Raw genomic sequence first — 57,671 nt, 5'->3', positions numbered from 1 at the left:
AATATGAGCGTTTGTATGTGTGGTTCTTCACCTTGTGGTGATTTGCCCTAGGTTTACACCTTAGTAACAATAGCAAGAGTAACAGCAGCAAAGTCTATTTTTAGAAATAGGCTTTGCTATCACTTTTTTAACACACTTTTATACACACAACACAACTAGAGAAATAATTAAAATCCATATGGAGAACACAACTAATGCACCTCAAAAAAACTAATAAGATAATCAAAGGCATTGTTTCGCCTTTATTATTGACGTTGGGCATGTTTAACATGAGTAACGTCTACGCGATGGATCAGTGTAATACTACCCAACAATGTAGAACCACCTTTGGCAATAGAGCGACCGACTGCCTTAATAGCCAAAGCAATAATAGTGTATGTATGTGTGGTTCCGAGCGTTGTGACGCGGGCTCAAACCCTGCGCCTACGCCTAGCCCTGGTGGCTCAAACATGCTAGGGCAAGTAGATAAGTCGAAAGATGCGGTATTTTTCTTTTTCGATAACAAGCCCGATGCCGACGATATTCAGTCTCAAGCAGGTGTAGGTACCATGCTTAGAGATCCACGTTTTAGAGGGCTTAATTACTGGGGTGTACTCGGTACTACAGGCCAACAAAGAAGCGCCTTCCTCAATTCAAACACCGTTATGGATCTGTGTCTTGGTGCTGGCAACTGGGTACTTTCCCACCCTATCACTTCAGGCCCAACAGGCAGTCCACGTGGCACATCACAGTGGAACAACGCCCTTAACCAAACACAATCGCGTGCACTATCTGTATTAAACGGCGGTGGTGATATTTTTATTGTTGAAGCTGGTCAATCTGACTTTTCAGCAGACCTTGTACGCAGAATTAAGCAGCGCAACGGTAGCATTAACACCAAACAACGTGTTCATATCTACCAACACAGTACCCTTCCTGCGTTTAATGAGCGTCAAACACGAGAAGCAGACCTTAATTACGTGATGAATAACACCGATTATACTCGCGTACCTAACGGTAATTCTGGTGGTAATGGCAGCCCACAATTAACAAGCAGATCAGGCGCTCAGTTTAATAAAGCCATTTCTTTAGGTGCTGGTGCTGGCGCCTGTTGGCGAGAAGCTCGTCGTGTAGCTAATGCGAATAACTTCGGTGGCAACGGCCACTACGAGAACCCTTCTATCGAAGCCGGTGGTTTTGACTTCTCAGACGTGGTGGAATTTACCTATTTCACCGGGTTTAATAGTTTGAGAAATGTTAATGACTTCTTTAACGAGTTTGATAATCCAGTAGCACTTAACACTGCTAATCCTACTCCTGCACCGACGGCACCACCTGCGCCCACACCAACCCCTGCACCTTTCCCAGCAGAGCCTGTTGATCAATGTGATTTAACACAACAGTGTAAAAATATATTTGGTAACCGTGCGACTGACTGTGCCAATAGCCGCAGCGATATGAGTATTTGTATGTGTGGTTCTGAGCCTTGCGGTGATTTACCTGGTACTAGCCCTACACCAACACCTGCACCACGTAACTTGTTAAGTAACTCAGGCTTTGAGAGCGGCAACCTTAATGGTTGGGGTGGCTACGGCACACGTGTAATAAGCAATGATGCCGCATCAGGATCTAATGCCGGACGCGTAACTGGCGTTGGCGCTTTTTCTCAGGTTTTATCGGGTTTGCGTGCAAACACAACCTATGTATATTCAGCACAAGTAAAAGTTAACGCAGGTGATAGAGCCTTTTTCGGAGTAAAAGAACACGGCCGAGCAGAACAAGCTAACACTATTACCAACACCTCTTACCAAGGCACCACTCTAAGATTTACCACAGGTGCAAACAGCACCAGCGCGCAAGTTTATTTCTTTCTTGCCGGTGCCGGTGATGTAGCGTTTATCGACCAAGCGTCATTAGTTGCAGATAGTGGCGGTGCTCCAGCACCTACCCCTACTCCAGCACCTACACCTAACCCAAGCCCAAGTGGCGCATTCCAAGAGCAAAACGGATTAGTCGTGGTTGATTTAGAATCTGTAAACGCTCCTGGTGGATGGGCATCACAATCGGGTTCAGGCTCAATAGGTGGCTTTCTTAACTGGCAGGGCAACGACTCCTTCGGCAATCCAGGCAATGGCACCCTGACAGTCAAAGTTAATATTACCAGCCCAGGCACCTACCGCTTCCTATGGCGCAACTCAATTCGTAAGGCGAATGTGGCAAATACAGACCACAATGACTCCTGGTTACGCATTGTTGCTAACAATTTCTACGGCAAAAAAGGTTCTTCAACCGTGTGCCCTGTTGGCAAGTTATCAGGCAATGCCTGTTCTGGCTCACGACCTAAAGGCTCCAGCGCAAATGGCTGGTTTAAAGTATACCGTTCAGGTGGTTCGCCACTGGATTGGAATTGGGTCACATCAACCAGTGATAACGACGCCCACAGCATTTTTGCACAATTTAATCGTGCAGGTGTTTACGATGTGCAAATCTCTGGTCGCTCAAAAGATCACGGTATCGATCGTTTTGTCATGTTCCGTGAAGGCAACGCTAGCAACAATGTTAGCCAAGCATTTGCGACCAATTCAAATAGACCACAATCCCCTCGTAATTAAGAACGTTTTTACATTCTCTTAGTACACTTGCAAGGACGCATTTTTTATTTAACGGGTATATTCTTACAAAGAGCCTTTTTAAAAGGCTCTTTTACAAACACATACTCGTTGTATCACACGGAAGTGATACTCCTATCTTCTGCCCATTAAAAACCTAGGCACGTAAAAAATATATTATTTACCGATACACAGCCAATGCTAGTGGAATAGCGAGTAGATAAAGACTGCATCTTTTTTATGCTGCCTGTGCGGCAGTGAACTCCAAAATGCCGGTGTTCGAACTGCACAATCGTTTCTAAACTGCCTGTGCGGCAGTGAACTTCGCACGAAATGATGCGCGTGTTGAAGTACATTTCTAAACTGCCTGTGCGGCAGTGAACTAGCTCTAATTCAAAAATCAAATGCTGAGTTGTTTCTAAACTGCCTGTGCGGCAGTGAACACGCATGGCAAGAATAAGGAAACTACAAGGATTTTCTAAACTGCCTGTGCGGCAGTGAACTAATTGCGTGATTACCCTCAAAAACCGTCCCATTTCTAAACTGCCTGTGCGGCAGTGAACCTACTTCAAAAAGACACCAGGTGGTGTTCAAGTTTCTAAACTGCCTGTGCGGCAGTGAACGGGACGCAATTTAATGCTAATGTTTTACGCAGTTTCTAAACTGCCTGTGCGGCAGTGAACATATGGATTTTGTATTTGTCACTGGAAAGTTATTTCTAAACTGCCTGTGCGGCAGTGAACATAAATCTATGGACTTCAAACGCCACGTTTAATTTCTAAACTGTCTGTGCGGCAGTGAACCCATCTCCTTATCCATATCGAAATATAGTGGATTTCTAAACTGCCTGTGCGGCAGTGAACGACTCATTGAACCGCTCATTAATCGCCCCAGTTTTCTAAACTGCCTGTGCGGCAGTGAACTTAAACGCCATGTTCAGAATGAGTTCAGTTAATTTCTAAACTGCCTGTGCGGCAGTGAACGCAGGAATCGGTGCCTACTTACCTGATATGAATTTCTAAACTGCCTGTGCGGCAGTGAACCATACCAAAAAGAATCGCGCACATTTGGATATTTTCTAAACTGCCTGTGCGGCAGTGAACAAAAAGCAACGTTTACGCCGAGTCATTCTTATTTTCTAAACTGCCTGTGCGGCAGTGAACCTATCTCGGCAAAAATATTGATACTTATATTATTTCTAAACTGCCTGTGCGGCAGTGAACGATAACTGTTACCATCAACAATATTTACCGCTTTTCTAAACTGCCTGTGCGGCAGTGAACTCCCAGCCGCGTAATGCTCTCAGAGAGACGCCTTTCTAAACTGCCTGTGCGGCAGTGAACGATACGCGGATAAAAGACTATGCGGAAGCGAATTTCTAAACTGCCTGTGCGGCAGTGAACTGGTGAATGAAGCAATTGACATTACAACTAAATTTCTAAACTGCCTGTGCGGCAGTGAACCAAAAAGCCCCGCTCTAACTTCCTCTTCGAGCTTTCTAAACTGCCTGTGCGGCAGTGAACGGAAGCCTATGGGAGGCATTGCATTCAATCAATTTCTAAACTGCCTGTGCGGCAGTGAACGAAACATTAAAGTTGTCTCCAGAGTCTTCAGATTTCTAAACTGCCTGTGCGGCAGTGAACCTTTCTCAACAGCAAGGCTGAGAGGCTCTAATTTTCTAAACTGCCTGTGCGGCAGTGAACCAACACGCGGAGTGCCTAACGGTTATGTCAATTTTCTAAACTGCCTGTGCGGCAGTGAACCTTTATCTTCCGTACGTTGAACACCTACCACTTTTCTAAACTGCCTGTGCGGCAGTGAACGAAGTTCTATTAAAAACATCTGCTTTGAATACGTTTCTAAACTGCCTGTGCGGCAGTGAACTGTAAGTCAACGCTGGGAGCAATTTTCGTCATTTTCTAAACTGCCTGTGCGGCAGTGAACCAACACGCACATCAAGATGTAAAAGGTTTCCATTTCTAAACTGCCTGTGCGGCAGTGAACTGGATATTCGCGGCGAGGCCACAAGTCAGCGCTTTCTAAACTGCCTGTGCGGCAGTGAACTGTTGGAATCACTAGAAGCTGTTAATGATAAATTTCTAAACTGCCTGTGCGGCAGTGATCAGTGAGCGTCTGCATGGGGTTAGTGATCAGCATTTCTAAACTGCCTGTGCGGCAGTGAACTCTCAAGCCTTGCGCGGAAACTAAATGATGTTTTTCTAAACTGCCTGTGCGGCAGTGAACTATCTTGGGTACTTCTATTAAAATCACCGCCATTTCTAAACTGCCTGTGCGGCAGTGAACTTTTTTCGCCTGAAGTTTCACGCTCCATTGTTTTTCTAAACTGCCTGTGCGGCAGTGAACCGTAACAAAAAAACGCTGTCGGGTATGGAGGCTTTCTAAACTGCCTGTGCGGCAGTGAACTTTTTCTTAACTTTCTGTTGCGGTTTCTGAATTTTCTAAACTGCCTGTGCGGCAGTGAACATAATGAAACAGAGTTACAGGACTTTTTCAATTTTCTAAACTGCCTGTGCGGCAGTGAACGCTGTACACAAGTTCGTAGCTTTTATTTTTAATTTCTAAACTGCCTGTGCGGCAGTGAACTGTGGTTGGGGCTACAGAAGCTCTTTACACATTTTCTAAACTGCCTGTGCGGCAGTGAACTTTGACAAATAGGTGGCGCGGGAGGGCCATTATTTCTAAACTGCCTGTGCGGCAGTGAACTGACCTTAACTGGCGGTGTGAAAATAACGAATTTTCTAAACTGCCTGTGCGGCAGTGAACGATTGCAGTACGTCGCCACCACGTGAAGCTCTTTTCTAAACTGCCTGTGCGGCAGTGAACTATTATTTGTTTTATTAACTGTGTTTATATCTTTTCTAAACTGCCTGTGCGGCAGTGAACAAGAACATGTCTTTGCCGTTCCATCCTGCACGTTTCTAAACTGCCTGTGCGGCAGTGAACAACCTGTTTCTTCTACTACAACGACCACTAATTTTCTAAACTGCCTGTGCGGCAGTGAACATAATTAATAAGGTCTGTGAGCTAAACCCTGTTTTCTAAACTGCCTGTGCGGCAGTGAACCGACTGTGGCAAATTTACCGGTATTCATTACCGTTTCTAAACTGCCTGTGCGGCAGTGAACTAATTACGATAGCAGAGGCCACAAACGCGAATTTTCTAAACTGCCTGTGCGGCAGTGAACAATACAAAAATAACATTAAGTGCCTGATTGTTAAAGAACTTTTGGGCTTTTTAGCCCAAATACCCTTTTTTATTTTGCAATCTTAAGCCCGCGTATAATGCGGGCTGCAGCGATGCTTGAAAAAAAAGGGTTAAAACCAAGGGACGCTGGCGTTTTCTTCCACTGATTGAGAACTTAGCCCATAGCAATTAAAGGTGCCTGTGCTTTCCTTTGTCGCCTTTTTCATCACAATAAAAAGTCTAAACTTGTTTTTGGCGCCATTATCACCCTCACCTGATGATAAGCTCGTAACAGTAATAAACGGGAGTTTCTCTTCTTGAAAGCTGGCTTTTGGCCTTTTTCGCAATGTATTCACACATTCTTCATAAGGAAGGTTAAACTTTGTCGATTGGTGTTGAGCTGATCGTGTAATGTCTTTTTCAATGCGGGCTTTCCCTTTTACCTGTTTGCGTGAAAAACATACGAACTTATCCACCTTGTCTGGCACAGCCTTAATCGAAGTGATATGAGCATAGTCCAGAAAACGTTTAAGCCAACTATTGAGGTTTAACCGCTCCAACTGAGCTTGCTCTTTAGCAAATAACCTAATTTTTTGCCCTAAAGGAAAAGCCTTCGCATCGGCTTTGCTATTGTATTCAGGAATTGATAATCCAATGGCTGAGCTGTGTTCGGCTACTTTATTTTCCACCAATGCAAGATGAATTTGTTGATACACCTTGTGCCATAAAAAACCGAGGTTCGCTTCGGCATCAGGGAGCAAGGTAATGTCTTGGTAGTAGTTCATGGTAAATCCTTTAATTTTTTCCACCAAATACACCACCTCGAATAAGATTAGCTAAAACGAAGTTTTGCTGATCGCTGGAAATGTCTTTATCATTTACCCAGTTGAGCATTAGGCTGTATAAATCAATTTTGGTTTTTCTATATGCTTGCCCCCGTTGGGTAACAGCGCCAAAAGGCTCGACCGCAATTGGAAATTCAGCAGGCTCTTTCTCTGAGCCATACCAATCATCAATAGTTCTTATAGCGTTACCAAGTTTAACACTATGTAAAGCAGCACAATCGTTAAGCTTAAAAAGTACTTTTTTCTTTTCTTGCATATTCATTTCTTGAGATGGAAATACATGTTGGCCTTTGGCCAATTTTACATAGGCGTTAACGTTTAAACAGCTAAAACTATCGTCACTGTTCAGACCATCAAAAATAGCCGACGATACTTTAGCTAAATCTTGATTATCACGTTGCATCGAAAAATCTTTAAGCGAAAAGTCATAGCCATCAAAAACAATCACTTCACCATTATTAACTCTAATTTGAATACTGATAAATTCGGCTCCTACGCGGTTACGCCAAAGAAATCGTCCACTAGCTAAATTATAGGCATACCTATAAGCAAGTTCTCGTAAACCTTCCTCTTTATAAGTGTTAACTTTATCTTTAATAGCAGAAGAAAACACAGGATCATTGCAACCAAAAGGATTACCGAGGTCACCAATCATACGGGCAGTAAAGGTGATTTTAAGCGTATCATGTTGTGGGTATAAATTAGCATCGTCATTGTCAGATGATACAGGATTAGGCTTAGACTTGTCTTCGTCACTTATACCATAAGCACTCTGGGTTGAGCGATTTTTGCGCTGTGTGATAGCGATATTTTGCCAGGTATTTTCGTCAGCTCCACTCAATAAACTTGATGTCCAATTTCCTGACATCATTAGGCCGTCGGAGACTTCTATTTTCCGTTCAAATGCCAACATATTCGGTAGTTCAATGTTATCTTTCATTTTATATTCCTTGTACTTATTGTAATTCATCTAAAGGTTCAAAAAGGTTTTCAACTTCAGTTTCTAATTCTGTATCACTACTATGCTGTTCTTGAGTGCATAAATACCAGCCACTGGTGTAGCTGTAATGCCATAAACTGCCGGTAATATCTTCGCTATTTCTGAAACGATTTACACCTTGCCACTCTCCAACCGAATGTACTGACTCAACAAAACAAACTTCTGTTTTACTATCTCTAGTATTGGCGATCTCCTCATTCTTATATAGAGGAGAGATCGCTTTGTAACCTATCATAATCGGCACTAAATACCCCGGTTTCGGTTTAGGTAAAAATTCCCAATCAGCATTGGTTTTGGCGGATGGATTAATATACTCTTGCCATTGCGCAAATAGTTTTTTATTATTTTTATCGGGCACTAGCGATGAAAAATAATCATTCAGAAGTACTGGTATTTGTCCATCATAAGGCTGACTAAGATGAGCTTGCCAAGCATCAAAAAGCGGAAGCAAAGATTCATTATTTTTAGCTAGGTCTTTTAGGTGACTAGTGATTAAATTTGATACCGGTCTTGCACGGCGTTCCAAGACTGAAAAATCAAGCCATGCATCTATGTTTTCAGCTCTTGGGTTATTTTCTTTGGTTTCCTTTACGTGCTCAGACAGATAATAAGATCTATCCATTAGAGCAAACCCAGGTAATAACTTACGCTTAAGCCGATAAAAATCTTGTTGGTCGTTTAGATCAAACACGGCGACATCACCAATGGATAAAATACTTCCACCAGCAAGACGCTGGGTTAAACAACGACTTCGCACCCAATCTAAAAAATATTCCTGTGTTTTACCAAGACCACCATCCAAACCAATCAGCAGAGATACGACCATATTCATTTTGCCTTCTTCGATAATTGAAGGCGCTCCGCCACTACCAACTTTTGTAACATCTTTACTAAGGTATGCAGGATTCTTACTTTGAATAAAACGGTCATGGTAGGTGCCATATGTGTGCACTTGATATTCATGAGCAATAACAGCACAACCAGACATGTTTAACTGACAGTAGTTAGATTTAGGCAACTTACGGCTAAGGTTGTGGCTAAAGCCGAGAAAATGAGTAATTGCAGGAAAGCCCCAGGTAAAACCAGCGACAGCATTAGCATTTTGTACTCTTACTCGGTTAATTAAAATTATTTGATTCATACATCACTCACTTTTTTACCGCTTTCTTTTATATCTAAAACAGGTGCTAAATTCCTTAGTGCGTGAGACATAAGTAAAGACCACAATTTGCGATGTTCTTTTTGTGGTGTAAATTTTTTATCACGGCCTCTAAGTAAACCATTTAGCCATGTAGCAAAATCATCACAAACTTTTTTTTGCCAATCGGTGGTTTTGCGTTGTCGCTGAAACACTTTGTCATCTCTATTCGGGTCTAGAAAATACTGCTGATGTTGCTTGAGCTTTATATCGTTATCTTGAGACCAACCAGATGGTAAGCTTTGAATATTTTGAGCATGGTATAAGACGGTATCAATAATATCCATTCCCCATTTAATCAACCATTTTCTCCGATCTGGATGCCTAGTACTAAGCGCTAACTTCTCATTACGTAAGAGAAAAGCTCTTAAATACTCAATGTCATCTTTTACGGAGGAATAAGGGATACCTCGGCTAAACCACGATTTGCAATGTATAGGTGGAATAAGTTGAGTATTCCAAATAGGTGGGGCTGTTTTTAGTAATTTCATGACTCCCCCCCTCTTCCCGTTAAGGATACTCGCATTCTGAGGCTGGCTTTGTGTCACCATCAAGTTATTGACATTTAAAGCTCGTTTGTAGGTGTCAGGTAGAAATTTCTTATTTCTTAGGGCCTTATCGTATTTATCGCGCTGCTTTCTTGCATCTTTTGAAAAGTGGCTTTGATGCAGATACTGGGCAATTGAAGATGATTTAAGTATGCTGAGTAAATGGTAATTATCGCTAACAGGAAAGTAAATTTGTTTTAATAACGCATCTGTTGATGGCCTAGTATTTAATATCTTATGATAACGACTTATCCATCGGTCTAATTCATCTTGGTCATCCGCAAAATGTCGTAGTCCCGCCTTAGACTTACTGCTTAGTTCATCGAAAAGATAGCGCGTACCATTTTGCAACATTAGAAACTTAATCTGCTTAGAATATTTGGCGTCCAAATAAGTACCATCCAACAATTCCGTTCTAAGGCTACTTGTTGTAATATAACAATTGTCTTGTTCAGTTGTTCGATCGAGAATTGATGATCCTGAACTACTAGAATGGGATAGCTTAGCACAATGTGTGGCTGGTAATATCCCTTCACTAGATTCAATAGCTCGACAAATCCAAATATTGTAGAAATTAGTTTTTTTGTAAATTTTATCTAGCTGTTTATTAAAAGAGCCAATAGCATTTTCATTCAGCATATCATGATAACATGACTCAAATTCTTTTCTATTGTTGGAAGTAGCTGGTTTATCTTGAATTTTTATTAGTCGCTTTTTAAGCTCAACATTTTCAGTATTATCGACTTTAGCTTGTAGCAGCTTTTTAGAGAGAAATACTGACACTAATTCATCACGATATTCACCTAGCTTATCTTTTTCATTAAGTCCATCTATATAATTTTCTATGATGTTTTTCCATTCTTTTGTTAGATTTTCAATCATTTTACCTCCTGATAAAACCCTAAATTATTGTGATAAAAGTAGTCTGTGTCTCGACCACTGTTATAATCGATAATACGTAATTCTCCAAATCTCCAACTTACCTCAGATAAAGGTATAGTAAATTGTTCAGCTAATTGCTGGTAAACAAATCTTGGCGATTGTTGAAACCAAAAGTGACAGTTATTTCCAAGTATTGACTCCTCCTCACTATTTATCGTGATTCCTGAGATTTCACCAAACTTAGCTGGGCTTACATTTTCATTAAACCATCGCCAATATGGAGCTTGGTGTTCATTATCTTGCCAAAGATAATAGGCTTCATCTTTTTGAGAGTCTCTAAACCGCTGTTGCCGCTGCACTTCGCCACACCAATGAGGTGTATTTTTTAGTGTATTGTTCCACCAAACTTTCGCTTGTTTCTCACCTGAAAATAGTTGCCAAGCTAATGCTTTATGTTCTAATGCGTTCAGGTTAATAAATTTTCCACATCTGTTGGCATGATATTCTGATGCCGTGGGAAGGTTAATTCTTGGCGTAGAATTGATTATTCGATACTGCTCAGGCTTTAGAATCTTATTTAAATGTTTAGATGAAAGTAGTAAGTTTTTCATCTCAAAGCCTGGGCGGGTAAAACACACTTGCTTACCTTTGAGAGCTCTTGCATTTTGATCTAGTAATAGGATATTGGGCTCTGCAATTTTCTTATCTCGGTGGCGTAACACTCTACCAGCTAGTTGGATAATTGAACGCATCGAACTAGGCTCGACAATTGCCCAGTCATAGTCATGGTCTCGACCAACTTCTGCAACTGGCGACGCCAATACAACGAAAATATGATGTTTTTGTTCACAATTATTAATTGCTTTTCCTATCACATTATCTACATCCCAAAACTTTTCCTCGTCTTTGCGATTTAATATGCTATCCAATTGATTTTCGATATAATTTCGTATAGCTAGCGGATAACCGCTATGATAAATACAATAGTGAATACAAGTATCCTGACTACTTTCTATTGAAGGCGCGTCCATAGAAAGTAAAGCTTTAGCAACCGCAACTAAAGGATTAATATTCGCCATACGCACTAATCCAACAGAAATCTGCTTCCCATCGCGGTTAACATGATGGTTAATATGCAAGCGAGGTATATGATGAGATATTGTTAGTGCGAGAGTGCCTATAGCAGATAACTCTTCACCAGATTCAAGTTTGATAATTTCACCTAGCTGTTTAACATCTTTAGCTTGCGCAAGCTTACTAAGCTCAGTTATACGCTTATCTACAAATTGCTGATGGTTATTCTGGTAATCGGGTTTTAGAGCTGATACGAAGCGTTTTTCGTAGTGCGAAGTATTAAACTCATCGAACCAAGCACAACATATATCACCATTCCAGTGTGCTATATTTGCTTTAGCGTACTGCTGCCATCCCGCTCTATACGCGTCGAATAATGCAAAAGCTTGCGCCGGGGGCATGGTGGCAGTAGAAAGCAAAACTTTACTACCAAGCAATCCTGCCCAGTGGACTAAACGACACAATGCAGGAAGATCAGATAAACTAAAGTCATCAGGTTCATCTAATATCAAATCTGAAGTTAGTAACCTTAGCATCGCTGCTGTTTGTCTTCCTCCTTTTACACCTTCCGTAGCACTAATTAGATGGTCAATAGTACAAACTAGCGCAGGCGCTTCAAGCAACTTACTGATATTTTTATCTTGCCTAGTCCATTTACTCAAACTATGTAGATTATCTGCGGATAAATGGATGAACATGCTTTTATCTAGCTCTTCTTCAGATGACTCACTACCTGTCTTATCCTCTTGATTTTCTTTGTGTCTTTCGCAGTTGCTATCAAATAATTGTTTTACCGCACTGCCGCCAACAGCTATGGCTAGTTGCTCATCACTGATACCAACAAGATTCTGAAATTCCCGTCCAGTTTGGAGTGTTAACGTACGTAGACCAATAGCAACACTAAAACGTTTCCTACCGGTTTGTTCACCAAGTGCATACATAATCTTCGCATTGGCAATAGTTTTACCACGGCCAGTAGATGCCATATTAATACCAAAAAAACCATATGTAAGTGTATCCCTACCTAATCGTTTAGCTAATTTTCTCGCGCTATCTTGCCAGCCGTATTTGTCCTTATTTTTCTTCACAGAAGTAGATAGCATTTCGTTATCATCAAGCTCTGTGAGGCTATCATTCAGCTTAGACAATGCCAGAACAATCTTTTGACTGTGGTAAGCTACACCAATTAAGTGTTCATCCAGCTTTTGTTTAAAACCCGAATTTGAATCGTATTTACTGTAACTATTCGCATAAATTTGATAATTGCGACTACGCCATTTGGGTGTGACTTCAGATTGAGAAGAATAGTATCGATCAGCCAACATCATAGCTAGTCGAGAAAGGTGACTTGTAAATAATTGATTGTTAATGTAATCCTTATTTGCGATATCATGTGAAGCCAATTTTGTAATAGCTTCTGCAGCAATATTTGAAGCATGTGAGCGCCATTTAGCGCTGTTGTAAGGTAAGGCTTGCTCTCCAATCTGCCAGTTTTCAGTCACTCTTGGCTTTTGTTCTTTGTCATTGCACCGATAAGAATTCCATTGAGCATTAAAATAATTTCCCAACCATTTTTCAACGCAATCAATTGATGGTGTATTAACTTTTTCCAGCCAGGCAGGCACCAATGGCAAGCGATGATGGGATACAATAATCCAGGCGATAAGCTTCGCAAAGGGCGGCAAACTTTCTATTGGGTGGTCACCAATGCCGTTATCGATACCGTCTCTAAAACATGGATCAATTTCAGTAAACTCTTCTTCTGCTAATCTCTCCAACCAATCTAAGTCTTGGCGCTTACCAACAAATGCCTGAAACAAGCGTAAGGAGATCCATTCATGGCGGTAGGGTTCAAAGGCTTCCGTTTTAATATTAGGATCTATTTTTTCTTGAAATAATTTATTAGCTTTACCAAAGTCATGAAATAAACCAGCGATTGAGGATGCCACTTCAATAATATTTAAGGTTTTCCAGCTATGCTTATCAATATATGGCTCAATAGTTTTGTGCGTACTATTCACTGGCACATAGCCTTGCGCGTTAAACTTATCCTTCTTACCCACCACCCATAACAACTGACTTCTAGCACGGCTGCGTATCCAGTGGCAGCTGACGGCGGTGTTTTTACTGGCCGTTTGGCGCAGCATTTTTTTAACGGTGAGTAAAGCTTCTTCGGTAATTACCGTTTGCCAGGTATTATCGCCAATGCGATTGGCAAAGGCGTCCAGCACTCGACGGGTTTTCTTAAGGGCGTTTTTCTCACATTGGGAGACAAATGTGACCATCATAGATCGTTGACCTCGCCTTCTTCCTCTCCCTGAAGAGCCACTCGTTTCACTTGCGCGAACATAAAGTCTAGGGCTTTGTGGTCGGTAAATTTTTGCAGGAGTTGTTGGCGAAATTCCTGTTCTGTGGCGTCTTCTTTGGCGCTAATAAATGCCCACGGCAGTACGATAGCGTCTTTAATTAGGTCAGCAATGTCGAAAATAAGCGCACCCCTTCTGGTCTTACCGTGCATTACCGCAAAACCATGGGGAATACCCAATACCCAAAGTGTGCATGCGGCTAAACCATAGGCTAAATAGTTGCCATGATTAAGAAAGTCATTGGCTTTATCTATAAGGGAAGTGCCCGTTGATTGATGCTCTCGTTTAAAGCCTTCAAGCTGAGTATTGTTGGCGGCGAATTTATAGAGCACTTTGGTCAGTTGTGCCTCGGTTAAAAGTAGATCAGAGGATTTATTTGCCTCCCCTGTTCGTTTATCAAAAGTATCCAGTGCATCTTGTATACTTTTATTCTGTATATCAAAGCCTTCACTTTTTAAGTCTCTATCTTTACCCCATACATGCAGTAAGAACTCAATTCTTGCCTGTTGAAATTGTTTGGCCGCATTTAGGCGCTGGCTTTCGTCAAACCAGAATGATAGCCAACCTTGTAAGTATTCTGTGGGGCGATACTCACTTTGGGGCGTCATCCATTCAATATCATTCGCCATATATAAAGGCGTTCCCCCGCCACCACAAAAACCAATAAGTACACCCGCTTGCGCCAGCATTCTCATCGCAGCCTGGGTAATGGAAGTGCCGTTTCCCAGTAATAACACTGTGGTATTGGCGATGGGAATATTAAAGTATTGATGGTCTTTTTTAGCTTCTGTTAAATACAATACCCGCCCATCTTTTTGCATGACTCGACAATATTCAAGGTAATACATATTGGCGCGTTTAGAGTGCAGGATGGCCTTAAGATCTGAAGGCGCTAGGTCTTTCATTGCTGTAACTTTCCTTAGTCTACTATTGTTATTTAGTGTTTAAGACTGCGGTTATCAATTGTGTAGATCGGCTAAAAACTATTGGTTTTTAGCAAGTAAAATGCTGTTGGTTATGAATGTTTTTCTAAGGCTTTAAATTGATGCTCAATGTATTCCACATCTTTATAGCCCTTAGTGAAGGGGGTTATTTTGATGGCATAAGCACTGGTGTCTAAAGTAACAAAAGACCAGCTTTCTGTTGGTACAATACAGGTAATTCTTCCCTTCTCGCGCAATTCATCGGATAAGGAGCCAGCCGAATCAAAATCACTTTCAGACCCTTTAGATCTCGCAATCCCCATAGGCACCCAAACATTTTGAATAAGCGCTTGCACTAAGCAAAAACTATATTTCTCTTCACTTAAATATTTTTTCTCACTCATGTATTAATACTTCCCAATCAATTTCTAACACAGCGGCTTTTTAATACAACAGATTTTTAGTGCAACAGATTTTTAGCACACTATGTTTTTAGCACGGTAAATTATTAGCACAGGTACTAATGTAATCATTATATTAATCTTTGCAATACTATTATCGATAAAATTATGCCTAACCTTCTATCCAAATAAAAATCAGACGCCTTTATCATCCAAATGACATCAAAAATTTATTTAATAATTACAGTACTTTTTATAGGGTAAAAAGAATTGACTTCACACTTGCGAAGAAATTAAACCAAAGGTTGATAAAAAACATTTGTAGGATGAATAAATTTAAAACAACTTATAACAGATGCTTATGAGGGAGAAATATAAAGCTGCAGAGAACGCTACAAAAAAACAGAAAAAAAGAGGCAGGAAATGAGACAAAAAAAGCACAACAGATACTATCGGGATAGTCAGCATTTTATCTATCCCTTACTTATCTTTTCGGCATAGGTTCAAGAAGCACCAGCGTTCAAAAGCTAAAATATTCTGGAGTTAGAATGTTCTGGAGTTAGAATATTCTAAAGTTAAATGAGGTAAAGATCTCTTTAAACTGGCATGCTTATTCTTCTCGCTTTAGACGTTTTCAGCTGCTACTACCGGGCACTTTACAATCCTCGTCAGCATTATCTATTACTGTTTTAATAGCGCTAATAAGTTTTTTGCGCTCCCTTGGTCTCATTTCGCTTAGATACATCACCGGCTCAGCAACACCGGTGGTAATATTGATTTGCCAAATTCGACCATCTTCGCCAATGCTGTGAGCCGTGGTAGCAATATGTTGATTGTGTGAGACTTCAGTCATAAATATACCTCTGCGGTAATGATAGACCTGTTTTTTGAACTGCGCTTCAAAGTGTGAGCCAAGCGCCATTGGTGAGAATACATAGAATACTCATACATGGGCTTTGCGTTTTTATCAACCTGCCTTTTTATCAACCTTCTTATCAATAGTCTTATCTCCAGCATAACCCCCTACTACTTCCAGCGTTTTCGACGAGTTATGCCCTACACAGATTTATATCATTAACCGTCATAAATTCATTGGTGACTTACTAAGGATTATCTATGTGCGGAACATTTAATAGAACAATCGCTGTCTTAAACCTAAGGCTATCTTCTTACTCTTATAGTAAAACATTTTTCAAAAGACTATGTATGCCAGCATATATACTAACTGTATTCGGTTTAATACTTACAAGCTCTAATACTTACGCACAAAGCGATCCAAGAATTGGTATAGAGTGGGAACTGGGCGTCGGAAAAAATAACGACTTCACCAAAGTTGCCGCCCTGGATGGTGATACCTGGAGTGATCCAGCGAGCAAAAATGATCAGGAGCTACTTTGCTCCACTGAGACGGTTAAAGTTAACGGTAGTGATTTTCCATTGATGAAAATGACACATGACTTAGGTGGTGGAGGTAGGCTTCATCTTCGCACACTAGAGCTTGTCACCGCGCCCATTAGGCATGACGACAAGGAAAAGTGGAAAAGTGCATTTTTATTTCTCAAGCATTTTGTGGATATTATCAATAACGATCATTACTGTAAGTCGCCTATCCTAGGTGCTCAACCTATTGATGGAACCTGCTATGTCAGCGCTAAAGATGTTGTGGAGGCATTAAATACTATCACACCTGACTATGCGCGAACTGGGGCTCACTGCGGCGCAAACAAGAAACACAATCCCTCTAAAGTGGGTTTTTACAAAACTAATACAGTGTCATATGAAAATTTTGTCAGCGCACCTAATACCCAGGTTAACATTGAATTAAATTTAGAGCATTTTGGCAACAAAGCTAAACCTATAAAGACTTTATTTTCTAATCAGGATGGTGCAGCTTATAAGTCTTACAGTGCTGCACGTGATCGATTCTCTAAAACCAGTCGCTGGGATAGTCCGCAAGTGAAAGGGTTTTATATGCTACTTGTGTATTCCCTTAACGGGCTTGTAGAGTTTGAACTTGACTGGGCGAGCCGAACAAAAAAATATCAAAATGACAACGCCGCTAATCAAGGATGGATGCGTAAAAATAATTACGATCTTTACTTAAAGACACCCCTTAATCTTATTTATCATAGGTTACGGACAATGGGTCTGCTACCATCTGACAGAGATCCAGTTGCCATTAATAATGCGGAGGGTAACTTTATTAATGCATTTAATAGTAATTACTGCGAAGTAATAAAGCCTGGGTCATGGTTCTATCAATCAGATGATGACCGCTATGCCTGCAAGAGTTACACTACAGATGTGCCCGGCGTTGGTGAAGTCAAATATAAAACACTTGACAAATGGCAGAAGGATATCGTGACTGACGATAACGACCCCATGGGAATATCAAAGCCTATAAACCCCAACCCTGCCCCAGTAGAGAAAACCATTGCCACAAGTAAAGTAGTGGTTGAGATGCGTAACACACGCCATGCGATTAATACTAATGCCGGCATAAAGTGGGATAGCAAAGCCAAAGTGTATACATTCGTAGATACGACAGAACTCACTAAAGCACTTAGTTCTTTACAATAATACGGTTTAACCCGTAGCAGTAAAAAGCCGAACCTAAAAGTTCGGCCTTACAATGAATGTAATGTTACTTTCTTTGTGTACTGGGCCTTGAACCAAACCACCAAGTCACAGCTGTTGCGGTTAAAAAGAGCACTTGTTGGATGATATCTTTATAAGTATTTAGTAAATCGCCTTGCTCAAGGCTATCAAAACCACCCACTAGCGTATTAATTTTATAGGTAATGTAGCTGGCAATAATAAGTAAATAAATAGTGATCAGTGGTCGCATTGCACCGCGTAGCGCATCGACAAACTTCACACCGGTGCTCACACCCTGCTGCTTCAAACTGGTATTAAATGCTGTTAGCTCGGCTTCGCCAATAGCAATATCGCCTTCTACCTGGGCCCTTTCCATTGCTTTATCGGCCATGGCTAATTCATGTGCGGCTTCGGCTTGCATTTCCTCTTTGCGAATATTCGCCATGGCGACTTCATGTTGATATTTGAGTTGTAGGTTCTTTCTCTCTTCGCGTTTGGTCAGCCAACTACCCACCATGCCAATGAGACCACCTGCACCTGTAGAAGTAAATAAGCTAATTAATTCTGTGACCATGGTGTGTTCCTCAAATAGTTTGTTGTCCAATAATGTTAAGCATGAAGGGTTCTTGTTGTGTAACTTGCGAGAGTTCTGATAAAGCTGTACGAGAATTTAACACAGCTGGCTGCCCCGCTAATGTCCCTCGACGAAGACCTATGATCAAACAACCTCGTGAATGGCTAACCACATTACCGTTGTGAATTAAGATACCTGAACGCCCAGAAACAGGCTTGAGATGGTAAATATTTCTATACTTACCGCTGGCAGAGCGAGGTAAAAAATGCGCGCTATATTGTCCAGCGGGGATGCAACTTTTGTTGCGCGCATTATTTTGCCACGGGCGCTCTAGAATATGAAATATTTTATCACCTATGGCAAAGACTCCGCGTATGGCAACGGAACTAACATCATCGCGTATTAGTGTTCCAACCAACATAGCGCTCTCCTTTGTCATTTTGTTTTTGTTATTTTGCTTTTTTATTTAATACGCCTAAGGTGAGTGTATTATTAATCTAATTTGGTTACAGTTAAAGCAATTTCTTCAAACAAAAAGGGTTTTTTGCGCCATTTTCTTTAAGGGTACGACTTGGGGTACGGCTAGCCCATTTTTAAACCTCATTCATTTTTAGAGCGATAACTCTAGAATAATAAGTAGTAGATCGACGCCAAATATACACTCATGGATACTTTTTCGCTTCATGAACTCCAGTGCGTTGGTCAGCACCTCTTCCTTTCGCAGGGTAAACCTGACAAAAACCAAAATTCTTAGTATTTTCTGTCAACCACGCATATAGTTTTTTGAGTTTTGACTCAGTATCCCGCGTCTTTATATCACTTCAATGAAAATCTACTTTCGTGCTCCGGTGATGAGGACTAAATCCAGAACCGGATAACGTTTTAAGAATTTGCCTGGATTTATCTCCGTCGATCCAACTTGTCTGATAGGCTTTATGACAGGCATTTTACTGTGGCACAAAATGCCAGACAGCATCGCTGTTTGTTATGGATTTAAATGTATCAATGGCAGTTATAATAACTTTGATTATTTAATCAAAGATTATTTCTTTTGCAACATTATCAACTACAACAGGCGTTGCAAGATAAGTGATTTCAGGTTCTGAACCATATTTTTCACTAACGAATTTTTTCCAACTCTCTGTGTAAGCAGCCTCGGCATCTTTACGAGAGTTCCATAGATAAATTCCACCAACGGCATAGCCATCATCAAAAATAACATAGCATTTCCGGATCAGTCCCGGTAGGTCTCTATATTTGGGTGCTGTACTCAAGAAGATATTTTTTGCTTCTTCTTGGGTGACAGGCTTGGACAGCTTAAATTTAGTTATGGATGTAATCATTAGTTTTTTCTTTGTTATATAAGCTTTTTATGAAAGGTGCGCGATGGTGAATTCAGCCCACATTTTTTATTAGCACTTTTTAATGTGTTTGTTAGCACTAGTCTTCATCTGTAAACCATGCACAAGCGACAACACCATGTGACACGACAATAATACCTGTATCAAAAGTAGCATCTGTAGCAGGCGACCAAGACGGACCAATATTGGGGTTATCACGAGGCTTTCCATACTCGCCATTCGTATAAAAAACAGCGTCATCACCAAATTCACCTACAAAGTCGTTTGCTAGGTTTTTGGCTTCTTCAGAAGACATGATTTTTACATTATATGCCATGTCTCTGTGAAGAACGGCTCTTAATACCTCCACCGCTTCGGGACGCTTTATTTTGTTATAGATGCCACTTTCATTCGAAAGATCAAATAGTTCGGCAGCACACCCAACCGATTCTACAATTGCCTCTTTTACTCCCGTGATACAACTACCACGGGCTTTCTGAATTTTCTTGTATATGTCCATGTACTGTTTAAGTGCTAACGGTATATTTGTCGGAGTTACCTTTTATTCAAAAAGGCGTTGTGAACGACATTTTAAATAAAACTCTAACAGGTTCAATGCGTTACGGCAATCAAGTTTGCTCGCTGCTGCTGGCCTCTACTGGCAAGGGTAAGCCGCTATTTAACCAGGTCGTAGGCTGGTATTTTATACACTCAGAAAAATTAAAATACCGGTATAAATCAATAGTGCAACTAATTTAGGATGAAATATTTATGAGAGTAACATCCCACGCCTGAAAGAGAGAGGGTATTGAAAAAGCTTATTGTGGCTCTTCTCCATACTCCAGTATTGATTGATGTTTGGAGATGATGTCTACTAAAAAATCGGCAACCACTCTGACTCGGCGTGAATGAGCGAGGTCACCTTGAATGACAAGATAAATAGGCTGTTCAACTTCTAAATTATCACGAATGCAGCTAAGACCGCGTCTCTTTGCAACAAAATGCGGTAAAACGGCTAATCCTAAGCCCGCTTGTACTGCGGCAACCATTGACGCGACTGAGGATACGGTTAGGTATGGCGAGTGGCCTTGTAATTGCTTTTCTATCCATTCGCTGCCTGGAAAATGACGATACTGTTCGGCCCAAGAAATAAATTTTGTTTCAGTATTTATCTCAAGCTCAGCGTTGCTCTTATTTGCATATAAACCAAATGACAACTTCCCTATTTGACGAAATTTAACATTACCCTGTGCAGGGCGAACCATTCGAATGGCTAAATCAGCATCGTGCCGGTGCAAATTTACAAGTTGAGTATCCGTTGCCAGCTCAATCATTAAATTGGGATATATTGATTGGAGTTGCGACAAGCAGGGTAAAATAATTTCGTTGGCTAAGTTTTCCGATGTGGCTAAGCGCACCTTGCCCGTCAGTTCACTATCTTTATTGAGATCGGAATAGAGTAACGAAAAAACTGCTCGTTCAATAGATTCTGCTTTATCGACTAAACTCTCACCTTCCTCTGTTAATTGGTAGCCTGATTGTAAGCGAATAAAAAGTGGTGTACCTAAAACTTCTTCAAGACGCTCAATTTTTCTCGATAAGGTTGCAATACCAATGCCGAGCCACTCTGCAGCCGCCGTCAATGTGCTATACCTTGCGACGGCCAGAAAAGCTCTAGTATCGTCCCAGATAAATTCTTTTAGTTTTTCATCAATGGAAAATGGCTTTCGATTTTTATCTAAATATTTCATGGTTAGTGTGTGGCATCTTAATAGTATTGTTTTAGGAGACTTATATTATGAAATCTAGAATGCTTGGTAATGCTTTAGAAGTATCTTCTCTTGGCTTGGGTTGTATGGGAATGAGTGAATTTTATGGGCCAAGAAACGATGAGCAGTCTTTACGCGTATTAGGTCGGGCTGTTGATCTGGGCATCAATTTTTTTGATACAGCTGACATGTACGGGCCACACCACAATGAAGAGTTACTGGGGAAATTTCTGCAATCCACCCGTGCGGAGGTTAAAGTTGCAACAAAATTCGGTATAGTGCGTAGACCAGGTGAGTATAATAGGACATTGGACAATAGTGCAAGTTATGCTCGGCAGTGTTGTGAAGCCTCGCTAAAACGCTTGGGTATTGAGCAGATAGATCTTTATTATGTTCACCGAATTAATCCAACACAAGCCATTGAAGAAACAATGGCAGGTTTAGTGCAACTTAAGGAGCAGGGAAAAATTGCACATATCGGCCTGAGTGAGGTAAGCGCTGAAACTTTGCGAAGAGCCCATGCTGTTCATCCCATTAGCGCGGTGCAAACGGAGTATTCTTTGTGGTCCAGGGATGTAGAAAAAGATATATTACCAATCTGTCAGGAGCTTGGCATCGGCTTCGTACCATATTCACCACTGGGGCGAGGTTTCCTTTCAGGATTATTTAAGTCTCAGTCTGATTTGGCAAGCGGAGATGTGCGTATGAACTTGCCTCGCTTTACCACGGATGCCTTAAATGCTAACCAACCCATCGCACAAGCAGTGTTTAATATGGCGCAAGCAAAATCATGTACGCCAGCACAAATTTGTTTGGCTTGGCTATTGTCTAAAGGCGATAATATCGTGCCAATTCCCGGCACAAAACGAGAAACTTTTCTTGAGGATAATGCTCAATCTGTAGATATCCTATTAACAGATGACGATCAAGCGGCGATAGAATCAGCCATTGAAAAATGCAACATTGTTGGCGAACGCTATACTCCAGAAGGTATGAAAGGTGTCAATGCATAGGGCATTTAAACCCAGCGACTCCAAGCATAGCTATTGTTCGTATTTGTGTATCGTTAGAAATAAGCAAGATATTGCCATCTTGTTAATCTGATGGCTAAATATATCGTCCCTTAAAATACAGCAACGGTGTGCAAAATAGCTTGATTTTAGGGGGCGATGAATAAGCTCTCTCCTATATACCTTTTTAAAATAAATTACCTTTAGTTACCAAAATTTATTTCACTTCAACGAATAACTAAAAGTTTGAATACGCTTTAGAAAGAAAAATATAACTCAAGAACGCCATGTCGGCCTCGAATGTAAGGGGCATATTCATCTGTGCTAGTACGTGCCAGTTTATTGCTTAAGTTATTCATTGTTAAACGATATCCCCAGTTTGCATTGAGCTGCCCTTCCATCGCTATGGCAATGGTTGTCAGTTCCGGCAGAGGTTGCTCGCCAGGCGCTACATTTTTTTTACTGCTGCGGTGGCGGATATCTGCTCGAAGTTTTATTTTTTCCAGGTTATAAAGCAATGAAATGGTATGATGGTTGGGGCTAACATCTATCAGAGGATTATCGTTATTATCCTCTCCCGATAGCCATTGGCCAAATAAATTCACGTGCAACTTTTCTTTAATTGCTGTGTAATTTAGGCTGTATGAAATGCCTTTGATATCAGCACGCTCAAGGTTTTGGTACCGTAAAATATCATTATCAAGTTCTATTCGCTCTATGTAATTATCTATCTGCTGGTAAAACCCTCTTAAAATTAGCTGAACAGTGCTAACCTTGTATTTTACATCATATTCAATATTTAACGCATTTTCTGATTTTAAGTTGCGATCTCCCAATACCTGACCTCTCGGTGTCTCACCGCTAAAAAAAAGCTCTGTGAGTGAAGGGGTTCGGTATGCTGTGCTGATATAACCACTGGTGGCCCAATTAGAACCTATCTGCCAAAGTAAACCTGAATAAGCACTCCAGTTAACATCGGTTTTTTTAGCTGAGCTTTGTCTATCTTGTAAATCGGTGTGACTAAGGCGTATGCCACTTGTCCAATTTAATTCATCCCAACGTTTATAAATATCACTTTGGAAAAATAGTTCACGTTCATCGCCCGACAAGGTGGTTCTTGACTGTAGGAGAAATTGCTGATTATCCAATAATGCTTCCTTCGCTAGAACATCGTTTCGTTCATGCATGCCCACCTGCCAAGTATACTGCCAGTCAGTAAACTGCTTTTGGCCAAGGGCCGTAATACCGTAATTCAAGGCATCATTTTCACTCACAGTTAAAGAGTCATTGCGCTCAATATTCGTCTGCAAATGCGAGCGATGAAAATAAGGCTCTATCAGTATGTTGTTAGTGAAAACTTGTGTTTTAAACACAGCATGATTATTCTCAGGGTAATATGTGCGACGATCTTGCGGAAAGCGACTGGAAGATTTTCCCCAATTGTTGCCCTCACTAATGAAAAGCCAAGCATCACGAAGTTTTCCGGAAGATTTACGATGACGCCACAAACCGGCTAAGTGTTCAAAACCATCGTTGAGCGGTTCACCATTGGCATCTTCTCCCATTTGCGCCTGACGATATGAGATCCCAAGATCATTGGCCTTATCAGATGATGTAAAGCTAACATTCGAACTATCTTGATTAGTATCGGTAGAAAATCGTCCGTGGTAGCCCTCAGTTTTTTGTAAACTTACATTCACAGCACCTCCTAACGCACCAGAACCAAAAATAGAAGAAGCGGCTCCTGGAATAAGCTGGAGTTGCTGGACAAACGCAGGAGGAACAAAAGACGCTGCACTGCCCGCGCGCCGGTCTGTATTAATGGGCACGCCCTCCACTAGAGTTTTAACCCGCCAACGTGATAAACCTCGAATACTGTACATTTGCAACATGCCTCCCTGGCCATTTAATGCAGCGTCCGGGGAATTTAGTATTAATTCGGCTAGGTTGTGTGTTGGCAGTTGCTGCGCAGTTTTGATGTCTTGTTGTAAATGAAGTTTCTGGAAATTTTGTAAATAATCAGGAGTCTCTGGGGTAACCAGCATCTGCTCTATTTCTTGTGCAAACACTAGAGAAGACAGGCAAAAAAGTAGGACCGGTAATACAAATACATTCATTTTTCAATATACCAGCCCAGTATTCGTTACTGGGCTGGCCAAGACTTACATTAAAGTGCCTTCACTTTCTTCAACAAACCCAGATCTGATTGATCGAAGGCTTTTCGAAAATCCTGAATTTCCGTGTTAATAAGTTTATTGACTTCACCACGTCGTTTTGCAGTTTCTTGCTTTGCTTTTTTTACAAATTCAAGGGTATTACTCGTCGGCGCAGCAAAATCGCTGGCAACTGCAAAGTAAGCGAAGCCGATATAACTTGCCAGGGTGTAGCTGTCATCAACTATGCCATTGGTATCGGGAAGCGTGCGTAAGTTTTTATGATGCTTTTTAATTTTTTTCAGGAGTTTATCCGCTTTTTTCGTTAATTCCTTGAGGGGATGATTTTCCTGTGCATCTTTTTGTGCTTGCTCGATAACTTTTTGCGCTTTAGCTTTGATTAATTCCACATCTTTTTTGTGATCATCTAAGGCATAAACCATATCTGCCCAGAGATTTTCCATAGCTAATACCTCTTCAAGAGCACCGTTGCGTGCCGACAAAGCTTCAGCGTTGCTATCGATACGAGGATCAATCAAAATTTTGGCTTTGGCACTGAAGCTTTCTTCGTTAAGTGTTACTTTAAGAGAATATTCCCCGGGAATTGCTTCAAATTGACTAGGTGGCATTATGTCCTTGTCCTTTTTAGGAATATTTTCTGGCGTCGGCCGAACGCCATCGAGTTTTAAATCCCATACAATTCGGTTTATACCTTGTTGTAACTCGCTAACAAAGGTTCGAATCACCCTGCCACTGGCATCACTTACTTCTATTCGCGCCTTGCTTGTTGGTTTCTTCTCTTTACTTTTACTTTTATTTTCATCGGCGTTATTGTCTGAGTCTTTCTTATTGGCTTCTTCTTTTTCTTTTTTAGCCGCTTCTTTTACGCGCTGCGTTTTACTACGAATTTTTTCTTTATCTTCGTCAGGATGTTTTAGAAAGTCACCAGCAGCCATTAGAGTCAGTACAACACCATAAGGCTCATTTTCCCCAACGAATGCCCCATCACCCCAAAAACGAGTGCCCTGAGAACGGCCTCGAATATACTGCTGACCATCTGTGACAGACAGTAAAGCGAGCTTTTTGGAGAAGTGCTCTTGATTTAAACCACGCAGAGCGCTGTAGTCATCAAGTACAAAAGTAGAGCGACCATGGGTACCCAGTACCAAATCATTCTCTCTCTCCTGGATCGCCATATCCATTACCGAAACAGTGGGCACTCCGGCGGTGTACTTAAACCATTGGCGACCACCATCGGTGGTAACATAAAGGCCCAGTTCAGTACCTAGAAAAATTAAGTTGGGGTCAACATGATCTTGTTGAATAGATAGCGCGTAACCACGTAGGTTTTTTGTCGCAAGGCTGGTAAATTTCGCTCCGAATTTATCGATACGTTGAACATAGGTTTGCATATCGCCACGGCGATGATTATCAAACACAATAAAAGCTGTGCCGGCGTCATGGGGTGAAGGCTCAATATGCGGCACCCAAGTATTTTTAGGCACACCTTTGGCTTTGTTTTCTATGCTACGCCAAGTTTTGCCGCCGTCGCGAGTAACATGAACGCGGCCATCATCCGTACCGACCCAAATAACACCTTGTTGCACGGTGCTTGGCGCAATTGACACAATGGATGTGAAGTTTTCCGCCGCCGTCACATCGGGGGTAAGACCACCTGAATCCTTGAATTTCTGCCACTTGGGATTATTTGTGGTGAGATCACCTGAAATAGTTTCCCAACTAGCGCCTCGATTGGTAGATTTATGAACGAACTGGCTGCCGTAGTAAATCGTGTCATTATTAAATGGGTCTTGCGCCAGTGCGGAGCTCCAATTAAAACGTAATTCAACTTCTTTGCCGTTCTGGATTATCGGCATATTGGGTTTTATTAATGATTGCTCACCTGTGTTAATGTCCCAGGTCATCAGATTGCCACCCTGAAACATCGCATATCCCGCTTCGTTATTATCTGGGAAAGGCATTGCATCGAAGCCATCACCAAAGGCAATTTCCTGCCAGTGTAAGCTGCGAATGCCGGCAGTTTTCCATATTTCACTGGGACCACGCCAAGTGCCATTGTCTTGCAGTCCACCGTAAATATTATAGGGGTGAGCGTCGTCCACACGGATATGATAAAACTGGGACACCGGTAAATTTTGAACATACCGCCATGTGGATGCTTTATCACGGGTGATAGCAAGGCCACCATCATTACCAAGGATCATGTGCTTAGAATTTTGTGGATTAATCCATAATGAATGAGTATCGATGTGGATGGTATTCCCGGCAGCACAACAATTAACACTTTCTATTTGAGTAAATGTTTTGCCTCCGTCGATGGATCTGCGGACAAAAGTCGCCAAGTTATAAACAATATTTTCGTTTTGGGGGTCGACTTCTAACTCGGAATAATAAAATGGTCGGTCAGCAATTTTTGTTTCTTTATTGACCTCACTCCAACTATGCCCGCCATCATCACTACGCACTAAGGCACTCTTTTTTGCTTCCACTAAAGCGTAAACACGATTGGGATTACTTTTTGCCGTGGCGATAACAATACGGCCTAACTCACCTTTTGGCAGACCGTCGTCCTCTGTTTTTTGTGTCCAACTGTTACCACCATCGAAAGATATATAGAGCCCCGAGCCCTTACCGCCAGACTCAAAACGATAGGGCCAGCGACGGAACTGCCACATAGCTGCGTAGAGCTTATTGGGGTTTTGCGGGTCCATTTTAATATCGGTGCCGCCGGTTTTTTGATCTACATAAAGAATCTTTTTCCAGGTCTTACCGCCATCTTCCGTTTTATAAATACCACGATCAGTATTTTCTGACCACAAGGTACCCAGCGCTGCCACATAGACAATATTGGGATTAGTAGGATCGATCGCGATACGGTTTATACGCTCTGTTTTTGCAAGCCCCATCAATGTCCATGTCTTACCGGCATCAATGGATTTATAAATACCACCGCCGTAGGAAGTAGAGTTGCGAACATTACCTTCGCCGGTGCCCACCCAGATTTCGTCAGGATTACTTTGGTTAATAGCAAGCGCGCCGATGGAGGCATAATCTTGATCGTCAAAAATAGGCGTCCAATTTAATCCGCTGTTAACGGATTTCCATAAGCCGCCGGTGGCAGTACCGGCATACATAATATTCGGTTGATTAACCACCACCTCGATATCGGTAATGCGACCACTGGTCGCTGCTGGCCCAATCGCACGGGCTTTCATTCCAGAAAGTAGATCGGCATCAATTGCCGCATGTGTATTTACAGCAAGACAAATAGTGAGTAAAAACGAATAAAGACTAAATAAATATTTCATTGATAGAGTCCAGAATGTATATCGCGGTGGCTTGAGGAGAAGACACGCATTTAATTTTATTTTTGGAGACCACATAATTAATTGCTGGAGAGTTTAACTATTAAAGAGCCTAGCGATTAAAGTACTTAACCATTAAAGGGCTTCATTAGTAAAAACTCAACAAGCAAAGAAGGAGGAGTATGTCACCACTCCAATGGCATGTAACTGATATTTATCTCATGGAAATATCCTTTGATCGCACCAAACTGGTGGTACTGACAGTCATATAACACACCATAAGTCTATAACGATGAAGCCCCCTGCTCCATCAAGACTAACCCTGTGATATATAGATTAACGACTGGTAGATTGTGATAGTTCTTCGGGGCTTAGAAGGCAGGCGTTAGTACAAGTACATTCGTAAAAAGGCTATTGCTGGATCATCAAGGACGAGGATGTCTGCGATTAAACTTATAACGCTTGCGTTTACCTTGTAGAAATTGGTAAAGCATTACCGCTCCGGTTATCCATAAAATGAATAAAATGATTGCCACAGGTAAAAATATCCATAGTTTAGCAGCATCGAAGAACCAGCTGCCATCGTGTATGGCTTCGATAGTATCGGAACGACGATAGGCAACCTTCAAGATCTTGCCTGAGCTGGCATCAAGCTGAATTTCCCAATTGTTGTTGACGTTTTGAACTTTTAGTACGCCTTTGCCTGGTCGTACATCAATGCGTTTAATATCTTGCCAGTGGCGAATTTGAGCCTCTTCTACTCGACTCACAGCGGCGAGAATTTCAGGAAAGGACAGACTGGGAACCTGCATCTGTCCTTTTTTAGTTGGCGGCTGTATCCAATTAAATTCTTTTTTAACTTGCAAAAGAATGCCGCTTACTATGACAACGGCAACTGGGACAAAAATAACCAGCGCTCCCCACAGATGAAATTTTCGGCAGAAGCGTTTAAATCCCAGTGCCATAACTACTCTATATTAATTAATTTCCAGCGGGAGTATACCAGGAATCCATGGGGATTGAGCATCACGCAGCGCATTTTCCAGTTGTGTAACCTGCTCGGCTAGTGCTTTTAGCTTGGGGTATACTTTACCGTACCCTTCGCTTGCGCGCTGGAAACGAAGACGTTGATTGCCTGTCACAGGCCCTGTATTTTCCGAGCGACTCCATTCTAAATAAGCAATATACGCGCTGATGGATTCCGGCACAGGTTCGGCACGTTTAGCAATGGCGCGATTACCGTTGAGATCCCAGCCAATGCGTGTGGATGATTCTGCAAGTTTTCGCACTTTTGCCAAAAGGTTTTGATCCACTTTCGGTGTCTCGATAATGGCCGCTTCAATGTACTGAATGCGACTTTCCAGCTCTGCTTGAAACTTGCCAGCTCCTTGTATCGCTTTCGATAGACGGCCCATCTTGATGTCAAATTCTAAATCTGCAGTACGATCTTTGCTGGCAAAGGTACGGTTATCAATTTCCACTACTTCGAAATCCTGGGATTGACCATAAGGACTCTCTACACCGTTGACGAGTTTTGACAAGGTAACGGTATAGCTGCCGGGAACAACTTTAGGACCTTTGTTTTCAGTTTCCCATGGCAAAAACTCTGTTTTCTTTGTCAGCTTAACGGGTTCAAAACCAGGATAGTGCAGGTTCCACGCCAAACGATGCAGTCCTTTTTTTGCAGCAGTCTTGAGACGATGAACAAGATTGCCCTGCTTGTCACGAATGGTAAAAATTAACTCAGGTGCTTTTTCAAACTCTTCTACTTCCAAACTTTGCCAACTGGGGTAAGCGATATTTTTATTCGCCTTGCGCAGTTCTGTTTCTGCTTGCTGACGCTTCTGCTTAGCAGTTTTTAAATCTTCATTTAAATAATAGGTAAAAACAGCACCGTAGTCGGGATTTTTTGCCGCGTAGTAATTGGCGCCCTGAAAGGCCTGACCACTGATTCCCATGGGTGAGTGGGCAACGAACTGAAAAGCACGACGCACAGGGAATAAAGTAGCGCCACGACTTTTTACTTGACTGACATTAGTACGCAGCGGCGAATAATCATCGAGGATATAAAAACCTCGCCCGAAGGTGGCTATCGCCAAGTCGCTTTCGCGGCGTTGTATTTCCATATCGCGCACGGCTATGGTAGGTAAGTTGGCTTTCAATGCTGTCCAGTTTTTTCCGCCGTTCTGACTAAAAAAGAGACCAAACTCAGTTCCTGCAAACAGAAGATTGCTGTTCACATGGTCTTCAGCAATGGTATAGACCGTGCCTCGCTGAGGTAGATCACCGGTAATATCGACCCATTTTTTACCGCGATCGTTACTCCGGAATATATAGGGCTTAAAGTCACCTTGCTTGTGATTATCAAAGGTCGCAAATACTGTATTAGCGTCTGTTACCGAAGCCTCAAGATCACTGACATAAGAATTCTGGGGAACCTTTTTTGGCCAACTGGCTTTTTGCCAATTACCACCGCCATTTGTGGTGTAATGTATTAAACCGTCGTCAGTGCCAGCATAGAGTAAGTTTTCTGTTACAGGTGATTCACTTAAGGCAATCACACTACCGTAAAAAGAAGTGGAGGTATTTTTGGCAACAGCATCGACACCCCACACACGCCCCATAACAGGCAAGGTATTTCTGTCGACATTGCCAGATAAATCACCGCTCACCACTTGCCAACTATCGCCCTGGTCGTCACTGCGAAATACCCGCTGCGATGCGTAGTAAAGTCGCTTGTTATTGTGAGGACTAATAATAAGGGGAGAATTCCAATTCCAGCGTTGTGCCTCATTACTATCGGGAGTAACGGGCTTTATCTGTACTCGTTCTCCACTTTGTTTGTCATAGCGTGCAAGGCCCCCATATTGATACTGGGAGTAAATAATGTTGGGATCAGTAGGATCAATTTGGGTTTTAAAACCGTCACCAAATTGGGTGTAAAGCCAATCGCTATTGCGAATTCCCGTAGTGGTAGTATTGCGATGAGCGGCACCAAGAGAAGCGTTATCCTGTGTACCACCAAAGACATTGTAAAAAGGAAAATCGTTATCTACCGAGACTTTATAAAATTGTGTTAGAGGCATATTAGCTTTAAATTGCCAATTGACGGCACGATCCCAGGATTCATAAACACCACCATCGCAGCCAACAATTAAATGGTTAGAATTATCGGGATCGATCCATAAGGCGTGATTATCCACGTGTTTCCATTTTTCTCCCGCCTGGCGGAAGTTTTTTCCCCCATCATCACTTACCATTAGAAAAGTGTCGAGTGAGTAAACTCGCAATGGGTTATTGGGATCAACGACTATTTCTTGATAGTACTGGGGACTGCCTGATTTATATTTACTCTGCTCCTTCCAGTGAGCACCGCCGTCGTGAGATATAAAAAAACCACTCTTATCCTGTGAGGCTTCTACTAGAGCATATATTGTTTGTGGTTGAGTGGGTGCTACAGCGATGCCAATGCGACCAAGATCCACCTTCGGCAAACCCTTATCGATCTTTTTCCAGTTGGCACCACCATCACTCGTTTTATAAATACTTGACTCCGGCCCACCATTAATCAACGTCCAAGTGTGACGGCGACGCTGATAACTAGTGGCGTATATCACATCAGGATTGCCGGGTTCGAAAGCAATATCGCTCACCCCGGTGTTGGGACTAATGTCGAGGATGCGCTTCCAAGTTTCGCCTCCATCTACAGTTTTATAAAGGCCTCGATCACCTCCCGCTCGCCAGAGTGGTCCCTGTGCTGCAACGTAAACTACGTTAGAGTTGCGTGGATCAACCAGTATTTCACCAATATGCTCGGACTCTTTAAGTCCTACATTTTTCCATGACTCTCCACCATCGATGGATTTATAAACGCCGTCGCCATAACCGACCGAACGCTGGCTGTTATTTTCACCCGTACCGACCCAGATAACACGACTATTATTAGGGTCCATTGTCACATCACCAATGGAATAGCTTCCTTGACCATCAAATACCGGGGTCCAGGTTGTACCATTATTTTTAGTGCGCCACACTCCACCAGAAGCTACTGCTGCGAAATAGTACGCGGGGTTTTTTGCACTTACAGCCAGGTCACTAATACGGCCTCCGGTAACGGCTGGCCCCATGGCACGCAATGGCAGCGCGGCAAAAACATCATCTTTTTCAGTATTACTCTCTTTAGCCGCGAAAGCAGAAGTGCAAAAAGTGAACACAATAGGAATTGTTAAGTTCAAAAACAGTTTCATAAAGAGGTCCTGTTAAAGCCCCGTTTATTGCGATCGATGAGATAACACGAACGCAATACGGGATCAAAATCATTGACAGTTATTATCGTTGACTTAAGCGAAAGGAACCGCTGTCAGGGGCGTTAATTTAGCATCGAGGAGTGGCATTGTCCCTAAAATCTTTAAGTAATTTTGATTTAGGTTATTGAGCCTATTAACACGAATTCCGCAGTGTTTGTATTATCTTAAAAAGCAACCATCACAAAAAAGAGCAGACGCTCTAGGGCTTGAGTATAGTGATTCAATTAATAAATAGGGTGTGGCAAGTACTCGTCACTATAAAACGCTTTATGGTTTACGCTTAAATAAAGAATCAGAAATCGCAGCACCATTCACAGAGATAAAACCACGCATGTTATTCTCGTGAACATAATGAATAGTTCGAGCTAGCGGGTCTTTTTTGACCCGAATTTGACCCGAACTTTTATCAATCTCAATTTTTGTTAATAAGTACAAGATTATTGAGAAAAACGAGGTACCGGTTTAGCAATAGTCATAACGCTCTCTCCCGCTTTTACCGGAGGACCAGCTAGGCCATATAAGGCAAAGCCGCTAGTAGGTGCCTTTACCGTTTCTAAGGTAGCGCCGTGATAATCTTTTAAAGTACCAAGTATTTCATTTTTTTTGACAAAACGACCAATACTATACTTTGGATACCAAATACCGGAGTGTTTTACCGGCACAGAGGAAGTGCCGTCAAAATACTTAGCATCTTTCAAAGACGCATTTTCAGCACTGCCTGGTAGCATATCCAGTGTCTTCAAGGTATTGACTAGGCCCGTGTTAATTGCCTCGATATGTTCAGGGTTGCGCGAGCCATTTTCTCCGATTTCCACCAGAATAGTTGGTATTTTAGCAGCGACGCCCTGTCTATTTAACGAACGACCGTCATCGATCTGCTTTTGCGTATTCATTTTGTATCGAACGATATTGGGAAAACCAAATGCTTCAGCCACGGCCAAGGCTGTGGGATAATCGCTTGCTAAAGGCCCACCATAGACGCCAACAAAAGCAGCTAGCCACTCGGCACCATCGCCACTGTGCACATCAATTAAAAAGTCAGCCTTGGCGACAATGTTGTGGGAAATTGCCCAAGCAATGCGCTCAGTTTGTGTCCCTTTGGGGTCACCAGGAAAAGAGCGATTTAAATTCTTGCGATCATAAGGATTAACATAAGGACTTCTATTTTCAAAAGCGGCAACATGTGCCGCTCTCACTAAAATAAGCGTTCCACTTAAACTATCAGCTTCTAATCTGTCAGCCAACTTTGCTGCGGCAAGAATCGGCGAAAATTCAAAGCCATGTACACCGCCAACCACCGCAAGCACGGGGCCACTTTGCTTACCGTGAATAACACTCACAGGAATATGTGTCTTAGGATCAGATTTACCTGCCGCTACGGCTAAATTAAAGTCCACTCGCTGACCAGGAGCAACCGTCACGTCGGCAATATTAAATGGACTTATTTCCTCGGCAGAGACGTGGCTAAAAAATACCAAAGCCGTTAAAAAATATAGTAATTTCATATGATAGGAATTCTTATTAAAGTATTAAACCTGTTAAATAATAACGAGATAAACGCAATATCTGGCGCACGCAATTTGGTCAATCCAATTTGGTTACATTATCACAATTTGGCAGCATACGCGCAGTTTTTAATAAGAGGCATCTTTATTAGAGACTAATTTTTGTGTGCCCAAGTGTTAAAGTTCTCATTCCAACACTTGGGCAAGCCACATATCTTAGTTATGGAGCAAATCAATTTAATGCAGCGTGTTGTTCCAGTGCTTGACGGTGTATTTTTCCATTAGGCAAGGTTGGCAACTGGGCCATAAAAAATAGCTGAGTCGGTATCATCTCAACCGGTAATTGTTGTTTTAAGTAGGCCACTATTGCCTGCTGGCTTGTGTCTGGCTGTTGTTTTGTACGATGTTGCTTTGTACGATGTTTTTTTGTATGCCCGCCCTCATTTTTCACGGCATTTTCAACAACACTAATAAAAGCATAAATCTCAGCATCACTGCTGTGAGCAGTATGCCTGTTAATGACGGCTGCGTGTTTAATTCCTGGATGAGCATGCAGTATCATTTCAATTTCAGCCAAATCGATACGTACACCTTGGATTTTAAGCTGAGCATCCGTTCGTCCTAAGTACTCTAATTCATTATGACTATTAATACGCCCTAAGTCGCCGGTTCGATACAACCTTGCGGCCACCGCACTGGTGGTTAAAAATTTCTGCTCACTGAGTTCACGATTATGCCAGTAGCCTTTTGCTAAGCCAGCGCCGGCAATATAGATTTCACCTATACCGCCCAAGGGTACTTCATTGCCGTGCTGGTCCAAAATATACAGTTGGGTATTATCAATAGGCTGGCCAATAGGAATTTTATATTGTGCATCCTGTTCGAGCGGCTGTTTGCCTTGTACAAGGGAATCAGTTGGCAGTGAATCGGGCGGTATTAAGCTTGCTTCTTGCCATGTTTGTTGCTCAATCAATTGATGCGCTATGTCTAGCTGGTCTTTAATTACGGCCTGAAGGTCGGCTGTTGTAGTCAGTGGGTTAGACAACACCACCCTAAACACGGTAATTTTTTCCTCGCCCCAAGCCGGATGCACAATACGCGTCTTAGAAACAAAGCTGTGACCACGAATGAATTGTTGTTGCTGAATTTTTTCTACCGCTTCTGAAATCTGGTAACGCTCACTTGCATTATAGTCCACGGCGGACTTACGAATAGCAGCCGGTATGTAGCAATAATTAACAATATTTATTTGTGGTTCACCCACCAGCTCAAAACCAGGGGCTTGCACAACCATACGGCTAAACTCATCGGCCAGTGTCATGCTGTAATCTACCAGTTTGCCGTAACCCTGCTGTGATAATAAATAAAGAGCCGCGTGCAACACCATTGAGTTCGCAGGTCGAGAACCTTCCAAACTGTATTGACCGAGGTCATAACTATTTTTAAGCCCCTGGTATTCTGCGTGAATGGAACTACCGTGAATCATCTGCGGGTCTTTTATCAAACACACACTAATACCTTGCGGCATATATAGCTGTTTGTGAGCGCAAATGGTTACTGTATCCGCTTGCTCGATACCGCGAATTTTTTGCCGATGTTGAGATGAAAAAAGTAATGAACCTCCCCAGGCCGCATCCACATGAAAATGAATGCGGTGTTGTTGCGCAATCTCAGCCATCGCCACCAATGGATCAATCGTGCCTGTTTCAGTGGCGCCTGCAATGCCCACCATGGCAATAATTAAGCGTTTATCTTGCTGACACTGCGTTACAATGGCTTTTAGATGTTCCATATCTAACGCCTGATTTGCATCTTGCTTAACACGAATAACATTATTTTCACCAATCCCTAAAAGCGATGCAGCTTTTTTCAGTGAGTAATGCGCAAGGGGTGAAGCAATAATAACGCAATCACTAAAGCCCGCTTCTAGGGCTGCCACAACACTACCTTTTTTCTGTAGATCTTCCTTGGCTATACCAGTCTTTAATAAAGCATGATTGCGTGCGCACCATAAAGCAGTAATATTCGATACTGTGCCTCCTCCAGTAAATACACCCAGCACTGTCTGCGCCGATTGACTAATGCTGTCATATTGCAGAGCGTTAAAACAAAGCTTATGTAGCATTGCTAATACTTGGCGTTCGATAAAGGTAAATGCTTTAGAGGTTTCAATTTTTACTAGGTTTTGATTAAGTGCGATCAATTCCTTTGAAAACTCAGGTACAAACTGCGGCAAAGCAGAGGTCATATGGCCGATATAGCGTGGCGAAGAGACATTGACGGCATAGGGCAAAATATCTTTTTTTAGTAGTTGCACATAATTTTCTATGGCCGTAGGAAACTTGGGAATATCGGCACTGACAAAAGCTTGCTTTAAAGTTTCCAAGCCCACGTCTGTCTCGGTAATCAAACGCTGAGCATTACTGGTTACTAGGTTATGAAAGCCAGAATTGTTAAAATCAGAGTTCTTAAAACCAGAATCATTAACAGGTGCACTAAGTTGCGGTGCATTGTGGTTGTTACTAAACAGTGTTTGCCAGTAATCGTTGTATGGACTTTGTACTTCATAGTAACTAGCATCGGCGCCCACTTCGGTAGAGCCATAGATATTAAATAAACGGCAAGCGGGAAGTTCAATACAACAGGCCTGTGTGGTATCACAATGCAGAATTTCTCCACTACAGAAAATTTCCCGCAGACTTTGGCTCAGTTCAATATAGCGAGCATCTGCCAGTAGTTGTTTTAATACCGAAGGTAAAATACCTAGCCGAGTTACCTTGTATTTAGCAATTAGATCGGCAATCTTACCTGGATTGTTGCGAATATCTGATTTGGGAATTACCAGTAAACTGCCTGCGGCTAACGCCTGAAACACTTCTGCTACATGATCCACATGGCTAAAACTCGATAGTTGGCAATGCACTTGGTTTTCTTTGACACCAAATTTATGTATCGACCAAAGTACCCGGTTAGTGATTCCTGTGTGGGTTCCCATGACACCATTGGGTTTACCTTGAGAGCCTGAGGTATAAATGACATAAGCTAAGCTATCCACTCTGGGCGCAAGTAAACTATAGGCTGCGGAATTATCCATTTGCGCCTGCATAGCGTGGTGATAATCAATGAGTTGTATGCCCCCTAGCCCTTCGCTAAGTTCTTTTTTAGCTTTCGCATCAATCGCATTAATCGCCTGATTATGGCCAATCAACGCCTTCGGTTTTGCTGATTGTAAAATATAGTGTTCCCGTTGGCAGTGTAACAAATTGTCAAAAGGTAAATAGGCCGCCCCAGCACGCAGTATCGCCAACACTGCGATAACGCGTTCAATGGGATCATCTAAATACACGCCAACCAGTTCATCGGCGTGAATATTTTGCGCGATCAAAATCTTGGCCAAGTGCTCCGAGCGCTCGCTTAATAAGCGATAAGTAATACTATTGTTATCACAACAGATAGCGTTCTTGTCCGGCTGTTTGGCTACCTGTTGCAAAAATAATTCGATAACACTTTGACGATTATCTTGATCGGCAAACTTATGATTCCAAAGTGCGTCAATATATTGTTTTTGTGAGGCTGCCAAAGCCGATAATTGACCGATAGTTTTATCGGGCTGTGCAACTACTTGTGTCAGCAAGTGCTCATAGTTTTCAGCCATGCGCTGGATACTTTGTGCATCTAACAGCTCTTCAAGATACTGCCAGTACATTAGTAACTGACCGTCAGCTCTATCAAGGACAACCTCGATATAGTTTTTCACTTGCACTGACGATGATGATGGAGCGTCAAGTTTTGGTGGTAGCTTTTCTACACGCTTATCAGCAAGATTAAACATTACTTGAAAAAACGGGTTTTTATCACTGGCACTATCTTTAGTAAAAGCCTTTACTAGCGCCTCAAAAGGAACAAGGGAATGTTCATGAGCATGGGTGATTATTGTCTCGTTATTAGCAATAAAGGCACGAGCGCTTAGTGTAAAATCAATTGAGCTACGTATCACCAACTTATTTTGTAGTCCCTCCTTATCCAACGTATAAGTACCGACTAAAATATCCTTTTGCATAGTATAGCGGCTTAGCAATAGTGCAAACACACTTTGTGTCAGTGAAAATAAGCTCACGTCATGTCGCTGACAAAAGTTATCCACATTTATAGTTAATGTGTTATCTAATTGATAAGCAATAGATTGCGTTTGCTGGGATTGTAAACGCCAATGGGGGCGATCCACTGGCAAGTTGCAATGGCCGCTCACCTGCGTTAATTGCTGTTGCCAGTAATGAAAACTTTTTTGGTAACGCTTGCTTTCTATTCCAGGAACCAAAGGCTCTGTTCGCGCAGATGCGGCTAACGATGATTCTGTGGTAGACGATCCAGTAATAGAAGGCTCTGCAGTGGAGTTAAGTGAATCATTCATATTCTCTATTTGCTCCTATCTTGCAATGTCTCGGGCTGAATCATCACGACTCCGTGAGCCATCATCTCGCTAACAACAGTAAGGTATTCTTGTAGTAGTGTTTCCATGCGATGGGTTTTATAGCGTTCATGAGAATAATAGATATCAACATGAAGCTGTTTGTTTTTAAATAATAGCCACACCTCAATTTCAGCTGAACGCTGCTGATGTTCAGGGATAAAACGTTGATTAGCCGCATCCCAATCAATATCAAATAAATCAGAATCAAAGCTATCGGCTTGCCCTAAATAATTAATACGTATAGGGCTACGCCTGTGATCGGGGTAATGGGTTTTAGGTAAGCGTGGAGATAGCCAATCATAACTTAAACCACCACAAGGCAATTCTGCAAAAGCACTGTGTATTTGTTGAATATGTAAAGGCCATGAATTTTGTAAATTCATGTGGATAGCAACAGGGAAATTTACCGCAAAATTGCCCAAACTTTGGCTATAGGTTAGTGCGTTATTTTCTAATTGGCGGCCACTCATTCGATGGCTGAGAACAATCGACTGCTGTCTGGTTTGTCTGGCCAGAAGCACATACCAAGGTGCCAGTAAAATACTGTGCAAACTAGCGTTAAAGGCTCTTTTTCCGTAGCGTAACAGCTGATCTGATATATCCGGCGCGAGCACGGCATGGCAACAGCGAGAAGTCGCTTCGCTGTTATCTCCCTCAGGGTTATCTGCGGTGAAAGCCAATGCTTGCTGGAGACTGTTATTCCAATAATGCCAATCTTTTTCTAATTCGCCATTGGCCTCTTTAGTTTGCAGTGCTTTTACCAAATCCCCATAAGCCGCCGCCGCAGGCGATCGATTTAAACCACTGGCAGCTATAGGCTCTATTACATGATGAGCGTAATGATCCCAAAGCTCACGAAACATAATGTGGCCTGATACCATATCGGCAATTAAATGGTGGGCAACAATACAGATATCGTGGGTTTCATCCTCACGTTTGACGACCCATAACTTCATTAGGGGCCACAAGCCAATATCAAGCGCATTGGCAAACTGCTTCGCCAATGTATCAATGGCCGAGCTTGTCTGCCGATCCGATAAATGGCAAGCATCCAGATACTCTACAGGGGGCGACAGTGGTTGACCAGGCGGCATAATTCTTTGCAACAACTGCTGATCGCGCTCGACAAATACCGTGCGCAAAATAGCATGTCGATCAATCAGGTCTCGGACACTGGCGCCAAAAGCCTGAACATCTACAGGCTGTTTTACTCGATAGCGCATCATGCCCCACCACTGATAAGGCGGGCTAAAGTGTGATACCAGCCAACGTTGGCCCGGCCCTAGTGGCAGATATTCGTCAGTCATTACCACAGCGTGTGTATTATCGCCTGCCGCAAAGGCCTGCCGGTATTGCTTACGCAAGCTTTGGCGTTCAATTTTACCGTTGTGATTACGCGGCATTCGCTCCAGCCACAAAATATGGTGAGGCTGCATATAATCGGGCAGACGCTTGGCCAACCACGCTTTTACTTCGGCATCTCGGTGCTTACCTTCCCCGACCAACCACGCCACGAGTTTCTTATGCTCTGCGCCATTGACCATGGCGTCTGCCAACGTACCTTCGACCTCCACCACTAAAACCGCCACCTCTTTTACTGCTTGGTGTTGGGCGAGAACTGCTTCTACTTCACCAAGTTCTACACGATTACCCCGGATCTTAATTTGATTATCACGGCGTCCATGAAAAGATAAACTGCCATCATCCAGGAACATACCAAGGTCACCTGTACGATATAGTTTTTCACCGGGAATATCGTTAAAAGGATTGGCCACAAAGGCCTGTTCAGTGGCTTCTTGGTTATCTAAATAGCCCTGTGCTAATTGCACGCCACCAATATAAATTTCGCCTAACTGATTATTTGCCAAGCGCTGGCCCTGCTGATCAACAATGACCACATGAACATTATCGATAGGATAACCAATGGACATTTTCAGCTGATCCTCTGGCGGGCGTTCGGTCACAATATGACAAGTGGACTCGATAGCACACTCACTAGGGCCATACTGATTGGCAATACCTATACTCATACCAAAGCGATCTATCCACCGCCTAACGAGGTTCACAGGTAATGGCTCGGTGCTAAATAGTAGCCACCGCAGATCGGGGAACTGCCACGACTCTTGCGCCATTGCCTGCACAAAAACAGAAAATAGTGAAGGTACAAATTGAAAGACATGAATGTGTTTTTCCTGCAGCCACTCGGCCAGTAACCAAGGGTTACTCACCGTGCTCTGCTCAACAGGACAAACGCAGCCGCCCACCATCAGTGGCCAAAAAATCTCGCGAATAGAAATATCAAAACTACAAGAGGTATTTTGCGATACTCTCTGGCCAACGGCTAACTGGAAAGTTTTTTGGTGCCAACGCAGGCGATTCATATAGCTGCGATGGCTGGTCATAATGGCCTTGGGCTGGCCAGTAGAACCTGAGGTAAAAAGCACAGCCATTAGTGCATCGGGGTTTGTTTGAACGGCTAATGGTTCAGTGCTCGCTTGTCCCCACTGGCTTTTGTTAATTTGCTGCCATTGCTGTTCTATGGCCATAGGAATCATGGGAGAGTATTCATCGACTGAGACGATATGGCGAATCGGCGATGATGTACTTAAGGCATCAAGCAGTTGCAACGCAACGGCACTCTCGCACACCAAGCAATCGGCCTTGGCAAGTCCTAGCATGGTAGCGATACGATCACCTGGTAATGAGGGGTCGATAGGCAGATACGCGGCACCTGTTTTAACAATTGCCATCATCCCCACTACCATATGAGGGCCTCGCTCACACATTAAGGCTATAATATGCCCTTCCCGCGCGCCCTGGGCATACAAGGTATGGGCAAGCTGGTTTGATAACTCATCGAGCTGTTGATAACTGAGTTCTGCTGTATCACTGGCCACCGCTATTGCGTCGCCTCTCGCTTTTGCTTGTGCCATAAAATGAAGATAAGGGACTTCTGGATATTGCTTACCAAGCGTAATGACTTCACGGCTATCTGGCTCAATGTTGTCTGCGCGTGCTGCATTGATCGTTGCCCCTTGTGTTGCCAGATTGGGCGTATCTAGCTGCGGATTAGCATGATCATCAATGGCTGCAGCCATCTGCGCTAAGGTACGTGCTTGAAATAGAATCTTGCGATCTACTCTTGGCTGATAGTCACCCAATATGCGAGTCATGATGCGCACTCGCTCGATAGAATCCACACCAAATTCTGCTTCAATATCTTTATTAACATCACCAATATCTATTGGCACAGTTAACACACTATTGGCGATATTGCAGAGCGTATTGAGAATTTCGAGATCAGGCGCGACGTGCTGATCATGGTTTTCTTGGGCCACTGATGATCTCGCTACCGGTGTATGCGCAAAGCTCTTTAATGCATCCAAATAAGCATTAGCTAACTGATCAATCGCAGATTCAGCAAAACAGCCGCTATCGAAATTGACAAAAACATGCAGGCGATCATCAAATACTTCCTGCTGCAGATCAATGGTTCCAGGGCGATTATAAGTACCAGCACGATAGTCAATAACTTTAAGAGCATCGTAGTCCGAGCGAATATAGGTATTGCCAGTATAAGGCACATAGATATTGGATTTTACCGAGCTATCTAACACACCAACCAGCCAAGGCGGTATCTGCCCTTGTTCAAATACCAGCGTATTTTTAAGTAACTGGGCAATATGGATTGTTTGCGCGCGATCGATGCCCTGGCTTAGAGCTTGTTGTATGGTCTGATCCACACGCCTTAGCAGATCACCTGTTGATTCATGAGCTTTTACAGGCTCAAAGCTTAGCGCCATATTCTGGGCAAAGGGGCCGAGCACGCCTGCTGCATCGACCCCTGGATAAATCTTACCACTGGTCGGCACTTGCAATATCACTGGGGTTTCTTGTTCAGGTGACAGCTCACATAAGACTTTTAAATAGTATGCCAGCAATACACTATTGAGTGGCACATTCCACGCTGCAGCTTGTTGCTTGAGCGCCTGCGTCTGTTCACCACTAAGCTGATAGACCCTGTTGCGATAATGCTCGTCTCTTTTTACGTGTTTATTAAATGCTTGTTCATCAAATGCTTGACTAGTTTTATCAGGCTGCCAGATAAACGTATCTCGACCTTGGTTTTGTAGATAGTCTTGCAGCCACCGGTCTTCTTGCGGATCTTGGTGCTGATTAATTCCTTCTACCGTCTGACAATAGAATTCACTAGAAGTGGGCGCCCCTAGCGACTCACCAGAATAGAGCTGTAAAAACTCGCGCATCATCGTCTGATTACCCAGACCATCAGAGATAGCATGGTCGCTCGCTAGGAACAGTACAAACTCCTCATCCTCAACTTGCAACAAAGAAAAATGATGTAACGGCCATTCTAGCAAATCCCATGGACGATTGAGCAAGGCTGTAAAATTATCCTCTATTCGCTGCTCTTTGGCTTTTGTCTCAAGATGACGAATATCCACGCAAGGTATTACAGGAACCTGCGGGTGAGTGTGTAACTGAAACTGATAGTCGGATAGTCGACGGATTGTGCCGCTGCTCTTAAAACAGCAGCGCAGCACAGGATGGCGATCCACCAACTGCTGCCAAGCTATTTGCGCACGCTCAATATCGATCACCCCCCGCAAGCGAAGGGAATGACAAAGAGCACTGGTATCGGCGATAAAACGCGACACCATAAACACATATTGCGAGTGCAGTATGGGCATTAAAGTGGGCTGATCTTGCTCAGCAGAACTATCGCTAAAGACTTCAGGACTGTTTATTTTTTCTGGTGATGTTTTTTCAAGTCCTACCTTGCCAGCTAAAAATGTCACAATATCCCCGAGAGTTTGAAAGCTCATGATCACATCACCGCCAAGCCCTTGCCCGTCTATTGGGTGTCCATACTCATGCATTTTCTCGCTGAGTTGACTCATAAGCCCCATCATTTTAATGGAGTCTAAGGCAAGGTCTGCGTCCAGATGCATATCGGTACTTAGCTCACTTACTTGTAGGCCAAGCATTTGCGCTATCCATGTGAGTGCTGCTAATTGAAATTCTTGGTAAGTATTATTCATAATCAATTTCTCCTTCCAACTGCACCAAGCTTTGAGAGTATTTAGCAAGGTCAGCTTTAAGCTGTTGGCTAAGATGACGACGTTGATGAGCACCAAGTTCTTGCTGCGTATACAAGTTCATAGGTTTAATCGTGTCCGTGCTAACACCGAGGTTTTGCACTGCTGTTACAGGTTCGCTCAGGGGCTTGGCATCGGTGAGATAATGTTTTTGTTGGTGTGCCAGAGGCCAATAGGAAGCGCGCTCAAACGGGTGACCCGGCATAGGCAACTTTTGCTGAGGCCTGTCCACATATAAATCTTGCCACGCCAATTTTTGGCCCTTCACCCAAGCACTTAGGAGGTGACTAACATCCTGCGTAGCGCCTAGCTCACCCCGCTCTCGTCCGTTCCCCACCAGTGGCAGCGGCGCTTGCTTAGCGATAGCACTTTGTTGCTTACCTTGGTAGAACCCAGCGTTTTCAAGGCCTTGGAGATAATCTTTGAGCTGCTGTTTTAGCTCATCTGTGGAAGATGCCACCACCGCCATACGATGGCTGAACTCGGTGCGGCCCAATTGCAGGGTATAGGCGATCTGCTCGATATCGGCATCGCTGCTCTCAAGCCAGGTCAATATCGACTGGATGTAGGGTGCCAGTTGGTGCTCGCGCTGAGTGGAAAATACCATCATTTGCGGCGCTACTGGCGCTTCTTGTTGGACAGGGCGCGAAACAGGTGCTGGCGCTTCTTGCACAATCATATGTGCATTAGTGCCAGAAAAACCGAAGGCACTAATCGCTGCCCGGCGCGGCTGTCCGTCAGTAGTCGGCCAGTCACTGAGCGCAGATATTGGATAAAAAGGCGTACTGGGGAAATCAATGTAGGGATTTTCCTTCTGTAAATGCAGCGACCCAGGCAACTGTTTATATTTCATTGCTAGCAACACTTTCACTAAACCTGCAACGCCGGCCGCAGCGGCACTGTGGCCAATATTAGTTTTCACCGAGCCTATAGCGCAGAATTGTTTTTTATCGGTAAATTCAGAAAATGCCTGACTCAATGCTTGTACCTCCACGGGATCACCAATTCGTGTTCCCGTGCCGTGGGCTTCCACATAGCTGATGGTCTCAGGATTAATACCTGTTTGTTGGTATAGGTTTAATTCAAGACTGGCTTGAGACGCGGCATTGGGGGCAGTGATACCGTTTGAGCGCCCATCTTGGTTGACGCCGCTACCTTTAATTACGCCATAGATATAATCGCCATCGCGCTTGGCAGCACTGAGCGGCTTTAATAACACCATGGCTGCACCTTCACCCCATACTACGCCGTCGGCGTTTTCATCAAATACGCGACACCGCCCATTGGGGGATAACATATTGGCGGTGCTACTTAATATTTGTGGTTCCGGTGTTAGCAAAAGTGAGATACCACCGGCCAATGCCATGTCCGACTCCCCTGCCCGTAAACTCTGGCAGGCTTGGTGAATAGCTACCAAGGAAGACGAACAGGCAGTGTCAATTAGCATCGACGGCCCTTTCAAGTTGAGAAAGTAGGAAATACGCGAAGGCAACATCGCACTGCTACTGCCAAGTAATGTAAAGGCATTGGTTTTGTCAGCCTCTTTTAACAAGCTGCTGTATTCCGTCATGCCCGCAGCGCCCACATAGACACCACAGCGACAATCGGACATAGCGTCTGACGAATAGCCGGCATTTTCGATAGCGCGCCAAGACTCCTCCAAAATAATCCGGTGCTGAGGGTCCATGGCTTCTGCTTCAACAGGCAGGATGGAGAAGAATTGTGGATCAAAATGATCGACGTGATCTAATAGGCCGGCCCACTTACTGTACGCCTTTTTCGCTTTGCCTGGTGCGGGATCATAATAGCTATCTAACGGCCAACGATCGGGGGATACTTCCTTAACACAATCGACCCCATCTTTTAAACACGCCCAAAACTCATCGATATTGTCCGCTTCGGGGAAACGGCCTGAGAGTCCAATAATCGCGATATCTTCAGATAAAGGAGCGTTAGCGGTGCTGTCAATAGGCACACTATCAACAGGTGCGCTATCAACGTCTCCACTAGCAACGTCTCCACCAGCAAGAGATGGCTTATAGGTAATGGAGTCGGCTGTCTTATGTTCTTGCGGGGCTTCGGTCTGCTTGGACACAAGCTCCAGTTGTTCGTGTGTTTGAAGATCAGATAATCCCCCTCTAGAAAGGCTGTCCCGATAGCTTTCGTAGGCCGAGACAATGGCTTGTCTATGCTCTTTTAGTAAGTGTTTTGACAACTGCGCTATGCTTGGATGGTGAAAAAATATTGCAGGAGTAATATCACACTTATAGGCCTCACTTAGTCGACGACTTAACTGGGTAAGACTAATGGAGTCAAAACCTAGCTCTGAAAATAGCAAGTCCTCTTCCAGCTCTTGTTGTTCAAGTGTTAATAGATCGCTGACTTGGGCTTTTATGTGCTGATCAAGATACGCCTCTATACTTAGGGCTGTAAATTCCTTATCCGCAGCCTGATCAGAAAGAATCTCGCTCACAACAGGTGCGCTTACAGATTTTGCCTGCGCCAGCTCTTTTGCTGGTATGCCCAACCAGGAATCAAGCCTTTGCTTGTCGCCAACCAGTGCCAGTAAGTGTTGATCTTTTAAATGCTCACTGACAAGAGCCTGCTCAAACAAAGCCATGCCTAAATCAAGGCTTAAGGTTTGCTGACCGGTGGACTGTAAATAAAAGTCCAGCTGTGCCTGAGTATCAGGCTGAAGCCCGCCGTCTCGCCACAGAGGCCAGTTGATTGCCACAGTTTTACCATAACGCAAACCACGATCGACCAACTGCTGGCGATAACGGGCGTAGGCCATTTGAAATCGGTTGGCCAGGGCATAGTCGCAAGAACCAAAGTCACCGACAATGGCGGAGCTTGACGAGAAGTAGCAGCAAAAATCTAACGGCTCACTACTTAACACCTCATCGATAATTTCTGTTCCCTGGATTTTTGGCGATAGTACAGAGCGGATATCATCGTGGGATTTTTCAGTGATGGCTGCATGCTGTTCTACACCGGCACTATGTAACACACCGTGGATTATACCAAAGCGTGACTTGACCTCAGTAATGGCTTTATCCATCTGCGCAGCATCGGCAACATCAGTACTGACATACATCACCTGGCTACCAAGTTGCTCAAGCTGTTGTAGCTTATGGCGATGGCTTTGCTCTAGTGCCGAACGACCGCACAGTATCAACTTGGCTTGATAACGTTTCGCTAGATACTCAGCAAAGCGATAGCCCAGACCTCCCAAGCCGCCAGTAATGAAATAACACCCCCCCTGACGAATCAGGCTATTGGCAGGCGCCACCTGCTCATCGAGGTCAATAGGCTGCAGTTTTTGCACATAGCGCTGGCCCTTTTGGTAGTAGCTGCTCGATAGGGTACTAGCTTTTAATTCAGCGCTGAGCATACTCAACCAACGGTGCCAGTGCTCATCCCCTATTGGCATGGTTTGAGATTGATAAATATTGGCCCACTGTAATTGAGGGAAGAGTATTTTGGTGGAGCGTTCAATCCCCTGCCACGCTTCAACATAGCTGCGAGTGCGCCCATCACTAAACGGCGCAGCGCAGAGTAATTGCTTTGGCAATATCTTGGCACGAGCCAGGGATTGCAGTAGCTGCAATAGGACATTGGCTTCTTCGATGCAGCTTTCGTCTTCCAAGGGCCACAAATAAATGACCGTATCTATTGCAGCATCCATTACTTTAATTTGGCGCGCCATTTGATCAAAACTGCTTGGATCTAGGCGATTTACCGAGAGCTCTCCGCCACTGCCCTGGACCACACATCTCACCTGTACACCCGGAAATTGTTGCTCAAAATATTGACGTACTTTCACTTGGTGGGCAGGTTTAGATACCAGACACAACATAGAGGTTATCGGCGAGTTTCGATGGGCTTGCACTAAATCTTGCAACTGCCATCGTTCGATAAAAGTATGCAGTTGTGGCTGCTGTATGTGATGATCAGCCGCTTGGCTTAGCGCATTGACAGAAGCATCGGAATTGAATGCTTTCTGCTCCGCTCTAGGCTGTACATAACTCACATCAGATGCCCGCCAATTGCGCGCAAAGGGATAGGTTGGCAAAGTCATGCGCTGAGGTCTTAATTGATACAGGGAAGGCCAATCAATATCGACCCCATGCACCCATAACTCAATCAACTTGGCGTGATAGCCTTTAGCCGCCCATTGAGCGATAAGCTCGTGACTGGTTTCGTCCTGAAATATATCAGCCAGTGGCGACGTGCCCCCTACTCTGGCGCTATATAGTGTCTGCGGCGCATTATCGCAATGCTCACTAGCATCCAAATACTGACTCAAGCGCTCCACCAGTTCATCCACACTATGGCTGATAAAACCTAAGCGCTGCTTCATAGCATCGCGGCCCACTTGCAAGGTATAGGCAATATTGGCAAGGCTTGTTTTAGCTTCACAATGATCGGCTAGATCACGCACAAGATAGTTTTTCAATTGTTGTGCTTGCGCCTTTAAACCTTCGCTATTACGGGCTGACAGCACAATAGGATAAGGTGTCTTAGCATCGCTGGATGTATCCGTCGCCTGTCGATAAGATTCAATAACGGCGTGAGCATTGGTGCCACTAAAACCGAACGAACTCACCACAGATAAACGCTGCTGATTTGGGTTAAGCGGCCAGGGCTTAAGCTGTGTATTGACATAAAAAGGACTGTCAGCAAATTCAATATGACGATTTGGCTGGTCAAAATGGATGGATGGCGGCAGCTGCTGATGGGCCATCGCCAACAATACTTTGATAACACCTAAAACCCCCGCTGCCGCTGCCGTATGGCCGATATTAGCCTTTAATGCTCCAACAGCGCAGTAGCCTTTGTCTGCCGTAAACGTACTAAAGGCATCACTTAAGGCATGTATTTCCACCGGGTCACCTAATTTTGTGGCGGTGCCATGGGTTTCTACGTACTGGATATGCTCAACATTGATATTATTGTCACGATATAAACGCTGCTCTAATTGGCTTTGCGATAGGAAGCTCGGTACGGTAATACCTGAGGTACGACCATCCTGGTTAGTACCACTGGCACGCAATACACCATAGATATGATCACCATCGCGTTTTGCATCTCCTAGGCGTTTGAGCACAACAACACCGACGCCGTCACCTGGCACAATGCCATTCGCTTGGTCGTCGAAAGGACGACAGCGGCCATCGGGAGATAGCATGCCGGCGTTATGCATGTGAATAAAACCATCCGGCGTGTCATAAACACTGACGCCACCGGCCAAGGCCATATCCACAAGCCCTGAACGCAAATGCTGACAGGCAACATCAATCGCTACCAGAGATGATGAACAAGCGGTATTAATGGTAAGAGATGGCCCTTTTAAATTTAAAAAGTAAGCTAAACGGGAAGATAAAATACTATTTTCTAAACCCAACATTGCGTAATGAGAAAAGGTATTTTTTTTCAGCTCACTGGAACCAACGCCGAGAGCGCCAATAAAAGTCCCCACGGATTTATCTGCAAGAGACTTAGGTGCATAGCCGGCATCTTCCAACGCACGATAACTCTCCTCTAACAAGATACGCTGGCTAACATGCATTTCCTGAGCTTCTTTGGGTGAGATGCCAAAAAAGCTGGGATCAAAGCCTTGCACATCGTCTAAAATGCCATAGTGCTTAGGCATATCCTTATCACCATGAGTCTCAAGAAAAGCCAACCATTCCGGGTTATCAATATCCCGAGTGGCTGAGCGGCCTTCACTGACGAGTTGCCAAAACTCCGCAGGATTCTTTGCTCCTGCGCAGCGACAAGAAAGCCCTACCACTACGATCGCGTCATCGTGTTGGGTATTAGGTTGGGCGTTTGCTGGCAAAGATAATGAGGGAGATATTGATGGCTTTGGCGGTGTGTGCGTTGCTGTGGTCTGAGCTGACTCGATATCAGAATTAGCGTTAGTCAGGGCGCGGTGCACTAAACTTGCAAGTTCATCAAAGCTGGCTGCCTCGAATACGACACTGGTGGGGAGCGATAGCTTAAATTGCCGATTAATAGCTTCTAATAGCTCCACCACATTGATCGAGCTTACTCCCAGTTCTTTCAGTGACTGACGCTTTAACTCCGCTAGCGAGTAACCGAGCTGACGCGAAAAAATATGCTCCAATTGATCTTGCACGTGTGCGATTTTCACAGAGCTCTGGGCAGTATCCAATGAGCTCTGGGCAGTGTTTATTTCGCTCTGGGCAGTGTTTATTTCGCTTTGGGCAATATTTATTTCGCTTTGGGCAATACCAACAGGTACCTGTTGGGGGCTATCTGAAGGGGTTACCCTCGCTTTAGCGTTGTACGATTGTGCAACTATCTGACTGAGACGCTTTAGGCTGTCTGCCTCAAACACCACACTCGTAGGCAAATTAAGTGTAAATTCTTGATTGATCGCTTCAAGTAATTCAACTGCATTAATGGAGCTAATGCCTAAGTCACTAAAAGAAAGTGTACGTATATCTTGTGCCTGATATCCCAGTATTCGGCTAAAAACCTTTTCTAAGCGTTCTTCAATAGTAGTGATATGGCTATTTTGCTCTAAATCCATCGGCTGCTGTTGTGGTGCGGGATTAATAGCTTTAGCAATATCTTTAGCAGGTGGCGCCACTGTCGGTGCTTTTTGCGCAACGGGAGGATATGGAATATTACCCAATGCCCGCATTTCTTCCAGGGCATCTTTATAAGCACGAGATTGGCTCAGAGCTTGTCGATTATGCTCGTATCGTTGTTCACCGCTCCATTGGCTTTGTTTACGTATTTTTAATAAGTAATAGCTAATCCAGCCACGAGATAAAGACACCGCCTGGTTGGTAAAGTTGGCAAAGCTATCTTTAGTAACCTGATCAAAGTGACGAGCGTTATTATCAAACTCAGGATCGATAACAAAATTAGCAATCTCTTTGGATAGATCAATAACCTCATCGAAGACTAGATCATGATCCGCTAGCAACTGCGCCCACTCGGGTGCGGTAGGTACGCTAATTTCTACCGCCTTGTCCACAATCGCGCCTGAAAGATTAGTGACGTAATCCATTAACAACACGCGCCCACCTTCCCTCAGGCTATTGGCAATATTGCCAAACAATCCAGTTTTGTTGCGAATATGAAAGCTTACTTCAATGCCAAAAATTAAGTCGTATTGGTCGACAAAAGCATCTTTAGCACTGTCTTTATGATAAATATGCGCATGTTCTTGCAGCCCCAGCTCGGCAATACGCTGATTACCCAAGCGGGCTTGGTCAGCAGTAATGGTAAAACCGTGGGCTTGGATATGGGGATAGTGGTAAGCAATCTGGCGCACATCGGTGCCATGGCCGCAGCCAAAATCCAAAACTTTATGAATGCGGGAGAAATCTTCTTGGTAAAACAGCACCTGGCGAGACTCTACCTGCTGTTGCAAAACATAGGGTTTCCATTTTTCCCTATAGTCCTTTTGGCTGTAGTAGCTGGTTAAGGAGAAACCCTTAACAGGTTCAGGAAATGGACATAGGGTGAGATAGTCTTCCTGATCATCATTGTGAAAGTCCCTCACGATACCTGTATAGAGTTCCACCGCCTTATTTTCATCACTTGCCGGCTTCTTTGTCGCAACGAAGGCCGCAACGAATGCGTTGTCCAAGCGGCATTCTTGAGGATCAAAGGGATAGGTCGGTAAGCCCGATAACCGCATGGGCGTAGAAGCAAGATCGGACGCAAGATCGGACGCAGAGTCGGCCCCAGAACTAGGCGAGCCATAAAGCGGTGACCAATCCATACGGTAACCGGACACCCACGCTTTTGCCAGCTCGTCGATTGAAGTTAACGAGCGTTTGGAGTTTAAAGGCTGCTGTGCATGTCCACTAAAACAACTGTCTGTGTTGGCAAAGCCTTGGGGCAGTTGCGCCTGTTCTAGCCAATCACCTAGTTGCTGGTAAAGATCATCCAAATTCTGACTGATGATGGCAAGCCGATGAGGCATCGCCACACGGCTAACCTGCAGGCTATAGGCAATAGAACCGAGATCAATATGGGGATGTTGTTTAATATAAGACCGCCAAAGCTTTGCATAAGCGGTCAAACGCTCAGGTGTTTTAGCAGATAAAACAAATAAGGCTTGGCTGTTATCTGGCTTACCCACAACTTCAGGGCGTCGATATTCCTCAACGATGATATGCGCATTTACTCCACCCCCGCCAATACTGGTAATACCTGCCCGCCGGGGTTGAGCGAGTCCATTTACCGTAACTGCAGGCCATGGGCCGGCTTCTGTTTGTAATTGAAAAGGCAATTGGGCTAAAGGTAATGCCTGACTGATCTCCCCTTTTACTAAAGTGGGTACCAGGGTTTGATGTTTAAGGCTAAGGAGCACCTTAGTGAGCTGAGACATACCTGAGGCCGCTTCGCCGTGGCCAATATTGGCTTTAACAGAGCCAAGGCGGTAATGCTCTTTGTGGTAGCCTTCCCCCTGTTCGAGACCGGAAAACACTTTTTGTAAGGCTCTAAGTTCGATGGAGTCACCCAACTCTGAACCACTGGCAGCAGCTTCGACATAGTTAATATCACTCGGTGATAGCTTGGCCTGAGCCAGGGCATCCTCAATAAGTTCAGCTTGACGGTTGGGGTTAGATACCATGTACGCTGAGGTTTTGCCGCTGTGATTAACGGCACTGCCACGAATGAGGCCATAGATGGCATCTTTGTCTTCCAGTGCCTGGCTGTAGGGCTTTAAAATGGCCACACCACAGCCTTCCCCTGGAACAAAGCCGTCGCCATTGTCACTGAACAAGCTAAAGGGTTTGGCTGATGAAAACTGCCGTCGTGATAGCGCGACATAATTCATAGGGTGCAAATACAGATTAACCCCACCTACCACCGCCATCCGACCACCACGGCGCAGGTAATTACAGGCTTCATGGATGGCCACCAGCGACGAAGAACACATGGTATCGATGGTCTGACTCGGGCCCTGCAAGTTCAGGTAATAAGACACGCGATTGGCTACGGAAGCAAAAGAGGTTGTGGGCATATCACGCTCAGTATTTAAGCCGTAAAGCTGATAGCCCTGCTTGGTGATACCAGCGAACACACCGGTATGTTTGCGCGTCAGATCTGATAACTCCTCACAGTTGTAACCAGCATCTTCAAAGGCCTTCCAGGCGTGTTGCAAAAACAATCGCTCTTGGGGGTCAATATTGGCAGCCTCACGCGGGGGTATTTTGAAAAACCTCGCGTCAAACTGATAACAGTCTTTGACAAATGCTCCCCACTTGCTGTGGCTCTTATGACCGCTAACACCTCTCCCAGAATCGTCATACCATTGCTGATGATCCCAGCGTTCAGGGGGAATCTCCGCCACAGCGTGTTGCCCTTGATAGAGCATATTCCAATAGTCTTCGAGTGATGATGCATTGGGATAGCTGCCACTGATACCTACAATCGCAATAGGCTCAACCTGATCCGAGTCCGGCTTAACAGTATCCGGTTTAGCAATCGAAGTCGAAGCCCCTGCCGCTAGAGGGGCCGTTGTAGCTGAGGCCGCTGTAGCTGAGGCTTTCGCAGCTGCGGACATCGCTTTAGTGACATCGCTGCCACTGGTTAATACCTGTGCAGGGTGGGACGCTCCGTTACCATTGCCATTCAAATCATTGTCATTAAAATCGTTGCTACCGCTTGCAAAAGGCTGACACCAGGCTAATACCTGACTGCGGTGTGTATCCAACAAATAGTCGGCCAAATCATTAAGGGTTTGGTACTCGAACAAAACTGTGTTCGGCAAGTCATCAATATGCTGTTTCAACTGCGCAAAGATTTGGTTCGAAACAATGGAATCAATGCCGTAGTGGTCAAAGCTAAGCTGAGCATCCAGCTGCTTTGGTTCAAGCTTAATGACCGTGCCTATGGTCTGCTTTAACATATCCACTAGTAACTGACGCAGCGCTAGATCTGGCTTTACTGCGTTGGCCTGCACCGTCGTGTGAGACGGCGGTTGAAGCTGTGCTTGTTTGCTTGGCAATGTTTGATTGGTAACACGTCCAAGTGATGGGATAACCTTCGATACTGATGATAATTTATGGCTGGCAATAATCTGCTGCCCTTTATGATGTAGCTCCTCGGCCGGAAACTGCGCCTCACCAAACCCCGCGCGGCTGAGTGCATCTGACCAGGACTCGCTGGATAAACCAGGCGTGCCAGGAATGCGCAGGTCGCCGTCGCTATAGCGCCACCAGCCTTCCAACAAGCCAAAGCTGATATGGGCAATGATTGATTGGCCACTGAGTTCATTGAGCAACAAAACACCACCCGGTGCCAGTACCTGCTGTACGTGGGTAAGAGTGCGCTGAATATCGCTGGTGGCATGTAAGACATTTGCAGCAATCACAAAGTCATAATGGGCTTTGGGCACCCCCTGATTTAGCAGCGATTGTTCTGCATCAAGAATCTGCGTTGTTAAAAAACTTGTATTGGGAGCAAAATGTTGTTGCGCATGATGTAAAAACGCCAGCGATACATCGCTATAACAATATTCAGCGATAGCCTCACTAAAGGGCGCTAAGGCCTTTAGCAAGGGGCCGGAAGTACCTCCTGTACCAGCACCAATTTCTAACAAACGCAGAGGCTTAGAAGACTCAGATATACGTGCTTTTAGCTCGTGGATAAGGCATTCAATTAGGTGCTGGTTATATTGATCCGCTAAGGGGTAGCCTTGGTAAACCCCACTTATTAAAGCAACAGAGCCGTTAGGAAAAAGCACATCGGTTGCTTCTCGTGTACCTGCCAATATCTCTGGCAAACTATCGAGGCAGGCCTTAGATAGATTAACCCATACGCTGAGGTCTTCATGAGCCAACCATTGACTGCGGTGCGCTTGCCATAGGCTCTCAGCGGATGGCAAAGACCTATCTTCAGTTACGCTGTAACGTTGTGACCCATCGCCCTTCAGCCCATCGCCCTTCAACCATTGGTGCTGCGACAAGATGTCCAGGCTGGTTTTAGCCCACTGTTGGTGTCGAGGATCGATCTGCTCTGGTTTGTTAAGGTAAGGGACTAGCGACTCAAATAAACGGGCAAGTATGTAATCTTGAAAGCTGTTGTCATCCCCTAAACTTGTCCATTGCAACGGCAAAGGTGAACTTGCCGCAAGCTTTTGAGTGCCTGTCCCGCTAACACCTGAGCCATTAACAGATGTATTAGCAGGTACAAGCTCGGGGATGGCATCTAGCCAATAACGATCTTTGGCGAAAGGATAACTGGGAGCGCTAATACGCTGATATGGTGTATGCCAAAGTGTCGGATACAAGGCCTGCCAAGCAAATATTTTTCCTTTAAGCCATACTTTAGAAATAACTCCTAAATCTTTGTTTTTTAATAAATTATGAAAGCTTTCATCATCTAGCTTTATCATGTCGGTGGGGGCTATTTCAGACACGGCCAAACCGTCAATAACCAAGCTACCAGCAACAAAGCTCTCAAGCTTTTGCAACAGCTCATTGCAGTTTGTGGCCTCAACAATCAGGCGGCTCGCCATATCAGCCCGCCCTGTTTGTAAGGTATAGGCAAGGTCAGCCAGCCTCAGTTGAGAACCCTGGACACGAATATAGCGCACCAGCTTTTCGGCATAAGCCTTAAGCCTCTCCATTGTCATAGCAGACAGGGGAACAAGCATGGGCGTAGACAATGCAATCTCGTGCTGATCCTCGTCCCTATTTTCGCTCACATATTCTTCAAGAATAAGATGTGCATTCGCTCCCCCAGCACCGAAGGAAGAAATACCTGCCCGACGTGGATATTCCTGAGTCTTTCCATTCACTGATAAGCGAGGTCGATGCCAAGGACTAAAGGACTGCTGAACCACAAAGGGGCTCTGGGCAAAGTTAATCTCAGGATTAAGATTTTGTGAGTGCAAGGAAGGTACCAGCTGCCGGTGCTTAAACTGCAAAAGCACCTTCACCAGTCCAGCAATACCGGCAGCACTCTCTGCATGGCCAATATTAGATTTGACAGAACCAATAGCGCAGTATTGATAAGGTAAGACTTCCGTGGCCCGCTCGGCCCCCTGGGATTTAGCCGCCTTAGCAAAAGCTTTAGTTAATGCAGAAACTTCCAGCGGATCTCCCAAAGCGGTACCGGTGCCATGAGCTTCAAGATAGCTGATGGTCTCAGGGTGAATGTTAGCGCGGGCCAGCGCCTGTTCCACTAGCGCCTGCTGGGCTTTGGGGTTTGGTACGGTGTAACCGTGAGTCTGGCCACCACTATTAAGCGCACTACCCTTTATGACACCGTAGATATGATCACCATCCGCCTCGGCCTCGGCTAGAGGCTTGAGCACAAGTGCGCAAACAGCTTCAGCATCCACAAAGCCATCAGCGTCCTCACCAAAGGCTTTACAACGATCGTCACTCGCTAACATGCCCAAATTACTGAGGCCAATATAGTGCTTGGGGTTGAGTATCAGGTTGACGCCACCGGCAATAGCACATTCACAGCTACCACTATTTAGGCTTTCAATAGCCGTATGAATAGCACTTAAGGAAGACGAACAAGCGCTGTCGATAGCTAGGCTGGGGCCTTGGAAATCTAGCGCATAGGATACTCGATTAGCCACCGACCAAAAGCTGGTTTCATTAGCATAGGTGTGATTCATAATACCCACAAACACACCTACGTTACGGCTCTTACTTAGGTTTGCCGGACTGTAGCCTGCGTCCTCGATACTGGCGTGGGCCGATTGTAAAAACACCCGTTCTTGTGGGTCGAGTTTTTCAGCTTCCATAGGCGATATATGGAAAAACAGAGGATCAAACTTATCGGCGTCAGCAATAAACCCACCCCAACGACTGTAGGAATGGCCCGGTTTGGCTTTTTCGCTATCAAAACTCACCCGCCAGTCCCAGCGCTCCATCGGCACCTCAGTGACACAATGGCGCCCTTGTTTTAAGTTTTCCCAGAAATCATCTATATTTTCTGCTTGGGGAAAACGTCCATCCAAGCCGATAATGGCAATATCAAAAGGTGCTTTGTCGTTGCTGGTGGAATTCGAGCGTCTTACATCAGTGCTTTTTGAATTAAACGGCTGCTTGGCAGCAGGCCACTTACCGATGCGCCAAGAATTACCACGGCGACTTGCGGCAGCATTTGTTGCAACACCTGCCGCAACTACTGGCACTTGGCGCTCTTTTTTTACACCGTGAGAAGGCGGCGTTTTTCTCTGCTCACTCTCTCCTTCTATTGCTACCGCCTCCAGTGCCTGCATCATTATCGCGCGATGTTCACTTAGCAGGTATTTAGCGAGCCCTAAGAGGGTTTTCTCTTCAAAAAATAATGTACTGGTAATATCGGGGAAAACTTTACGTAAGTTGTCCGTAAGCTGAACCACTAATATAGAATCGATACCATAAGTCTGGAGCGATTTATGGGCTTCAATAGCCTCGGCCGGCAGTTTTAATATTGGCGAAAAACGTTGCGCTAAATAGCGACTGGCTTGATGCTCTAGCCCGTGGTTGTGGGAAGTATCCTCAGACGTATCATTGCCAGATGCTTTGCCAGCTTGCTCAGACAGTGGTCTATCTGAACTAGACCTAAGGTTCGGCTGCAACGGATCAATCACAGGGCTAACAGAGGTATCTGCATTTGCCATGGCATCGGATAGGTCAAGGCCTTGTATGTTGACCTCGCCTATGGTTTTCATCAACACCGCCTGTTTGAGAGGGCTTAGCAACAGATCTTCTAGCGATTCCATGGCCTCCACAGGCTCAATAGAATCAATACCCATTTGCTTGATTCGCTGGCGATAAAAATCATCCGCCACCACACCAACACTGCCCCAATACCCCCAATTGACAACCTTGATATGACTATCAACACGTTTATCCAAAGCTCGGGCGAAAGCATCTTTAAACACACATCCGGCGGCGTAATTACTTTGCCCCGGTGACTTGGTAAAGGTCTGCAAAGATGAAAAGAACATCATAAAATCCAAACCATCGCTGGCAAAGACCTGTGCCATGCGCACGCACACATCCACCTTAGCAGATAGGCTCATGGCAAAGCTTTGCTCATCCATACGCGCCAAGCTTTTATCCTGCAAGACAATGGCTGAGTGAATGAGTCCATCTAGGCGGCCGAAGCGCTGATCGATATTGTCCCTAACACGCTGCATCGCCTCGAGTTGTGTGGCGTCCGCCTGGAAGTAGACAGGGGTAAGACCTGCGTCTGATAATTCATCAATACTGGCACTAATAGTGTCATCACAAGGGCGTCGGCCCACCCAGATAATCTGCGCCTGATAATGTTCTATCATCCAGGCACTCCAAGCCTTACCTATACCACTGGCACCACCGATGACTAAATACACTCCACCCTTGCGGTACTGGCACTGACGATCAGCTCGCATAGCATTAGCATGGGAATGCAGGTTGGGCAGCGCTTTTAGCTTTTGTTCAAACCATTGGCCACGGCGCAAAGCATAAGCATCACCATTAG

At 44.1% G+C, this 57,671-nt stretch carries 25 protein-coding genes and 1 CRISPR repeat array (2 of these 26 cut by a window edge); of the genes, 4 read left to right on the top strand and 21 right to left on the bottom strand.

What is annotated here, in order from left to right; all coding sequences use genetic code 11:
* Both BVC89_RS13470 and BVC89_RS29770 read left to right on the top strand, forming a co-directional pair.
* Positions 1-51 carry the 3' portion of a hypothetical protein gene (locus BVC89_RS13470; RefSeq protein WP_158657929.1) on the top strand. Its footprint begins 1,155 nt before the window's first position, so only the last 51 of its 1,206 coding nucleotides appear in the window; its start codon lies off the left edge, out of view; the stop codon is at positions 49-51.
* A 218-nt stretch (positions 52-269) separates the two neighbouring features.
* Positions 270-2,591, top strand: a complete 2,322-nt coding sequence (locus tag BVC89_RS29770) for a carbohydrate binding domain-containing protein (RefSeq protein ID WP_158657928.1) — start codon at positions 270-272, stop codon at positions 2,589-2,591.
* Between the two features lie 232 nt (positions 2,592-2,823).
* A CRISPR array of direct repeats spans positions 2,824-5,793; the repeat unit is 28 nt; unit sequence TTTCTAAACTGCCTGTGCGGCAGTGAAC.
* A 130-nt stretch (positions 5,794-5,923) separates the two neighbouring features.
* Here the strand turns inward: BVC89_RS29770 and cas6f are convergent.
* From cas6f to BVC89_RS13425, 8 genes are all read right to left on the bottom strand, one after another.
* A complete protein-coding gene (gene cas6f, locus BVC89_RS13460; RefSeq protein WP_216825137.1) occupies positions 5,924-6,601 on the bottom strand; it encodes a type I-F CRISPR-associated endoribonuclease Cas6/Csy4 in 678 nt (225 codons plus the stop codon).
* Entirely contained in the window at positions 6,588-7,577 is a 990-nt protein-coding gene (gene csy3, locus BVC89_RS13455) for a type I-F CRISPR-associated protein Csy3 (protein ID WP_086931679.1), read from the bottom strand. The genes cas6f and csy3 overlap by 14 nt, the downstream gene beginning before the upstream one ends.
* Before the next feature lie 16 nt (positions 7,578-7,593).
* Positions 7,594-8,778: a type I-F CRISPR-associated protein Csy2 gene (gene csy2 / locus BVC89_RS13450; protein ID WP_086931678.1), complete on the bottom strand. Its 1,185-nt coding sequence runs from the start codon at positions 8,776-8,778 to the stop codon at positions 7,594-7,596.
* Positions 8,775-10,265, bottom strand: coding sequence for a type I-F CRISPR-associated protein Csy1 (gene csy1, locus BVC89_RS13445; protein WP_086931677.1), 1,491 nt, complete (start codon positions 10,263-10,265; stop codon positions 8,775-8,777). Before csy1 ends, csy2 begins: the two co-directional genes overlap by 4 nt.
* The gene (gene cas3f / locus BVC89_RS13440) at positions 10,262-13,627 is read right to left on the bottom strand and encodes a type I-F CRISPR-associated helicase Cas3f (RefSeq protein ID WP_086931676.1); all 3,366 of its coding nucleotides are present in this window, start codon (positions 13,625-13,627) and stop codon (positions 10,262-10,264) included. Before cas3f ends, csy1 begins: the two co-directional genes overlap by 4 nt.
* Positions 13,624-14,610, bottom strand: a complete 987-nt coding sequence (gene cas1f / locus BVC89_RS13435) for a type I-F CRISPR-associated endonuclease Cas1f (protein ID WP_086931675.1) — start codon at positions 14,608-14,610, stop codon at positions 13,624-13,626. Before cas1f ends, cas3f begins: the two co-directional genes overlap by 4 nt.
* Before the next feature lie 110 nt (positions 14,611-14,720).
* Positions 14,721-15,032 carry a hypothetical protein gene (locus BVC89_RS13430; RefSeq protein ID WP_086931674.1) on the bottom strand — a complete coding sequence of 104 codons (312 nt, stop codon included), beginning with the start codon at positions 15,030-15,032 and terminating at the stop codon, positions 14,721-14,723.
* A 631-nt stretch (positions 15,033-15,663) separates the two neighbouring features.
* Positions 15,664-15,882, bottom strand: a complete 219-nt coding sequence (locus tag BVC89_RS13425; RefSeq protein WP_158657927.1) for a hypothetical protein — start codon at positions 15,880-15,882, stop codon at positions 15,664-15,666.
* Between the two features lie 353 nt (positions 15,883-16,235).
* Between BVC89_RS13425 and BVC89_RS13420 the strand changes: the two genes are divergently transcribed.
* Positions 16,236-17,609, top strand: a complete 1,374-nt coding sequence (locus BVC89_RS13420; RefSeq protein ID WP_086931672.1) for a hypothetical protein — start codon at positions 16,236-16,238, stop codon at positions 17,607-17,609.
* A gap of 64 nt (positions 17,610-17,673) precedes the next feature.
* On the opposite strand, the gene BVC89_RS30170 is transcribed toward BVC89_RS13420, so the two are convergent.
* The 5 genes from BVC89_RS30170 to BVC89_RS13395 form a co-directional block, all read right to left on the bottom strand.
* Entirely contained in the window at positions 17,674-18,201 is a 528-nt protein-coding gene (locus BVC89_RS30170) for a hypothetical protein (RefSeq protein WP_216825136.1), read from the bottom strand.
* 10 nt (positions 18,202-18,211) lie between these two features.
* Positions 18,212-18,622, bottom strand: a complete 411-nt coding sequence (locus tag BVC89_RS13410) for a DUF5675 family protein (protein ID WP_086931671.1) — start codon at positions 18,620-18,622, stop codon at positions 18,212-18,214.
* Positions 18,623-19,232: 610 nt separating this feature from the next.
* Positions 19,233-19,544: a YdhR family protein gene (locus BVC89_RS13405; protein WP_086931670.1), complete on the bottom strand. Its 312-nt coding sequence runs from the start codon at positions 19,542-19,544 to the stop codon at positions 19,233-19,235.
* A 97-nt stretch (positions 19,545-19,641) separates the two neighbouring features.
* Positions 19,642-20,061: a hypothetical protein gene (locus BVC89_RS13400; RefSeq protein ID WP_086931669.1), complete on the bottom strand. Its 420-nt coding sequence runs from the start codon at positions 20,059-20,061 to the stop codon at positions 19,642-19,644.
* A gap of 298 nt (positions 20,062-20,359) precedes the next feature.
* The gene (locus BVC89_RS13395; protein ID WP_086931668.1) at positions 20,360-21,292 is read right to left on the bottom strand and encodes a LysR family transcriptional regulator; all 933 of its coding nucleotides are present in this window, start codon (positions 21,290-21,292) and stop codon (positions 20,360-20,362) included.
* Between the two features lie 47 nt (positions 21,293-21,339).
* Here BVC89_RS13395 and BVC89_RS13390 point away from each other — a divergent pair, with 47 nt between their 5' ends.
* Complete coding sequence (locus BVC89_RS13390; RefSeq protein WP_173780730.1) at positions 21,340-22,323, top strand: aldo/keto reductase; 984 nt, start codon at positions 21,340-21,342, stop codon at positions 22,321-22,323.
* A gap of 254 nt (positions 22,324-22,577) precedes the next feature.
* Here BVC89_RS13390 and BVC89_RS13385 read toward each other — a convergent pair whose 3' ends face one another.
* From BVC89_RS13385 to BVC89_RS13350, 8 genes are all read right to left on the bottom strand, one after another.
* Entirely contained in the window at positions 22,578-24,437 is a 1,860-nt protein-coding gene (locus BVC89_RS13385; RefSeq protein WP_086931666.1) for a TonB-dependent receptor plug domain-containing protein, read from the bottom strand.
* A 50-nt stretch (positions 24,438-24,487) separates the two neighbouring features.
* A complete protein-coding gene (locus tag BVC89_RS13380) occupies positions 24,488-27,802 on the bottom strand; it encodes a WD40/YVTN/BNR-like repeat-containing protein (protein ID WP_086931665.1) in 3,315 nt (1,104 codons plus the stop codon).
* 422 nt (positions 27,803-28,224) lie between these two features.
* Positions 28,225-28,764 carry a PepSY-associated TM helix domain-containing protein gene (locus BVC89_RS13375; RefSeq protein WP_086931664.1) on the bottom strand — a complete coding sequence of 180 codons (540 nt, stop codon included), beginning with the start codon at positions 28,762-28,764 and terminating at the stop codon, positions 28,225-28,227.
* Between the two features lie 12 nt (positions 28,765-28,776).
* Positions 28,777-32,046, bottom strand: coding sequence for a WD40/YVTN/BNR-like repeat-containing protein (locus BVC89_RS13370; protein ID WP_086931663.1), 3,270 nt, complete (start codon positions 32,044-32,046; stop codon positions 28,777-28,779).
* 497 nt (positions 32,047-32,543) lie between these two features.
* Entirely contained in the window at positions 32,544-33,611 is a 1,068-nt protein-coding gene (locus BVC89_RS13365; RefSeq protein WP_086931662.1) for a succinylglutamate desuccinylase/aspartoacylase family protein, read from the bottom strand.
* A 232-nt stretch (positions 33,612-33,843) separates the two neighbouring features.
* Positions 33,844-38,022 (bottom strand): aminotransferase class V-fold PLP-dependent enzyme, encoded by a 4,179-nt coding sequence (locus BVC89_RS13360; protein ID WP_086931661.1) that lies wholly within the window; start codon positions 38,020-38,022, stop codon positions 33,844-33,846.
* Positions 38,023-38,027: 5 nt separating this feature from the next.
* The gene (locus BVC89_RS13355) at positions 38,028-43,142 is read right to left on the bottom strand and encodes a non-ribosomal peptide synthetase (RefSeq protein ID WP_086931660.1); all 5,115 of its coding nucleotides are present in this window, start codon (positions 43,140-43,142) and stop codon (positions 38,028-38,030) included.
* Positions 43,135-57,671, bottom strand: the 3' end of a protein-coding gene (locus BVC89_RS13350; protein ID WP_087684108.1) for an SDR family NAD(P)-dependent oxidoreductase. Its footprint extends 16,819 nt past the window's final position; only the last 14,537 of its 31,356 coding nucleotides appear in the window; its start codon lies beyond the right edge, outside the window; it ends in the stop codon at positions 43,135-43,137. Before BVC89_RS13350 ends, BVC89_RS13355 begins: the two co-directional genes overlap by 8 nt.

This window comes from Agarilytica rhodophyticola, assembly GCF_002157225.2.
Taxonomy (GTDB): domain Bacteria; phylum Pseudomonadota; class Gammaproteobacteria; order Pseudomonadales; family Cellvibrionaceae; genus Agarilytica; species Agarilytica rhodophyticola.
Note: the sequence above shows the minus strand (reverse complement) of the source record. Positions and strands in the feature narration are given on the sequence as shown.

Excerpts from the sequence above, each read along its gene's own strand:
- BVC89_RS29770 (WP_158657928.1), top strand. The coding sequence starts at position 270 with ATGAGTAACGTCTACGCGATGGATCAGTGTAATACTACCCAACAATGT.
- csy3 (WP_086931679.1), bottom strand. The coding sequence starts at position 7,577 with ATGAAAGATAACATTGAACTACCGAATATGTTGGCATTTGAACGGAAA.
- csy2 (WP_086931678.1), bottom strand. The coding sequence starts at position 8,778 with ATGAATCAAATAATTTTAATTAACCGAGTAAGAGTACAAAATGCTAAT.
- csy1 (WP_086931677.1), bottom strand. The coding sequence starts at position 10,265 with ATGATTGAAAATCTAACAAAAGAATGGAAAAACATCATAGAAAATTAT.
- cas3f (WP_086931676.1), bottom strand. The coding sequence starts at position 13,627 with ATGATGGTCACATTTGTCTCCCAATGTGAGAAAAACGCCCTTAAGAAA.
- cas1f (WP_086931675.1), bottom strand. The coding sequence starts at position 14,610 with ATGAAAGACCTAGCGCCTTCAGATCTTAAGGCCATCCTGCACTCTAAA.
- BVC89_RS13430 (WP_086931674.1), bottom strand. The coding sequence starts at position 15,032 with ATGAGTGAGAAAAAATATTTAAGTGAAGAGAAATATAGTTTTTGCTTA.
- BVC89_RS13425 (WP_158657927.1), bottom strand. The coding sequence starts at position 15,882 with ATGACTGAAGTCTCACACAATCAACATATTGCTACCACGGCTCACAGC.
- BVC89_RS13420 (WP_086931672.1), top strand. The coding sequence starts at position 16,236 with ATGCCAGCATATATACTAACTGTATTCGGTTTAATACTTACAAGCTCT.
- BVC89_RS30170 (WP_216825136.1), bottom strand. The coding sequence starts at position 18,201 with ATGGTCACAGAATTAATTAGCTTATTTACTTCTACAGGTGCAGGTGGT.
- BVC89_RS13410 (WP_086931671.1), bottom strand. The coding sequence starts at position 18,622 with ATGTTGGTTGGAACACTAATACGCGATGATGTTAGTTCCGTTGCCATA.
- BVC89_RS13405 (WP_086931670.1), bottom strand. The coding sequence starts at position 19,544 with ATGATTACATCCATAACTAAATTTAAGCTGTCCAAGCCTGTCACCCAA.
- BVC89_RS13400 (WP_086931669.1), bottom strand. The coding sequence starts at position 20,061 with ATGGACATATACAAGAAAATTCAGAAAGCCCGTGGTAGTTGTATCACG.
- BVC89_RS13395 (WP_086931668.1), bottom strand. The coding sequence starts at position 21,292 with ATGAAATATTTAGATAAAAATCGAAAGCCATTTTCCATTGATGAAAAA.
- BVC89_RS13390 (WP_173780730.1), top strand. The coding sequence starts at position 21,340 with ATGAAATCTAGAATGCTTGGTAATGCTTTAGAAGTATCTTCTCTTGGC.
- BVC89_RS13385 (WP_086931666.1), bottom strand. The coding sequence starts at position 24,437 with ATGAATGTATTTGTATTACCGGTCCTACTTTTTTGCCTGTCTTCTCTA.
- BVC89_RS13380 (WP_086931665.1), bottom strand. The coding sequence starts at position 27,802 with ATGAAATATTTATTTAGTCTTTATTCGTTTTTACTCACTATTTGTCTT.
- BVC89_RS13375 (WP_086931664.1), bottom strand. The coding sequence starts at position 28,764 with ATGGCACTGGGATTTAAACGCTTCTGCCGAAAATTTCATCTGTGGGGA.
- BVC89_RS13370 (WP_086931663.1), bottom strand. The coding sequence starts at position 32,046 with ATGAAACTGTTTTTGAACTTAACAATTCCTATTGTGTTCACTTTTTGC.
- BVC89_RS13365 (WP_086931662.1), bottom strand. The coding sequence starts at position 33,611 with ATGAAATTACTATATTTTTTAACGGCTTTGGTATTTTTTAGCCACGTC.
- BVC89_RS13360 (WP_086931661.1), bottom strand. The coding sequence starts at position 38,022 with ATGAATGATTCACTTAACTCCACTGCAGAGCCTTCTATTACTGGATCG.
- BVC89_RS13355 (WP_086931660.1), bottom strand. The coding sequence starts at position 43,142 with ATGAATAATACTTACCAAGAATTTCAATTAGCAGCACTCACATGGATA.